Raw genomic sequence first — 56370 nt, forward strand, 5'->3', positions numbered from 1 at the left:
CGAGCGGCCGGGCCAGGAAGGCGGCCTGCCACTCGGGCGTGCGAACCATCGCGCGGAACTTGAGGTACTCGGTGTCGTCCAGGCAGAGGATGTCGCCGTGGCTCAGCAGCCACCGCTGGCCGTGCAGCACCAGCACCGTGGGGTCGTCCAGCAGCGTGAAGCCGCATTGCGCCGCGAGCGCGGGGCCGACCAGGAAGTCGCGGTTGCCGTGCATGAAGAACACCGGCAGGCGCTCGGCGGTGCGGCGCAGCAACTCGGCGCATTGCGCCTCGAAGCCGGGCTCACCCGCGACATCGTCGCCCACCCACACCTCGAACAGGTCGCCGAGGATCACCAGCGCATCGGCCGGCGTGGTCTGCAAATAGCCCTGCCAGGCCTCGAAGGTGGCGGGCTCGCCGGCCTCGAGGTGCAGGTCGGAGATCAGATCGACGGTGCGCCACGCGGGCGGCGCCACCAGCTCGCAGAAAGCCGGGTTCGCCACGTTGGTCATCCCGCGCCGTGCCTGATGGGGATCATTCAGCGATGACGACGGCCTTCTCGATCACCACGTCGTCGAGCGGCACGTCGTCGTGGAAGCCCTTGCGGCCCGTCTTCACGGCCTTGATCTTGTCGACCACGTCGGTGCCGTTGATGACCTTGCCGAACACCGCATAGCCCCAGCCTTGTGCCGAGGGTGCCGTGTGGTTCAGGAAGCCGTTGTCGGACACGTTGATGAAGAACTGCGCGGTGGCCGAGTGCGGCGCGCTGGTGCGGGCCATGGCGACGGTGTAGTTGGCGTTCTTCAGGCCGTTGTTGGCTTCGTTCTCGATCTCGGCGCCGGTGGGCTTTTGCTTCATGCCGGGCTCGAAACCGCCGCCTTGCACCATGAAGCCGGGGATCACGCGGTGGAACACGGTGTTGTCGTAGTGGCCCTTCTTCACGTAGGCGATGAAGTTCTCGGCCGACTTGGGCGCCTTCTCGGCGTCCAGTTCGAGCGTGATCACGCCGTAGTTCTTGATGTGCAGTTCGACTTGGGGGTTGCTCATGAGGGGCTCCTTCGGAAGTTCGGAATGGGTGAATTACTTCGCCAGCGTGGCGGACTTGATGGTGATGGTCTCCAGGGGCACGTTCTGCATGCCGCCCTTGTTGCCGGTCTGCACGGCGCGGATCTTGTCGACCACGTCGGTGCCGGCCACGACCTTGCCGAACACCGTGTAGCCGTAGCCATCGGGGTTGGGCGCGTTGAGCGAGTCGTTGTTCTTCACGTTGATGAAGAACTGCGAGGTGGCCGAGTTCGGGTTGCCGGTGCGGGCCATGGCGATGGTGTACTTATCGTTCTTCAGGCCGTTGCCCGCTTCGAGCGGAATCGGCGGGCGCGTGGGCTTTTGCTGCATGTCGGCGGTGAAGCCGCCGCCCTGGATCATGAAGCCGTCGATCACGCGGTGGAACACCGTGCCGTCGTAGTGCTTGTCCTTGACGTACTGCAGGAAGTTGTCGACCGACTTGGGCGCCTTGGCCGCATCGAGCTCGACCACGATGTCGCCGGCCGAGGTGGCCAGCTTGACGCGCGGTGCGGCTTGCTGTGCGTAGCCGGTGGCGGCGAAGCCGAGGGCCGCGGCCAGGATGAAGGCGTTGCGGCGGCTGAATCTTCTGAATGTGGAAGGGGCGTGGATCGTCAAGTGATGCTCCGTTTGCGAAAGGGGGGGAGGGCGCGGGCTGCGCGACGAATGCGTCGGCCGCGCCCGTGCCGGCAGCGGCTTACTTGCTGGAACGGCCGACGGGCTTGCGAATGACCACGGGCGCCGCCGGCAGTGCTGCGGCTTCGGCCTCGGTCTTCGAGGAGAAGATCTGGCGGATCAGCACGAGCTTGGGCGCGACGCTGGCGTTGGTGCTGGCGAACTGCTGGGCGCGCACGTACTCCTGGGCCGCGAGGCGCGCGTAGACGTCGCCGAGGTTCTCGTGCGCGGTCGCGTAGTTCGGGTTGAGCTTGAGCGCGGTTTCGAGCGCGGCGCGGGCCTGGTCGAATTTGCTCTGCGACGCATACAGTGCCGCGAGGTTGTTGTAGGGCTCGGGCAGCTCGGGGAAGTCTTGCGTGAGCTGGGTGAAGGCGATGATGGCCTCGGCCTGCTTGTTCTGCTCGGTGAGGATCACGCCGCGCAGGAACCGCATCTGCGGATCGCGCGGCTTGCCGGCGATGTAGGTGTCGGCCTTGGCGAGCGCTTCGGTGGCCTTGCCCTGGCGCAGCAGGAGGTTCACGTCGTCGTAGTCGTTGGCATGCGCGGCGGTGCCCCACAGGCTGAACAGGAGTGCGAAGGCGAAGGAGAGTTTGGAGAACACGGGGTGCTTCATGAAGCCTCGGCAGGATTGGGGGATGCGGGCCTGGACGGGCCTGAAGGGGCCTGGAAAGCACCCGGGAGGTCCGCGGCAGCAGGCTGCGGCGGCCGTTTATACTGCGTTGCATTGTAGCCGAGGGGCCATGTCCAACCCCTCGTCGCCACTGTCCCCGTCACCCCTGAAATACACCGTCGTTCGCCCGTGCCGCACGTGCGCGAAGCGACGCTTTCCGAGTCTCATGAGTCTGCGCATCTACAACACGCTGTCGCGTGAATTGGAGGAATTCTCCCCATTGCAACCTGGCAAGGTGCGCATGTACGTTTGCGGCATGACGGTCTATGACTTCTGCCACATCGGCCATGCCCGCATGATGATGGCCTTCGATGTGGTGCAGCGCTGGCTGCGTGCCAGCGGCTACGGCGTGACCTACGTGCGCAACATCACGGACATCGACGACAAGATCATCGTGCGCGCCGTTCAGCGCGGCATCACCATCCGCGCGCTGACCGACGAAGTCATCGCGGCCATGCATGAAGACATCGGCGCGCTCGGCATCGAGCCGCCCACCGTCGAGCCGCGTGCCACCGAGTACGTGCCGCAGATGCTCGGCATCATCGAGACGCTGGAGCGCAAGGGACTGGCCTATCGCTCGCCCGATGGCGACGTGAACTATGCGGTGCGCAAGTTCCCGGGCTACGGCAAGCTGTCGGGCAAGTCGCTGGACGAACTGCATGCCGGTGAACGCGTCGCAGTGATCGAGGGCAAGCAGGACCCGCTCGACTTCGTGCTCTGGAAGGCGGCCAAGCCCGCCGAGCCGGACGATGCCAAGTGGGAGAGCCCCTTCGGCACCGGCCGTCCGGGCTGGCACATCGAGTGCTCCGCAATGAGCTGCGCCACCCTTGGCGAGACCTTCGACATTCACGGTGGCGGCGCGGACCTTCAATTCCCGCACCACGAGAATGAAATTGCGCAAAGCGAAGGCGCCCATGGCAAGCCGCTCGCGCGTTTCTGGGTGCACAACGGCTTCGTTCGCGTGGACAACGAAAAGATGTCCAAGAGCCTGGGCAACTTCTTCACCATCCGCGAGGTGCTGCAGAAGTACGACGCCGAGAGCCTGCGCTTTTTCCTCGTGCGCACCCACTATCGCAGCGCGCTGAACTACAGCGATGCACACCTGACCGACGCCCGCAACTCGCTCAAGCGCCTGTACACGGCACTCGACCTGGTAACGCCCGCACCGGTCACGCTGGACTGGACGAATCCGCACGCAGCGGCCTTCAAGGCTGCGATGGACGAAGACTTCGGCACGCCCGGCGCCATCGCGATCCTGTTCGAGCTGGCCACCGGCGTTCACCGCACGCAGTCCGCGGAAACCGCCGGGCTGCTCAAGGTGCTCGGCGGCACGCTGGGCCTGCTCCAGGGCGACCCGAAGGCGTTCCTGCAAGCAGGCACGGGCAGCACGCTCGACGAGGCCGCAATCCAGGTGCTGATCGCCCAGCGCGCAGCGGCCAAGGCTGCGAAGAATTTCGCCGAGGCCGATCGCATCCGCCAGGAACTGTTGGAGCAGGGCATCGTGCTCAAGGATTCGCCCACAGGCACGAGCTGGGCCGCCGCGCAGTGAACGGAACCACCAACCCCATGCCCGCTTCCAAAAACCCGACCGTTCAGATCTACACGCCGGACTATTGGGAAGAGGCCTGCAAGCACCTGGCCAAGAAAGACCGCGTGATGAAGCGGTTGATCCCGAAGTTCGGCGAGGCCTGTCTCGAATCGCGCGGCGATGCGTTCACCACGCTGGCACGCAGCGTCGTGGGCCAGCAGATCTCGGTGAAGGCGGCGCAAACCGTCTGGGACAAGTTCGCCTTGCTGCCGCGCAAGCTGACGCCGGCCAACGTGCTCAAGCTCAAGGTCGACGACATGCGCGCGGCGGGCCTGTCGGCGCGCAAGATCGAATACCTGGTCGACCTGGCCCTTCACTTCGACTCGGGCGTGGTGCACGTCGATTCGTGGAAGGACATGGCCGACGAGCTCATCATCGAGGAACTCGTGGCCATCCGCGGCATCGGCCGCTGGACGGCCGAGATGTTCCTCATCTTCCACCTCATGCGCCCGAACGTGCTGCCCGTGGACGACGTGGGGCTGCTCAACGGCATCAGCGTCAACTACTTTTCGGGCGACCCGGTCAGCCGCAGCGATGCCCGCGATGTCGCCGTGGCCTGGGCGCCGTATTGCAGCGTGGCGACTTGGTATATTTGGCGATCGCTGGACCCCGTGCCGGTCGCGTATTGAAATAAAACAGGAGAAGACGTTGGCGAAACGAACCTTCCTCGATTTCGAGCAGCCCATTGCGGAACTCGAAACAAAGATTGAAGAACTGCGCTATGTACAGACCGAATCGGCGGTCGACATTTCGGAAGAAATCGATCAGCTCGGCAAGAAAAGCCAGCAGCTCACCAAGGACATCTACAGCGACCTGACGCCCTGGCAGATCACCAAGATCGCGCGGCATCCCGAGCGCCCCTACACGCTGGACTACGTCAACGAAATCTTCACCGACTTCGTCGAACTGCACGGCGACCGGCATTTCTCGGACGACCTGTCGATCGTGGGCGGCCTCGCGCGCTTCAACGGCGTGCCCTGCATGGTGCTGGGCCACCAGAAGGGCCGCGACACGAAGGAGCGCACCGCGCGCAACTTCGGCATGAGCAAGCCCGAGGGCTACCGCAAGGCCCTGCGCCTCATGAAGACGGCCGAGAAATTCAAGCTGCCCGTGTTCACCTTCGTGGACACGCCCGGCGCGTACCCCGGCATCGATGCCGAGGAACGCGGCCAGTCCGAAGCCATCGGCCGCAACATCTTCGAGATGGCGCAGCTGGAGGTGCCGATCATCGTCACGATCATCGGCGAGGGCGGCTCCGGCGGCGCGCTGGCCATCTCGGTCGGCGACCAGCTCGTGATTCTGCAGTACTCGATCTATTCGGTGATCAGCCCCGAAGGCTGCGCCTCGATTCTCTGGAAGACCAGCGACAAGGCGCAGGAAGCGGCCGATGCGCTGGGCATCACGGCGCATCGCCTGAAGGCGCTGGGCCTGGTCGACAAGATCGTGAACGAGCCGGTCGGTGGCGCACACCGCGACCATCGGCAGATGGCCGCGTTCTTGAAGCGCGCGCTCAACGACGCATTCCGCCAGGTCAGCGACCTGAAGCCCAAGGAACTGCTGGACCGCCGCTACGAGCGCCTGCAGAGCTACGGCCGTTTCAACGACACCAAGGCCGACACCGGCAGATAAGCCCCTTAGATAAGCCCCTTATGAGCGAAGCCTTCGAACGCGCCATGGCCGCGTTCGAGCCGGCGCAATGGCCGCTGGCGGTGGGCTTCAGTGGGGGTGCGGACTCCACCGCCTTGCTGGCCGCCTGCGCATCGCGCTGGCCGGGGCAGGTCGTCGCTTTCCATGTGCATCACGGGCTGCAGGCGGCGGCCGACGATTTCGAGCGGCATTGCGGCGAGGTGTGCGAGCGGCTCGGCGTGCCGCTCGTCGTGCATCGGGTCGATGCGCGGCATGCGCCAGGTGACAGTCCCGAAGACACGGCGCGGCGTGCTCGCTACGAAGCGTTCGCCGTCATGGCGCGCGCGGATGCGATCCAGTCCATCGCGCTCGGGCATCACGCCGACGACCAGGTCGAAACGCTCCTGCTGGCACTGTCGCGCGGCGCCGGTCTTCCGGGGTTGGCGGCCATGCCCGCGTATGCCGAGCGCCATGGCTTGAACATCCATCGGCCTCTGCTTGCGGTGCCCGCGGCCGACATCCGTGCCTGGCTCGCGACGCGAGACCTGACGTGGATCGAAGACCCGAGCAATGGCGACGCCCGCTACACCCGCAACCGGATTCGCGCGGTGCTGCTGCCCGCTTTGGAACAGGCTTTTCCGCAGTTCCGCGCCACGTTCGCGCGCAGCATCGGCCATGCGGCGCAGGGGCAGCAACTGCTGCTCGAACTTGCCGCGCAAGACCTTGAAACCGTGGGCGATCCGCCCGTCATCAAGGCGCTGCAGGCGCTCTCGAGGGCCCGCCAGGCCAATGTGCTGCGCCATTGGCTGATGCGGTCGCATAGCTGCGCGCCCAGCGCCGCGCAGCTCGACCAGCTGCTCGACCAGGTCCGCGCCTGCACCACGCGCGGCCACCGCATCCATCTCAAAGTGGCCGGCGGTTTTGCCGAGCGAAGGGGCGACCGGCTGCATTGGTACAATGCCCCGCCCTCGCCGAAGACTTAGCTCGGACAGCTTGCAGGGCGCCGCCTAGACAGCGGCCCTTTTCTTTTCTCTGATTTCACCCATGGCATTGATCGTTCACAAATACGGCGGTACGTCGATGGGCTCGACCGAGCGCATCCGAAACGTCGCCAAGCGCGTCGCCAAGTGGGCGCGCGCCGGCCACCAGATGATCGTGGTTCCGAGTGCCATGAGCGGCGAGACCAATCGCCTGCTGGGCTTGGCCAAAGAACTGGCACCGAGCAAACCGGGCGACGCCCACAACCGCGAACTCGACATGCTGGCATCGACCGGCGAGCAGGCGTCGTCGGCCCTCCTGGCCATCGCGCTGCAGGCCGAGGGCATGGAGTCGGTGAGCTATGCGGGCTGGCAGGTGTCGGTGCGCACCGACAACTCGTACACCAAGGCGCGCATCGAGAGCATCGACGACACGCGCGTCATGGCCGACCTGAACGCGGGCAAGGTGGTGGTCATCACCGGCTTCCAGGGCGTGGACGACGCGGGCAACATCACCACGCTGGGCCGCGGCGGCAGCGACACCTCGGCCGTAGCCATTGCGGCTGCCATGAGGGCGCACGAGTGCCTGATCTACACCGACGTGGACGGCGTCTACACGACCGACCCGCGCGTGGAGCCCGATGCGCGGCGCCTGACCACCGTGAGCTTCGAGGAAATGCTCGAGATGGCCAGCCTCGGCTCCAAGGTGCTGCAGATCCGCTCGGTGGAATTCGCCGGCAAGTACAAGGTGCCGCTGCGTGTGCTCTCGAGCTTCACCGCATGGGACATCGACATCAATGAAGAGGCCAAGTCCGGCACGCTGATCACTTTCGAGGAAGACGAAAACATGGAACAAGCCGTCGTATCCGGCATCGCATTCAACCGCGACGAAGCCAAGATCTCGGTGCTGGGCGTGCCCGACAAGCCAGGCATCGCGTACCACATCCTGGGCGCCGTGGCGGACGCCAACATCGAGGTGGACGTGATCATCCAGAACCTGAGCAAGGACGGCAAGACCGACTTCAGCTTCACGGTGCACCGCAACGAATACGCCAAGACCATCGACCTGCTGCAGTCGAAGGTCATGCCCTCGCTGGGCGCGACCGAGATCGTGGGCGACACCAAGATCTGCAAGGTCAGCATCGTGGGCATCGGCATGCGCAGCCACGTGGGCGTGGCGAGCAAGATGTTCCGCGTGCTGAGCGAAGAGGGCATCAACATCCAGATGATTTCGACCAGCGAGATCAAGACGTCGGTGGTGATCGACGAAAAATATATGGAATTGGCCGTTCGGGCGCTGCATAAAGCCTTCGATCTGGACCAACCGGCCTCCTGACGGTGGCATAATCTCGGCTGCTTTCAGGAACTGTGACCGAGTGGCCGAAGGTGCTCCCCTGCTAAGGGAGTATGGGGTGTAGAGCCTCATCGAGGGTTCGAATCCCTCCGGTTCCGCCAAGATCAAAACCCCTGCAATCGCAAGATTGCAGGGGTTTTTCTTTGCTGGCTTCCGTTGGGGCTCGGCAACTCACTGCGCCAGCGCAGCCCCTTCCCCCAGATAGCTGCGCAGCCCCGCCAGATCGAGCACTTCCACGCCCCCGTGCTCCACCCGCAGCAGCCCCGCGCGCTCGAGTTCGTGCAGCGCCCGGTTGGCGCGCTGGCGCGAGACGGCGGACAAAAGGCCGATCTCGTCCTGGCTCAGCCGCACGAAGCTGCTCGTCTTCGGATAGAGGAGGGGATCGAACAGGCTCGCCAGGCAACGCGCCACGCGCGCATCGGGCCCGAGCAGCCGATCGAATTCCATGAGCCCGATGAACAGGCTCAGCCGCGCGTTGATGTGCAGCAGAAGAAAGCGGTTGAAGTCCAGGTTCGTGGACACCAGGCGCTCGAAGGTGTGGCGCGGCACGCAGGCCATGCGCGTGGGCCGCATGGCCACGCCGTCGTAGCGCCACGGGCCGGGCTTGAGCAGCGAGCCTTCGCCGGCCCAGCCGCCGGTGGTCACGCCGGTGAAGGTGGAGATGCGGCCATCGGCCAGCGACACCGACATCTTCACCAGACCTTCGATCACACCGAGCCACAGGTCGGCCGATTCGCCGCGGCGCAGCACGAACCCGCCGGCCGGCACCTCGCGCTCGTGCGACTCGCGCACCACGCGGTCGAGCTCCTCGGGCGAAAGGGTCTGTGCCCACAGGCTCTCGCGGAGCATGGTTTCCATGGCGTTCGACGACATACGTGCTTCCCTCGCTCGCTTGCTTTTCAGCTGGCTGGCTTGCTCACTCCTCCATCTCCGCGGGCCTGCATGGAAAGGCCTGCGGAGCCGCGTAAGGAATGTCTTTGAAACGACATCTTCGGCGAAACGATCATGACATATTGACTCCTGTTCGCCACAACCAGAAGACAGGAGACAAAGGATGGAACATCCCGAATCCGGCACGGTCCCCACGCATGTGCCGCGCCAAGACGAACCACCCGGCATGCGCCGGCGCGACCTCCTGGGATACGCGGCGTCCGCGCCGTTGGTTTCAGCCGCCGCCGTCGGACTTGGCGGGCTGGCCGCCCCCTCGTCGGCCGAGGCCGCGATCCTGCCGATGACGCCCCCCGACACGACCGACCTGATCGACATCGGCGATGCGGTGACGCTCACCGCGTTGCCGACGATGCCGCTGGTCAAGGTGACCAACGTGGCCAACGGCCGCGTGCGGCTGGAGCTCCCGCGCCTGGAGTCGGGCCAGGGCATCGCCACGGCCGCCGCGATGATGCTGGCCGACAAGCTGCGCCTGCCGCTGAGCGCGATCGAGGTGGGCTCGGCCGACGCCAGCCCGGAACTCGTCTTCAACCAGCTCACCGGCGGCTCGTCGAGCGTGCGGTCGCTGCATGCCGGCATGCCGCTGCTGGGCGGCCTGGGCGGACTGCTTTCGGGCAGCGCCAACGCGGTGGTCGGCCAGCGCACCACGCGCCTGGACGCGCTGGACATCGTGACCGGCCGCAAGAAGTTCTCGATGGACCAGGCCGTGCCCGAGGCGAAGCCGACCATGGTGTGCCGCCCGCCGACCATCAACGGCAAGTTCGTGCGCATCAACAACCTGAACACGGTGACGGCGATGCCGGGCGTGCTGGGCATCGCGCCGATTCCCGCGACCAACGGCATCGTGCCCACGCCGCCCGGCGTGGCGGTGATGGCCGAGACCTTCGGGCAGGCCTGGGCCGCGGTGAATGCGCTGGACGTCACCTGGACCGCAGGGCCCGTCGCGGGCGAGTCCAACGCCAGCATCCAGCAGAAGCTCAAGAGCGCGCTGCTGCCGTTCCTGCTGCCGCCGCTGGGGGCGCTCACGGTCGAGGGTGAATTCGAATTCGCGGCCGTCTCGCACTGCCCGATGGAAACCGAATGCGCGATTGCCGACGTGCGCGCCGACCGGGCCGAGATCTGGTCCGGCCTGCAGAGCCCGATCGTCACGCAGCAGGCCATCGCCATCGAGCTGGGCCTGCCGCTGGACAAGGTGAAGGTGCACGCGGTGCCCTCGGGCGGCTCCTTCGGGCGGCGGCTCTTCTGGGACGCGACGCTGCAGGCGGTGCAGGCCTCCAAGGCGCTGGGCCGGCCCTGCCGGCTGATGTACCACCGCACCGACGACATGCGCCACGGCCGCGTGCGCCCGCCCATGTTCCACCGCGCGCGCGCCACCATGCTGCTGGGCCAGGTCATCGCGTTCGAGCAGCGGATTGCCGGCGTGCGGCTGGACACGCGGCACGGCTTCGGCGAGATGCTGGGTGCCGCGGCCATCGCGCTGCCCAACGGCTTTCCGCAGACGGTGGGCAACTTCGCGATCGAGCAGGTCATGTTCAAGACCATGGTCACCTCGCCCTACAACTTCGGCGTGACCACCAAGCTGCTGACGCCGGTGGCGATGGACATGAACACCTGTTCGTACCGCTCGGTGCACATCCAGCCTTCGCGCCTGGTGGAGGAAATTTTGGTCGACGACATGGCGCGGGCGCTGCGCAAGGACCCGATCGCGTTCCGCCTCGAATACCTGCGCCTGCCTCGCGCGCGCAAGGTGCTGCAGGCGGCCGCTGCCGCGGCGCAGTGGGGCAAGGCCATGCCGGCAGGCTTCGCGCAGGGCGTGGGGGTGCACCAGGAGTCCAAGTCGTTCACGGCCTGCATCGTCGAGATCGATGCGCGGGTGCCGACCGACGTCAAGGTCATCCGCGCGACCATCGCCATCGACGTGGGCACGCCGATCAACCCCTCGGGCATCGAGGCGCAGATGCAGGGCGGCCTGTGCGAATCGATCTCCATCGTGCTCACGGCGGGGCTGCACATCCAGAACGGCCTGCCGCTGGAGGGCAGCTATTCGCAGTACCACTTCGCGCGCATGAAGAACTACCCGAAGGACGTGAAGGTCATCATCATGCCGGCCAGCACCGGCGAGGCGATCGGCGGGCTGGGCGAGGTGGGCCTGTCGGCCAACTCGGGCGCCATCGCCAACGCCTACGCGCGCGCCACCGGGCGAAAGCCACGCAGTTTTCCGCTGAATTTCCCGGTCGATTTCACCCCCATCCCCCCGGGCAAGCTGCCCACGCCGGTCGTCGTGCCGGTCCCCGCCTGAGGAGCCCGCCATGCCCGTGCAATCTTTCAAGGTGAACGGCAGCAATGTCGATGTCGAGGCGCCCGACGACATGGCGCTGCTCTGGGTGCTGCGCGACAAGCTCGGCATCACCGGCCCGAAGTACGGCTGCGGCATCAACGTGTGCAAGGCCTGCACCTGCCATGTGGACGGCAAGGCGGTCACCACCTGCTCCACGCGGGTGGCCGACGTGCGCGGCCGGCAGGTGACGACCATCGAGGGGCTGGCCAACGGCAACGTGCTGCATCCGGTGCAGCAGGCCTGGATGAACCTGGACGTGCCGCAGTGCGGCTTCTGCCAGCCGGGGCAGATCATGGCGGCGGTCGACCTGCTGCGGCGCACCCGCAATCCGACCGATGCCGACATCGATGCCATCGAGAACGTGTGCCGGTGCGGCACCTACGGACGCATCCGCGAAGCCATCAAGGCGGCGGCCGCGATGATGGGGTAGCGGGCGTTGGGCGCCGGCTCACTGCCGGTGCGATACACGTTGAGGCGGTGCGGAGACATAATTGTTAACTAATGCACACGTCTCCCGTTGCCCTTGGCCGCCGAACCGTCAGCCAGGGCTGGCGGCGGATGGGCCGATGGATTGCGAACCTGTGCCTCGTGCTGCCGCTGGTCGCCTCGCCTTGGGCGCACGCCATCGAACCGCCGACGGCAGGCGAGGCGCCACAGTCCGATAGCGCCGTCCACATCACCCGCGCCGAGCTGCTCACCGTTCCCGGCACCGGCTATACCGCGCCGCCGCGGCGCATCGAGGACGCCAGCCTGCCCGACGACGGATGGCAGGAGATCAGCCTCCCGCACACGGCCGGGCGCGAACTGGTCCCCACGCCGGAGGGCGGCGTGCGGACCCTCACCGACTGGTACCGCATCGACCTGACCGGGCTCGCGCCCTCGGCGCAGCAGCGCCTGCTCTATCTCCCGCGCTGGAAGACCCTGGGCCACATCGCGGTGTACGGCGACGGGGTGCTGCTCTATCAATCGCACGGCAGCCCCATTCACAACGGCTACAACCATCCGCTGCTGCTGTCGTTGAACGCGGCGGCCGGCACGCCGTCCCCTGTCACGGTGCTAATCCGCGTCGATCGCCTGCGCAGCAGCGGCAGCGGTTTCTCGACCGTGTGGGTGGGCGACCAAGCATCGCTGATCTGGCGCTACCAGGCGCGCCAACTGCTGCAGGTGCAGCTGCCGTTCATGGGCAGCGCGGCGTTCCTGGCGGTGGGTGCCTTCGCCTTCGCGGTGTGGCTGGGCAAGCGACGCGAACCGCTCTACCTGCTGTTCTTCGCGATCTCGGCGCTCGCGTTCCTGCGAACGGTGCATTACTACGCGGGCGGCAGCTACCTCCCGATTTCGGACGAGCTGTTCGAATGGATGACCGTGGCCTCGCTGATCTGGCTGATCGTCGCCATCCACCTGTTCCTGGAGCGCCTGCACCAGCAGCCCTCGCCGTGGCTGACGCGCTCGTCGGTGGCGCTGGCCACGGGCTGCAGCATCGCCACGCTGCCGCACCTGTCGCCCTCGATCGCGAGCCTCTACCTGATCACGCCGCTGCTCAACCTGGCGGTGCTGCCCGTCGCGGTGCTGATCTTCGCGGTGAACCTGCGCAAGGCATTGCGCGCGAAGTTGCCCGAGGGGCGGCTGGTAGCAGGATGGACGGTCTTTGCCGTCACGTTCACCTCCTACGACGGGCTGCTGCAGAACAACCTGGTGAGCCCGGAGAGCGTCTACACCTCGCCCTACGCGATCATCAGCCTGTTCTTCGTCTTCTCGTACATCATGTTCGAGCGCTACACCGGCGCGTTCGCCGAGGTGGCGCGGTTGAACAAGGGGCTGGCGCAGCGCCTGCAGGCGCGCGAAGAAGAGCTCGAGCAAAGTTACCAGCGGCTGCGCGTGATCGAGAACCAGCAGATGCTCAATGCCGAGCGCCGCCGCCTGATGCAGGACATGCACGACGGCCTGGGCTCCTCGCTCATCAGCGCCATCCGCTCGGTGGAGCGGGGCGCCATGAGCGACGCCGAAATCTCCGACGTGCTCAAGGGCTGCATGGACGACCTGAAGCTGGCGATCGACTCCATGGAAAGCGTGGACGCCGACCTGCTGCTGCTGCTCGCGACCCTGCGCTTTCGCCTGGCGCCGCGCATCGAGAGCGCCGGCGTCGCGCTGCGCTGGGAAGTGCAGCCCGTGCCCGAGCTGCCCTGGCTGGATGCGGGCAGCGCGCTGCACATCCTGCGGATCATGCAGGAGTGCATCGCCAACGTGCTGCGCCACACGCGGGCCACCACCATCTCCTTCAGCACCGCGACGGTGGGCGAGGGCGTCAGCGTGGTGATCGAGGACAACGGCGCGGGCTTCGACGTGGAAAAGGCCCTGCAGCGAAGCGGCCGGGGGCTCCGCAACCAGCAGCAGCGTGCCATGGCGATCGGCGGCACCGCGAGCTGGGAGTCCGGCAGCGGCGGAACGCGCTTCACGCTCTGGCTGCCGCTCCAGCGCAAGGCCGATACCGAGAGGGCTGCGCGGGCGTCCTGAGCCTTACTTCGTGGCCGGCGACGGCTGGGACAGCACCCAAATCGCCAGCACGCGCGCGTCGGCCTCCGTGACCAGGCTCTGCCGCGGCATGATGACGCGCCCCCACGTACCGACGCTGCCGTTGCGGATCTTCTCGGCCAGGCGCGGCGGCGCTTCCGGATCGGTGCGATAGCGGTCCGCGATCTGCGCGAAACCCGGGCCGACCTGCTTGTGGACGAGGCCGTGGCAGGCGATGCAGCCGTTTTTCCGCAACAGGTCCATCACGGGCGCGGGCGGTGCGGGTGGTGCGGTCTGGGCGAGGGATGTCGACGCGCCGCAACAGATCGACAGGAGCGCGCACACGGCAGGAGTCGAAAACTTCACGGGGACTTTGGTTTGCAGCCCGGAAAGGGCGGAGAAACGCATGGTCGCATGCCCTTGCGTGGGGCGTAGTGCATTCGCGACAAGTCGATTCAAGAGTAACTATATGTATGGTTAAATCCGCGGACTATCGCGAAAGAGGACGAGGGAATCCCATGAAGCTGTTGCTGAGCATTGCGTTCGCCGCTGTCGCCCTGATGGGCTGTACCGCCAGGGCGCCGCTGGTGCCGACCGAACCCGGCACGGGCTCCGGACTCACCTACGTGCCGCTGGTCGCCATGGAAGGCGTGGACAAGGTGCGCTACGACAGCGACGTGCAGGCCTGCCGCACGGCAGCCACGCGCATCACGGCGCGCAGCGAAACCGGTGACGCCATGTGGCTGGCGCTCGGCCTCGGATTGATCACGGTGCACGGCCAGGGCATCGTGGCCGCCGCTTCGTACACTGGCATCAGCGCAGCAGTCATCGACTGGAACGGTCGCCCCACCTCGGAACTCATGGCCGAGCACCAGGAGATCGCCATCGTCCACTGCATGGCCAAGCGCGGCTATCGCAACCTGGATCCGGACGTGCGCGACACCTTCTACGGCCACACCTTCGATCCGGTCGTCGCCGCCAAGCCGCGCCGCACGGGCATCGATACCTACAACGTCGAATCGCTGGCCAAGGCCGGTCGTTGCAACGTGCAGCCGCGCGCCGAACTCACGGCCAAGGGCCCGGGCTTCGAGTCGTACAACGTGCCTTGCGAAAACGGCGGCACCTGGGCGGTGCGCTGCGAATTCGGCAAGTGCCGCGTGCTGGCGCAGGCGCCGGTGCGCCGCTCCTGAGTCTTTTCAACCCAGCTAACGGCCGGCGTCATGCCGGCCTTTCTCTTTCTGGCTCAGCGCCAGACGTAGTGCCCCGGCACCCGGCGGCCATGCTCACGGTGCGCCGGCACCCACACCTTGTGCTTGCGGTGATGCGGCGCCGCGTGCGGCCGGTCATAGCCGGGTCCATGACGCATGGGCTGGGCCATGGCTGCACTCGAGAGCACGCAGGCGGCGAGAACGAAGAGTATCTTTTTCATGTTGGAGTCCTTCGGGTTGATGAATGCACCTCAAGCAGGTACGGCATGAACCTTAGTTTGCGGCGGTGCACGGCTTCGTAGGCCTCCGGACACTTTACAAACAGGACGTTGCAGTGGCACGACGCCGCTGCAACCAACGGCATCGTCCTACTTGACGATCATTCCCTTGAGCGCCGGGTCCGGCGGCGGGACCTTGAACTTCATCTGCCGCAGCGTCTTCATCAGGAGCTGCGCAATCATCAGGTTGCGGTGCCGCTTGCTGTTGGCCGGTATCACGTACCAGGGCGCATGCTCGGTCGAGGTGGCCGCCAGGGCGTTCTCGTAGGCGCGCTGGTAGGCGCTCCACTTGGTGCGCACTTCCAGGTCGCCCATGCTGAACTTCCATTGCTTGCCGGGCGTGTCGATGCGCGCCTGCAGGCGCTCGCGCTGCTCGTCCTTGTCGATGTGCAGCATGCACTTGACGACGACCGTGCCGGTCTCCACCAGCAGCCGCTCGAAGTCGTTGATCTGCGCGTAACGGCGCCTGGTCTCGGCCTTGTCGATCCAGCCTTCGACCACCGGCACCAGCACGTCTTCGTAGTGGCTGCGGTTCCACACCGCGATCTCGCCGGTGCGCGGCACGACGGCGTGACAGCGCCAGAGATAGTCGCGCGCCCGTTCCTCTTCGGTCGGCGCCTTGAAGGCCGCCACGCGCACGCCCAGCGGGGAGGTGCGCGAGAACACCCAGCGCACCGTGCCGTCCTTGCCGCTGGTGTCCATGCCCTGCAGCACCAGCAGCACCTTGCGGCGGCCTTCGGCGTGCAGCAGGTTCTGCAGCTCGTCGAGCTCGCCGGCCATCGCGTCGACCTCTTCGCGCTGCGCCGCTTCATCGCCCTCGCAGAAGGCGGTGTCGCCGGGGTCGATGTGCGAGAGCTTGAATTTGCTGCCGACGCGGTATTTCTTGAAGCTGGCCATGAACCGGAACTCCGTGAAGAAGGAAAGCCGACAGCCTAAGCGATCAGAGATCAGCGCTCGGTATCTTCCGGATCGATCGAGGCGCTCCAGCGGTTGTCCCATTCGGCGTGGCGGACCGCGCCGTCGAGATCGCGCCGGTCGCGCTTGGTCGGGCGCCCTTGCTCGATGGCCAGGGCCGGCTCGCTGCCCATGCGGCGCTGCTCCCGCAAGGCGGCCTGCGCGGCGATGCTCTCGGCCGTTTCTTCGTAGAGCAATTGCGCCACCGGCGCCGGCCCGCGCTGGCCGCTGATGCCGCGCACCGTCACGGTCCGCGTCTGCACGCCCAGACGCATCGTCACCGTGTCGCCGACCTTCACTTCGCGCGAGGCCTTGGCGACGTCGCCGTTCACCTGCACCCGGTTCTTGCCGATTTCCTCCGCGGCCAGCGAGCGCGTCTTGAAGAAGCGTGCGGCCCAGAGCCATTTGTCGATGCGCAGACGTTCCAGAGAGGATTCCATAGATCAGGAATTGTGCCGCCACAGCGGCAGATGCACGACGGCGTCCAGCCCGATGACCCTGGCGGTGTTGTCCTGCGCAGTGCTCTGCATGGTGCCCTGCGCGCTGCCCTGCGCGGTGCGGTTCTCCAGGTCGATGCGCCCGTCCAGCGCCAGCACGATCTCGCGGCAGATCGCCAGCCCCAGCCCCGAGCCGCTCGAGGTGCTGCCCGCGGAGAAGGGTGCAAAGAGGCGCTGCCGCAGCTCGGGCGAAATGCCGGGCCCTTCGTCGCGCACCGTGAGCACCGCCTGGCCCTCGGCGGCCCGCACGCTCACCGACAACGCCGCACCCTGCGGGCTCTGCTTGATCGCGTTGTGCAGCAGGTTGCGCGTGAGCTCCTGCAGCATCCACTGGTGCGCGCGCACGGCCACCGGTTCGTCGATGGCCAGTTCGAAATCCAGCGCCTTGTCGGCCACCAGCGGCGACAGGTCCAGCACGATGTTGCGCACCACGTCGCCCAGATCCAGCGTCACCGACTCGGGCTGCTGGCGCAGTTGCTCCACCTTGGCGAGCGAGAGCATCTGGTTGGCCAGCATCGTCGCGCGCTCGACCGTCTGGCTGATTTCGCCGAAGGCCTGCTCGGGCGCCACGTCGCCGCGGCGCGCCGACTGCACCTGCGCCTTGAGCACCGCGAGCGGCGTGCGCAGCTGGTGGGCGCTGTCGCGCACGAAGCGCTTCTGGTGATCGAGCAGCCGCTGCAGCCGGCCCATCACCTCGGTGGTGGCGTCGATCAGCGGCAGCAGCTCGCGGGGCGCATCGGGCGCGTCGATCGGCGAGAGGTCGTCCGCCGGCCGCTTCCCGATGGCTTCGCCCAGCTCGCGCACCGGGCGCGTCGCGCGGTGCACCACGAACACCGTGACGCCCGCGATCACGCCCATCAGCAAGAGCTGGCGCCAGAGCGTATCGAGCAGCAGCTTGCGCACCAGCGTCTCGCGCAGCTCGAGCGTCTCGGCCACCTGCACCACCGCCATGCCGCGGCCGCGGGCGCTCGCCACCGGCTGCAGCAGCACCGCGACGCGAACGGGTTGCTCGCGGAATTGCGCATCGTAGAAATCGACCAGCGCCGCGTAGGCGCTGCGGTCCGGAATGCGGCCGCGCCAGAACGGCAGTTCGGCAAAGCCCGAGATCAGGTCGCCGTTGAGCGCGGAGACCCGATAGAAGAGCCGGCTGCGGTTGTCGGCCTCGAAGGCCTCCAGCGCGGAGTAGGGCACGATCGCGCGCAGCTGCGCCTTCTCGTCGTAGCCCTCCACGTCGAGCTGTTCGCCGATGGTCTTGGCCGAGGCGAGCAGCGTGCGGTCGTAGGCCGTGGTGGCGGCCGCGAGGCTCTGGCGGTACAGGCTCACGCTGTTGATCACGATGAACACCGCCACCGGCGCGAGGATGCCCAGCAGCAGCCGCGCGCGCAGGGAGGAGACATGCCTCATACGGCCTTCATGTCTCGGGCCGCAGCAGATAGCCCAGGCCCCGCATCGTCATCAGCACGGCGCCCGTGCCTGCGAGCTTCTTGCGAAGGCGATACACCACCACCTCGATGGCCTCGTACTGCACGTCGGTCTCGCCCGGGAACACCAGCTCGAAGAGGCGCTCCTTGGTCACCGCATGGCCCGGCTTCATCATCAGCGCCTTCATGAGCGCGAGTTCGCGCGGCGTGAGCTCCAGCAGGTCGGCGCGGTTGTAGATGGCGCCGTTGTCGGGCTCGAAGCGCAGGCCGCCGATCTCCTGCGGGTTCAGGCCGTTGTCGGGGCCCACGCTCTGGCTGCGCCGGCGCAGCGCGCGGATGCGGGCCTCCAACTCGTCCAGGTCGAAAGGCTTGGGCAGGTAGTCGTCGGCGCCTGCGTTCAGGCCCACGATGCGGTCGCCCACCGTGCCGCGGGCCGTGAGCAGCAGCACCGGGGTGCGCAGCCCTCCGGCGCGGGCCTGCGCAAGCACCTGCAGGCCGTCCAGGTTGGGCAGGCTCAGGTCCAGCGCCACCACGTCGGGCTCGATGGCGCGCCACTGCGCCACCGCCTCGGCGCCGTCGCCGCACACGCGCACGTCGATGCGGCGGCGGGCGAGGGCGCGCTGCAGCGTGACCTGCATCGAGGGATCGTCTTCGACCAGCAGCAGCTTCATACGAGGGTCATGCGGGAAATGGGGGGACAGCGCAATGGATACTTTGGTGTTTTCCCCAGTCTGGCGGACAGCCAACTGACAGCGGGGCGGCGCATGATAGCGGCTCAGGCCTGAGTCAGGTTCTTTCAGGCTCCAGCAACTTCCTTTCAGCCCCTCCGGAGACAACCACAATGCGTCGCGATACCTTTTTGAAGTCCCTGGCCGCTTTGGCCGCTGCCGGCGCGCTGCCGCTCTCGGCGCGTGCAGCAGCCAACGTCAAGATGATGATCCCCGCCAACCCGGGCGGTGGCTGGGACACCACCGGCCGCGCATTGGGCAAGGCGCTGAGCGACGCCAAGGTGGCCGACACCGTCACCTACGACAACAAGGGCGGCGCCGCCGGCGCGCTGGGCCTGGCCCAGTTCGTGAACGGCTCCAAGGGCGATGCCAACGCGCTGATGGTCATGGGCTCGGTCATGCTGGGCGGCATCATCACCGGCAAGCCGCCGGTCAAGCTGGAGCAGGCCACGCCCATCGCGCGCCTGACCACCGAATACAACGTGTTCGTGCTGCCCGCCAATTCGCCCCTGAAGACCATGAAGGACGTGGTCGACCAGCTCAAGAAAGACCCAGGCAGCGTCAAGTGGGGCGGCGGTTCGCGCGGCTCCACCGAGCACATCGCCGCGGCCATGATCGCGCAGAAGGTCGGCGCCGATCCTTCCAAGATCAACTACGTGGCCTTCCGCGGAGGCGGCGAGGCCACCGCCGCCATCCTGGGCGGCAACGTCACGGTCGGCGGCAGCGGCTACAGCGAATTCGCCGAGTACATCGCCGCCGGCAAGATGAAGGCCATTGCCGTCACCTCCGCGCAGCGCCTGCCGGGCATCAACGTGCCCACGCTCAAGGAGCAGGGCATCGACGTGGAGATCGGCAACTGGCGCGGCGTGTACGGCGCCCCCGGCATCTCGGCCGAGCAGCGCAAGGCGCTGACCGACATGGTGCTGGCCGCCATGAAGAGTTCGTCGTGGGCCGAGTCGCTCAAGAAGAACGACTGGACGCCGGCCGTGCTGTCGGGCGACGCGTTCGCCAAGTTCGTGGACGACGACTTCGCCAGCCTGCGCGCCATCATGACGAAATCCGGCATGGTCTGACGCGCACCCTGCGCACCTTGCATGCCGAATGGCACGCTGTCCTCGCAAGAGACGACAGCGTGCCGTTTTCAAATCCAGCACCACATTCCGGGAGCAAAAAATGACAACTCCAGATTCCTCGGTCTCGCCGCCTGATGCGGCGGCGCAAGCGGCCGCGGTATGGCCGCAAACCCTCGTCGGCGCGGGCGTGCTCGTCACCGGCCTGGCGCTCGCCTTCGGTGCCATCGGCATCTCGTCCGAAGCCGGCTACGGCGGCGTCGGCCCCAACTTCCTGCCCTGGATGGTGTCCGTGGTGCTCGTGCTCTGCGGCGGCTGGATTCTCTGGGAAGCGCGCACCGGCGGCTTTCGCGAGCTCGATGCGCCCACGGGCGCCGACCGCGCCTACTGGCCCGGCTTCATCTGGGTCTCGGCGGGCCTCCTGCTCAACGCGGCGCTCATCACGACCCTGGGCTTCATCTTGAGTTGCACGCTGTGCTACGTGCTGGCCGTGCAGGGCCTGCGCCGCGCGAGCGGACAGGCCGGCGTGAATTCGCCGCGCACCTTCGCCATCGACTTCGTCACCGGCGTGCTCATCGCCGCCCCGGTGTTCTGGATGTTCACGCAGTTCCTGGCCATCAACCTGCCCGGCCTCACAACGACGGGGTGGCTCTGACATGGAAATCTTCAACGCACTCATGGCGGGTTTCGCCACCGCGATCACCCCCATCAATCTTCTCTGGTGCCTGGTCGGCTGCGCGCTGGGCACGGCCGTGGGCGTGCTGCCCGGCATCGGCCCGGCCGTGGCGGTGGCCATGCTGCTGCCGATCACCGGCAAGGTCGACATCACGGCCTCGATGATCTTCTTCTCGGGCATCTACTACGGCGCCATGTACGGCGGCTCGACCACCTCGATCCTGCTGAACACGCCCGGCGAAACCGCCAGCATGGTGACCGCGATGGAGGGCAACAAGATGGCCAAGAGCGGCCGGGCGGGCGCCGCGCTCGCCACCGCGGCCATCGGCTCCTTCGTGGCCGGCACCATCGCCACCGTCATCGTCACGCTGTTCGCGCCGTTCGTGGCCGAGTTCGCGGTCAAGCTCGGGCCGCCCGAATATTTCCTCTTGATGCTGCTGGCCTTCACCACGGTGAGCGCGGTGCTGGGCAAGAGCACGCTGCGCGGCATGACGGCGCTGTTCGTGGGTCTCGCGGCCGGCTGCGTGGGGCTGGACCAGATCTCCGGCCAGGGCCGCTACACCGGCGGCGTGCCCGAGCTGCTCGACGGCATCGAGATCGTGCTGGTCGCGGTCGGCCTGTTCGCGGTGGCCGAGGTGCTCTATGCGGTGCTCTACGAAGGCAAGGTCACCGAAGGCCAGAACAAGCTGAGCCGCGTGCACATGACCAAGCGCGACTGGAAGCGCTCGATCCCCGCGTGGCTGCGCGGCACCGCCATCGGCACGCCGTTCGGCTGCATCCCGGCCGGCGGCACGGAGATCCCGACCTTCCTGAGCTATGCGATGGAAAAGAAGCTCGCCAAGGACAAGGACGCCAAGGCCGAGTTCGGCACCACCGGCGCCATCGAAGGCGTGGCCGGCCCCGAGGCCGCCAACAACGCCACGGTGACGGCCGCGCTGATCCCGCTGCTCACGCTGGGCATTCCGACCTCCAACACCACCGCCATCCTGCTGGGCGCGTTCCAGAACTACGGCATCCAGCCGGGTCCGCAACTCTTCACCACCTCGGCCGCGCTGGTGTGGGCGCTGATCGCCTCGCTCTACATCGGCAACGTGATGCTGCTGGTGCTGAACCTGCCGATGGTGGGCCTGTGGGTCAAGCTGCTGAAGATTCCGAAGCCCCAGCTCTATGCCGGCATCCTGATCTTCGCGACGGTGGGGGCCTACGGCATGCGCCAGAGCGCGTTCGACCTGTTCCTGCTCTACGCCATCGGCCTGCTGGGCGTGGTGATGCGGCGCTTCGATTTTCCGACCGCGCCCGTGGTGGTCGGCATGATCCTCGGGCCGCTGGCCGAAGCGCAGCTGCGCAACGCCATGTCGATCGGCGAGGGCAGCGCGGTGGTGTTCTTCCAGCGTCCGATGTCGATCGTGCTGGTGATCATCGTGGTGGCCGTGCTGGTGCTGCCGCGCCTGGCCAAGCGCATGAGCGAACGCAAGTTGAAGCGCCTGGCGCAGCTGGACGCCTGACCCTCTTTCGTTTCTGTCTCTCCAGGAATGCCGCGGTGCTTTTGCCCCGCGGCATTTTTGTTTGGCATGCCCGGGTCCGCCCCAGCGGGCAACCGCTGGCGCACCGTGGCGGCTGTCCGCCCCTTGCCTGATGCATTTCGTCGCAAGGCGGATGCGCCGCGCGGCGTGCGTTCCTAGAGTCCCGCACCAGAAGACGCCGCCCGTCTTCCCCGGATGGAACCCAACGAAAGGAACTCACCATGGAACGCCGTCATTTCGCCCGCTCGATCCTCGCCGCCGCCGGTGCCATCGCACTGGGCGCAAAAGCGCAGGAGGCAAGCCCGGTCGCTGCCGCATCGCCCGCACCGGCAGCCCCCGGCCTGAAGCCTTTCCTCTTCGAGAAGGACGAGACGTTCTGGTACGAGACGCTGCGCTCCTTCGGCCACATCGCCTATGGCGGCGCGGATTTCGGCGAGGTGGTGGTCACCGCCCAGCGCATCCTCGGCGGCGACTACGACAGCTGGCACGACGAATGGCGCCTCACCGCCGACCGGGTGGCCGCCGAGGCCGAGAAGAGCCTTGCGGCGGGCCACGCGGTGAGCGCGCGCGATGCGTTCTTTCGCGCTGCCAACTACTACCGCAGCGCGGAGTTCTTCCTGCACGGCAATCAGGCCGATCCGCGCATCAACGCGGCGTATGAGCGCAGCGTCGGGTGCTTCCGCGCAGCCGTGCGGCTCACCGGCGGCGCGATCGCGCCAGTGCGCATCCGCTACGAGAACACGACGCTGCCGGGCTACTTCTATCGCGCTGCGGGAAACGGTGGCAAGGGCAACAAGCGCCGGCCGACGGTGGTCATGCACAACGGCTTCGATGGTTCGGTCGAAGAGATGCACTACGTCGCCGCGGCTGCGCTGGCCGAGCGTGGCTACAACGTGCTGAGCTTCGATGGCCCCGGCCAGCCCGGGCCGATGCACAGCGAAGGCCTCGTGCTGCGGCCCGACTGGGAGCATGTGGTCGGCCCGGTGCTCGACCATGTGCTGGCGCGGCCCGACGTCGATGCCAGGCGCGTCGCGCTGCTGGGCAACAGCCTGGGCGGCGTGCTGGCGCCGCGCGCGGCGGCGTTCGAGCCGCGCATCCGCGCACTGATCGCGCTGGACGGCATCTACGACATGAGCGAGAAGACGCTGCCGATGTTCGGCGGCCAGCGCGAAGTGGCGCGCCGCGTGCTCACCGCGCCCTCGGCGCCCGACATCGACAAGGCACTCGCGCAGGTCGCCGCGCACGATGCGCAGGCGCGCTGGGCCTTCGGCCACGGCGCCTGGGTCACCGGCAAGGGCACGGCGCGCGGCTATCTCTCGACGCTGCTGGACTACAACGTGGCCGACGGCGTGGCCGAGCGCATCCAGTGCCCGACGCTGGTGTGTGCGGCCGCCAACGACATGTTCTTCAAGGGCCAGCCCGAGGCGCTGTATGCGCACCTCACATGCGCGAAGACTTTTCTCGCGCTCGACGACACGCTGGGTGCCGGCGCGCATTGCCATGCGGGGGCGCAGCGCCTGGCGATGGCGCGCATCGGCGATTGGCTCGATGCGACGTTCGCGGCTTGAGGCTGGGCTCCCTCTCCCGCGAGCGGGAGAGGGGACAAGACCGCGTCAGCCCGCAGGCCGCGGCGTCTCGACCAGGTCGTCGTCGATGTGCGGATCGGCCGGCTGCCCGCGCAGCTTGCGCACGGTGCGCTTGATCCAGTGCTCGATGTCGTCGATGTAGGTGAACACCGCCGGCACCACCAAAAGGCTCAGCACCGTCGAGGTGATCAGCCCGCCGATCACCGCCATCGCCATCGGCGAGCGGAAGCTCGAATCGGCGGCGCCGAAGCCCACGGCGATCGGCAGCATGCCGGCGCCCATGGCGAGCGTGGTCATGATGATGGGCCGTGCGCGCTTGTGGCAGGCGTCGCGCAGCGCGTCCCAGCGGCTCATGCCGTGGTCGCGGCGCGCCACGATGGCGTACTCCACCAGCAGGATCGAGTTCTTCGTCGCGATGCCCATCAGCATGATGAGCCCGATCAGCGAGGGCATCGAGAGCGCCTTCTGCCCGATCAGGAGGCCCACGAAGGCGCCGCCCAGCGCGAGCGGCAGCGCGCACAGGATGGTCACCGGGTGCAGGAAGTCCTTGAACAGCAGCACCAGCACGATGTAGATGCACAGCACGCCCGTGAGCATCGCGAGGCCGAAGCTCGCGAAGAGCTCGGTCATCACCTCGGCGTCGCCCACCTCGGTCACCCGCACGCCGGGCGGCAGCTTCTGGATCGAGGGGAGCGCCATCACCGCGGTCTTCGCATCGCCCAGGCCCACGCTGGAGAGTTCGATCTCGAAGTTGACGTTGCGCGAGCGGTCGTAGCGGTCGATCACGGCCGGCCCGCCCTCCATGGTGAGCGAGGCCACCTGGTTGAGCATGACCGGGCCGCGCGCGCCGGGCACCGAGAGGCGCCCGAGCAGGTCGAGGTCCTTGCGCGCCGAGTCTTCCAGCTTCACCACGATCGGCACCTGCCGCTGCGCGAGGTTGAGCTTGGCGAGCGACTGGTCGTAGTCGCCCAGCGTGGCCACGCGCAGCGTCTCGGCGATGGCCGCGCTGGTCACGCCCAGGTCGGCGGCGCGCGCGAAGTCGGGGCGCACGGCGATCTCGGGGCGGATCAGGCTCGCGGTGGAGGTGATATTGCCCAGGCCCGCGATGGTGCGCAGGTCCTTCTCGACCGCGCTGGCCGCGGCGGCCAGCGCGACCGGGTCTTCGCCCGTGAGCGCCAGGATGTACTTCTCGCCCGAGCCGCCCAGGCCCACCGTGCTGCGCACGCCGGGCAGGGTTTCCAGGGCGGTGCGGATCTGGTTCTCGATCACCTGCTTTCTCGGCCGGTCGCCGCGCTCGTCCAGCTTGATGGTGAGCGTGGCCTTGCGCGTCTCGGGCGTGCCGAAGCTGGCGAACGGGTCGCCGCCCGCGCTGCCGCCGGCCACCGTGGTGTAGACGCTCTTCACGTGCGCGATCTTCATCACGCGGTTGCGCGTTTCCTCGGCGGCCGCGGTGGTCTGCGCGAGCGTGGAGCCCGGCGCGAGCGACAGGTACACCTGCGTCTGCGAGTTGTCGTCCGGCGGAATGAAGCCGGTCTTGAGCAGCGGAATCATCGCCAGCGATCCGAAGAAGAAGAGGGTGGCCATCACCATCGTCTTGAAGCGGTTGTGCGTGCTCCATTCCACGGCGCGCATGTACCAGCGCAGCCAGCCGGGCTCCTTCTCCGCGCCGACGATGGGTTTGAGGATGTACGCCGCCATCATCGGCGTGAGCACCCGCGCGACCACCAGCGAGGCGAAGACCGCGAGCGATGCCGTCCAGCCGAACTGCTTGAAGAACTTGCCGGCCACGCCGCTCATGAAGGCCGTCGGCAGGAACACCGCGATCAGCGTGAAGGTGGTGGCGATCACCGCCAGGCCGATTTCGTCGGCCGCCTCCATCGCGGCCTGGTAGGGCGTCTTGCCCATGCGCAGGTGCCGCACGATGTTCTCGACCTCCACGATCGCATCGTCCACCAATATCCCGACCACCAGCGAGAGCGCGAGCAGCGAGATCACGTTGACCGAGAAGCCCAGCAGGTACATGCCGATGAAGGCTGGAATCACCGACATCGGCAGCGCCACCGCCGAGACGAAAGTCGCGCGCCAGTCGCGCAGGAAGAGCCACACCACGATCACCGCCAGGATGGCGCCTTCGTACAAGAGGTGCAGCGAGCCGTTGTATTCCTCTTCCACCGGATCGACGAAGTTGAAGGCCTCGGTCAGCTCGATGTCGGGGCGCTGCGCGCGCATGTCGCCCAGCGCCTTCTGCACCGCGCGGCCCACTTCCACTTCGCTGGCGCCGCGGCTGCGGGCCACTTCGAAGCCCACCACCGGCTTGCCGTTGAGCAGGGCCCCCGAGCGCGGCTCGGCGATGGTGTCGCTGATGCGCGCCACCTGATCGAGCCGCACGCGGCGGCCGTCGGACAGCACGATCTGGATGTCGTTCAACTGGTCGGCCGACTGCACGGTGGCGAGCGTGCGCACCGGCTGCTCGCTGCCGCCCAGGTCGAAGCGTCCGCCCGCGCTTTCCACCTGCACCTGGCGCAGCTGGCGCGAGATGTCGCCGGCCGAGGCGCCCAGCGCCTGCAGCTTGGCCGGGTCCAGGTCGATGTGCACCTGGCGCGTGACGCCGCCCACGCGGTTCACCGCGCCCACGCCGGGCAGCGCGAGCAGCTTCTTGGTGATGTCGTTGTCCACGTACCAGCTGAGCGCCTCGGCGTCCATTTGCGAGGAGGAGATGGTGAAGGCCAGCACCGGCTGGCCCGCCAGGTCGAGCTTGGTGACCACCGGGTCGCGCACGTCCGCCGGCAGGTCGGCGCGCACGCGCTGCACCGCCGAGCGCACGTCGTCCACGGCTTCCTGCACGGGTTTCTCGAGGCGGAACTCCACGATCAGCGTGGCGGCGCCGTCCTGCACCTTGGTGGTGATGTGCTTCAGGCCCTGCACGGTGGCGATGGAGTTCTCGAGCTTGCGCGCGACGTCGGTCTCCAACTGCGAAGGCGCGGCACCGGGCAGCAACGCCGAAACCGTGACGGTCGGCAGGTCGATGTCCGGAAAGTTCTGCACCTTCATCGCGTTGAACGACAGCAGCCCACCGAAGGTGAGCAGCACGAACAGCATCACCGCCGGAATCGGGTTGCGTATGGACCAGGCGGAAACGTTCATGGCGTGTCCTTTGTGTCTTACTTGGCACCCGCGGCGGATGCCGCGGATTTGGCCGGCTGGGCCGCTGCCGCCGATGCGGCCGGCGGCGTTGCCGCCACCACGCGCACCAGGTCGCCGTCGTTCAGGAAGCCCGCGCCCTGCACGACGACCTGCGCGCCCTCGGGCAGCGCGCTGGTGACCTCGATGCGGTCGTTCAGCCGGCGGCCGACCTGCACCTTCAGCTGCTGCACGCGGTTGTCCGGCTGCAGCACGAACACGTTGTTGAAGCCGTCGCGCGGAACGATGGAGGCTTGCGGCACGGTGGGCGCAGAGGTGCGGCCCAGCTCGAAGTCGCCGCGCGCGAACATGCCGGCCTTGACGCCCGTGTTCTGCAACACCGTGGGCAGGTCGACGTAGACCAGCGCCGCGCGCGTCTGCGGATCGACCGTCGGCGCGATGCTGCGCACCTTGCCGCGCACCTGCGCGCCGCTGGCGCTGACCACGAAGGCGGGCGTGCCGACCGCGATGCGCGCGAGCTCGGCCGAGGTGACTTCGGCGCGCCATTCGAGGCGGCCCTGGCGGATCAGGCGAAAGAGCTCGGTGCCCGCCGACACCACGCTGCCCACCGTGGCGGTGCGCGCCGAAATCACACCGTCGTCCGGCGCCAGCACCTGCGTGTTGCGCCCGCGCACCTGCTGCGCGGCCAGCACCGCTTCGGCCGCCTCGACGCGCGCCTTGGCGGTCTGCTCGGTGGTCTGGTACTGGTTGATCTGCTGCTGGCTCAATGCGCCGGTGGCCTGCAGCGAGCGGGCGCGCGCGGCGTTGCCGGCGGCGTCGGCGGCCGTGGCGCGGGCCTCGGCCAGCGAGGCGCGCGACTGCGCGATGTCGGCCTGCACCGTCTCGGGCGAGAACACGGCGAGCACCTGGCCCTTCTTGACCACGTCGCCCACGTTCACCCGCACCTCGGCGAGCTTCAGGCCGTTGGACTCGGAGCCGATCACCGCCTCCTGCCAGGCGGCCACGTTGCCGTTGGCTGCGAGCGTGACGGTCAGCTCGGTGGCTTCGGGCTTGGCGACGGTGACGGTGAGCGCCGGCTTGGGCGCAGGCGCGCCGTCCTTGGCTTTGCCTGCCGCGGCCTGCTCGGCGGGCGTGCCCGAGGGCTTGCGCACGAGCCACACGGCCGCAACGACGACGATGACGAGCGCCAGCAGCGCGATGACGAGGGTGGAACGCTTCATTGTTTTCATGGTGACGTCGCAACCGTAGAGGTCGAGGAAGAGGTCATGGACGAGGACGCTGACGCTGACGCTGAAGACTCGGGCCGGTTCCAGCCACCGCCCATCGAGCGGTACAGCGAAACCCAGGCTTCGGCGCGTTCGCGCTGCAGCGTGACGCGCGCGGTCTGCGCGGTGAAGAGCGTGCGGCGCGAGTCTTCCAGCTCGAACAGGCTCGCGAGGCCGCTGCTGTAACGCGCCTGCGTGGCGTCGAAGGAGGCCTGGTAGTTCTTCACCGCGCTGTCGGCGTCGGTGGTGCGGGCTTCGGTGGCGTCGAGGTTCACGAGCGCTTCTTCCACCTCGCGCACCGCCTGCCGCACGTTCGCGCGGTAGAGCGACACGGCCTCGGTGTAGCGCGCCTTGGCCGCATCGGTGTTGGCCTTGCGGGCGCCGCCATCGAGCAGCGGCACGGTGAGCGACACCGGCCCGACCGTCCAGGTGTCCAGCGACTCGCGAAAACCGCTGGTGCGGATCTGCATGCGGCCGATGGAGCCCGAGATGCTGAGCTTGGGATAGCGCTCGGCCTCGGCCGAGCCCACGTCGGCGCTGGCCGAAGCCACGGCGAGTTCGGCGGCGTACACGTCGGGCCGTTGCGACAGCGCCTGGGCCGGCACGCTCTCGATGCCGCCCATCACCACCAGCGCGCGCTGCGTGTGCGAGACGGCGAGCTTCTGCGCGAGCGTGGGTTCGTCGATGCCGCTGAGCGCCACCAGCGCCTTGCGCTGTATCGCGCACTGGGCGCGCTGTTGCGTGAGGCGCCCCGAGGCATCGGAGGCGCTGGCGCGGGCGAGCGCCGCATCGGCCGGCGCGGTGAAGCCGGCGCGCGCCGACAGGTCGGTGAGCCGCGCGGTCTCGCTGCGCGATTTGGCGTCGGACTCGGACACGCGCAACTGCTGACGGCAGGCGCGCTCGGCGAAATAGGCGTTGGCGGTTTCGGCCGCGACGGCCACGCGCGCGTCGTGCCATTTGGCGGTGGCGCTATCGAGCTTTTGCTGGGCTGAATCGCGGTCGGCGCGCAGGCGCCCGAAGAGATCGATCTCCCACTTGGATTGCAGGCCGGCCTGCAGCGTGGTGAGCGGCGCGGTGGCTGCCGCCGCGGCGCTGCTGCTGCTCGAGGAGGACGAGCCGGTGCCGCCGCCGCTGAAGGACGAGCCCGAGACACCGCGGCTCGCCGTGCCCGTGCCGTCCAGGCTGGGCAGCAGCGCCGCGCCAGCCTGCACGCGCGTGGAGCGCGCCTCGGCCACGCGCGCCGCGGCGCTCGCGAGGTTGGGGCTGGCGGTTTCGGCCGCGGCGATCAGCTCGACCAGGAGCGGATCGTCCAGCTGGCGCCACCAGTCGGCCAGCGATGCGAGCGAGCCGCCGTGGGGCAGGGGTGCATTCCATTGCGCGGGGAACGGCGCCTGGACGCTGGCCGGCGGGCGCATCAGGCCGCAGCCCGCGAGGCCCACGCTCAGTGGGATGCAAAGGGAGGCAATCAGTCGCAGTTGTCTCATGGCTTCTTTCTCGCGGCGCGTGCGGCGGAGGGCGCAGGCGCGGTTGCGGCTTTCTCGTCGGCGGCCGCGGCCTGCCGGCGCGTGGCTTCGGCCTGCACCAGCGCCAGCGCGTAGACGGTGAGGCGGTCGGCCCAGGTGTCGATGCTGCGCGGCGTGCGCAGGAGCGACGGGCGCACGGCCTCGATGAAATCCTGGTTCACGTAGAGCTGCATCGACAGCCCCGTGATCGCGAAGGTCAGGCGGTGGATGTCGTCGTCGGCGCGCTCGAGCTTCAGGTGCCGGCACAGCAGCTCGGCGATGGCGCGGTGCGGGCCCTTGATGTCGCGTTCGATTTCCTTGGCCCACTGGCTGGTCGGCTCCAGCATCTCGCGCATGTGCAGCTGGATGCATTGCCGCACGATCTCGCCCTGTTTCAGCGGCTCGATCACCGAGGTGAAGCAGATGCGCAGCGCCGCTTCGAGCGTGAGGCCGGGCGTGCTGAAGATCGCCACCAGGTCGTCGGAGTCGCCGCCCATCGGCTCGGTGAAGCAGGCGCCGTACAGGCCGTTCTTGTCGCTGAAGTAGTAGCTGATGGCCGAGATGTTGACCCCGGCCTCGCGCGCGATTTCGCGCGTGGAGGTCTTGGCGAAGCCCTTCTGCGCGAAGAGGCGCAGCGCCGTGTGCAGGAGGCGGTGGCGCGCCTCGGCGCCGTCCGCGCGAGGTGCGCGGGGAGCGCGCGGCGGCGGCGTGGTCGTGATGGGGTCCCTCGCGTTCATGCCCGGCATTAAACCACGGTCGAAATCAAACGATTGATTTACTTAAGGGATGCTGAAGGTCTTTGTTTCCGACTTTGTTCTGGGCATTTCCGGTGTCACATCCATGCCGGATTTGCCGGGGCCGATCACAGTACGATCCGCGCATGCCTGCTGCCCCAGCCGCTCCCCCCGCCTTGCCCCTCGATGCCGAGGGCATCCTCGCGCTCGCCGCGCGCTCGATGTTTCATTTGTTCTCCAGCATCAGCCAGGGCATGTTCCTGGTGGACAGCAGCGGACGCATCGTGTGGGTGAACGAAGGCTACCGGCGCTTCCTGCCGGCGCTGGGTTTCTCGTCCATCGACCAGTTCCAGGGCCACATGGTCGAGGACGTGATCCCCAACACGCAGATGCGCCGCGTGCTCGAGACCGGCGAGCCGATCCTGGTGGACCTGCTCACGAACAAGGCGGGCACCTTCGTGGTCAGCCGCATTCCGCTGCGCGCGGAGAGCGATGGGCGCGATGGCCGTGAGGGCGGTGCGGGCGATGTGATCGGCGCCATCGGCATCGTGCTGTTCGACCAACCCGAGACCACGCTGCAACCGCTCATCAGCAAGTTCGCGCTGCTGCAGCGCGACCTGGACGACGCGCGGCGCGAGCTCGCGAGCCAGCGCAACAACCCGCTGTACCAGCACGCGCCCGATGGGCAGCGGCGCTCCAAATACACCTTCGCGAGCTTCATCGGCAGCAGCCCCGCAGCGGTGGAGGTCAAGCGCCATGCGCGCCGCGCGGCGCAATCCACCAGCCCGGTGCTGCTGCTGGGCGAGACGGGCACCGGCAAGGAGCTGCTCGCGCACGCCATTCACGCATCCTCGGCGCGCGCCAAGGGCCTGTTCGTCAGCGTCAACATCGCGGCCGTGCCCGACACGCTGCTCGAAGCCGAGTTCTTCGGCTTTGCACCCGGTGCCTTCACCGGCGCCGACAGGCGAGGGCGCGAAGGCAAGTTCAAGCTGGCCGATGGCGGCAGCCTCTTCCTCGACGAGATCGGCGACATGCCGCTCGGCCTGCAGGCCAAGCTGCTGCGCGCGCTGCAAGAGGGCGAGATCGAGCCGCTCGGCTCCAACAAGCTCGTGCCCTTCGATGCGCGCGTGATCGCCGCGACCTCGCGCGACCTGCCCGAGCTGGTGCGGCGCGGCCTGTTCCGGGAAGACCTTTACTACCGCCTCAACGTGCTGCCATTGCGCGTGCCGCCGCTGCGCGAACGGCGCAGCGACATCCCCGCGCTGGTCGAGGCGCTCGGCGAAGACATGGCGCTGCGCAGCGGCGAAGCGCCGCCCGAGCTCACCCCCGATGCACTCGCACTGCTCGCGGGCCAGCACTGGCGCGGCAACATCCGCGAACTGCGCAACGTGCTGGAGCAGGTGACCATGCGCAGCGATTCGCAGCGCATCGATGCCGTGCAACTCGAGCGCATCCTGCGCGAAGCGGGGCTCGAGCAGATCGAGCTGCCCGACCTGTCGCATGCGGGCGGCGATGAAGAAGCCGCGCTGCTGCGGCCGCTCGCGCAGCAGGTCGCAGAGCTGGAGCGCAAGGCCATCGCAGCGGCCATGGCCAGCACGGGCGGCAACAAGCTCGCGACCTCGCGGCTGCTCGGCATTTCGCGCGCGACTCTGTACGAGCGCATGACGAACCAGGAGCGGTGAGCTCCGATCGGCAACCACCATGAGGAAGAGGATTCGATGAAGGGTCTGTTCGCGAAGTTGAAAGATGCGCTGGTGAAGCCCGCGGCGCCGGTAGAGCAACCAGATGCAAACCCGCAGGAGGGGATGCTGGTCAACGCCTATTGCACCTGCGCCGAGGTTCCGGAACTTCAATTCGCGCACACGATGGTGGCGCGCCGCGATCTCTCCGATCCCGAGCTCGCCACGCACCTCGAAGGCTTCGTCGGCTACGTGCTGAGCCGGGGCAACGGCGAGATGACGCGCAACCGCTATCACGTGATGCGCCACATCCAGCGGGTGCAGCAGCACCTGAGCCTCGTCGTCGAGGACGCGCAGCTCGATGCGTTCGCCGACTGGGCCGTGCAGGCCAACGCGATCCTGTTCATGCGCGATGGCGGCATCCGCGATCCCCACGGCGTGGTCTTGCTGTCCGCGGGCGGCGAGGAGGGCGATGGACGCGCTGCGATTCCCTATCCACCGCAGGCATGGGAGAGAAAGGCGCGCACGGAAGCGCTTCTCTCGGACAAGCAGATGCCGCCGCCCCAGCATCTGCCGCCGCTCATCTCGGAGCCCGAGCTGCGATTGCGCACGACGCAGGAGATCGCGGGCAGGGCCTTCGCGCTGCTGGCCATGGCAGTCCGGGCCGAGTCGGTGGCCGCCAAGGATCCGCTCTCCGCCGAATCCCTGTTCGAAAGCCTGCCGTCCGCGCGGGCCCATCTGACGCCGAAGGAGCAGGCCTTTCTGCTGCAAGAGGCGCCATCGGAATCGGAGGTCGCGCAGTTCGCCTGGCGCTATGAATGCGTGTTCCTCCTGGAATGGGCCATGGGCCTGGTGGACGAACTGCCGTTTCCCTCGGCCATCTGCGACGTGCCGTTGACGACCCGCCTCCTGCTGGACGCGCACGACGAGCAAGGCCTGATGCGCGCGATGCGCATGCGGACGGACAGCGAGATCCTCGACGCGCTCGACCTGCACTACCGGCTCCACTGGCTCACGCGCCAGGCCGAGCTCAAGGAACAGGCCGTGCCGGCGGGGCTCGATGCCGGCGTGATCCTGGAGCGCCACCGGGTGCTGAACTGGCTGGTCCGCTTCGAGAACAAGGAATGGGATGAAGTCGATACGCCGACCTGACTGCGCCATGAGGGCCGCACCATGAGCGTCCGAGCCCTGCGTTCCACCTTCGGCCCCAACTGCCACTGGTGCGGCCTTCCCATGGACTTCGACGAGCCGCACGGCCGGCCCGAGTCCGCGACCATCGAGCACCTCGTCGACTCGACGCTGGGCGGCGTGCGCAACCAGAAGCACCGGCGCCTCGCCCACGCCATCTGCAACCACACGCGCAACGAATTCCGCATGCAGGCCGAACGCGAATTCCAGCGCTGGATCGCGGTGCGCCAGGCTTCTGGGAAACCCTGACTGATAAAAAGACAGTTGCCTGAAATTCAGACGCGACAAGTGTTCTGAAATCAGGCGCCAAGGGCTTCTTCCCAATGAAGAAACCTTTGTTATCAACGACTTGGTCGTGTGGCACGAACTGTGCAATATTCAGTCACCACTTTCAGGAGACATAACGATGATCCGTCGCCACCTCGTCGCGCTGGCCGCGCTTTCCGCCTGCGCCGCCGCCGCGCCCGCCTGGGCCCAGTCCAACGAAATCCGCATCGCCCACATCTACAGCAAGACCGGCGCGCTGGAGGCCTACGGCAAGCAGACGCAGACCGGCTTCATGATGGGCCTGGATTACGCCACCGGCGGCACGATGGCCATCAACGGCAAGAAGCTCGTGGTCATCGAGAAGGACGACCAAGGCAAGCCCGACCTGGGCAAATCGCTGCTGGCCGCCGCGTACTCCGACGACAAGGCCGCGCTGGCCGTCGGCCCGACCGCTTCGGGCGTCGCGCTCGCGATGCTGCCGGTGGCCGAGGAGTACAAGAAGATCCTGCTGGTCGAGCCCGCCGTGGCCGACTCGATCACCGGCGACAAGTGGAACAAGTACATCTTCCGCACCGGCCGCAATTCGAGCCAGGACGCGATCTCCAACGCGGTCGCGGTCGACAAGGCCGGCGTCACCGTCGCCACGCTCGCGCAGGACAACGCCTTCGGCCGCGACGGCGTGAAGGCCTTCGGCGCCGCGCTCAAGAAGGCCAAGCTGGTGCACGAGGAGTACCTGCCGCCCGCGACCACCGACTTCACCGCCGGCGCGCAGCGCCTGATCGACAAGCTCAAAGACCAGCCGGGCCGCAAGATCATCTGGATCGTCTGGGCCGGCGCGGGCAATCCGTTCAAGATCGTCGACCTGGACCTCAAGCGCTACAACATCGAGATCGCCACCGGCGGCAACATCCTGCCGGCCATGGCCGCGTACAAGGCGCTGCCGGGCATGGAGGGCGCGGCGTACTACTACTTCGGCATCCCGAAGAACCCGGTGAACGAGGCGATGGTCTCGGCGCACTACAAGCAGTTCAAGACGCCGCCGGACTTCTTCACGGCCGGCGGCTTCTCGGCCGCGATGGCGGTGGTGACGGCGCTGAAGAAGACGGGCGGCGACACCAACACCAACAAGCTCATCAGCACCATGGAAGGCATGAGCTTCGACACGCCCAAGGGCAAGATGACCTTCCGCAAGGAAGACCACCAGGCGATGCAGTCGATGTACCACTTCAAGATCAAGGTCGACCCGGCGTTCGCCTGGGGCGTGCCCGAGCTCGTGCACGAGATCAAGCCCGAAGAGATGGACATCCCGATCAAGAACAAGCGCTGATCGACACGGCGCCGATCGCCCCCTGACCGCGCGGCGCGCAAGAAGCGCCGCTCCCATTTCGCCCCGGATGGCCGCCGGGCGAAGCGCCAGCCTGCGTGCGCGCAAGCCGGTGCGTTTCCACGGCCGATTCGTCAGTCTGCAAGCAAGCGTTCGATACCCACAACACAAGGAGACAGCGATGCAAGCGATGAGAAGGAACTGGAAGGGACTGGCCGCGGCAGCGGCAATGACGGTGGCGGCGCATGCCGCGGTGGCGGCGGTGCCGCTGCCTGCGCTCAAAGCCAATCCGGCGGAGGTGAGCGTCTCGGGCCTGTCGGCCGGCGGCTTCATGGCGGTGCAACTGCACGTGGCCTATTCGGCCACCTTCAAGCGCGGCGCCGGCATCGTGGCCGGCGGTCCGTACTACTGCGCCGAAGGCTCGGTGCTCAACGCCACGGGGCGCTGCATGACGCACAGCACCGCCATCCCGGTGTCCACGCTCGTGAGCACCACCAACAGCTGGGCCGCGAGCGGCGCGATCGATGCGGTCTCCAACATGACGGGCTCCAGGGTCTACATGTTCTCCGGCACCTCGGACAACACCGTCAAGCAGGCGGTGATGAACGACCTGAAGACCTACTACCAGAGCTTCGTGCCGGCCGCCAACACGGTCTACAAGAACAACCTGGGCGCGGGCCACGCGATGGTCACCGACGACTACGGCGCGGCCTGCAGCACCACCGCCACGCCCTACATCAACAACTGCGGCTTCGACCTCGCGGGCGAGATCCTCACGCACCTGTACGGCCCGCTGAATGCGCGCAACAACGGCACGCTGGGCGGCACCTTCACCGAGTTCAACCAGGGCGAATTCGCCGGCGGCTCGGGCATGGCCGCCACCGGCTGGCTCTACACGCCCGCGGCTTGCGCGGCCGGCAGCGGCAACAGCTGCCGCGTGCACCTGGTGCTGCACGGCTGCAAGCAGAACTACACGGACGTCGGCGACCAGTACGTGAAGAAGACCGGCTACAACCGTTGGGCCGACACCAACAACATCATCCTTCTCTACCCGCAGACCAGCACCGCCGCGACCAACAGCTGCTGGGACTGGTGGGGCTACGGCAGCGTCAACTACGCCAAGAAGTCCGGCCCGCAAATGGCGGCGCTAAAGGCCATGATCGACCGCGTCAGCGGCTCGGGCGGCGGCTCGTCGCTGCCGGCACCGACCGGCGTGGGCACCTCGGGCGCGACCAGCAGCAGCATGGTGATCGGCTGGGCGGGCGTCACTGGTGCGAGCGGCTACAACGTGTACCGCGGCGGCAGCAAGGTCAACGCCGCGCCGGTCGCCGGCACCAACTACACCGACACGGGCCTGGCCGCATCCACCACCTACAGCTGGACCGTCGCGGCGCTGGACGCGAGCAGCGCGGAGGGCGCGATGTCGACGGCTGCCACCGGCACCACCACCTCGGGCGGCACCGGCGGCACCTGCTACACCGCGAGCAACTATGCGCACACGATGGCCGGTCGCGCCTATGCGTTGTGGGGTCTGACGTATGCCTACGGCTCGGCGCAGGCCATGGGCTTGTGGAACATCTACGTCACCACCACGCTGAAGCAGACCGGCCCGAACTACTACGTGATCGGCACCTGTTGAGGCCGATCGAGATCGACACTCTTTTCTTTTCGCAATGACCAACGATGCTTGAGACCCGAGACCTGACCATCCGCTTCGGGGGACACGTGGCCGTCAACAGCGTGAGCTGCGCTTTTGCGCCGGGCACGCTGACGGCCATCGTCGGCCCCAACGGGGCGGGCAAGACCACCTACTTCAACCTGATCTCGGGGCAGCTCAAGGCGAGCGCCGGCACGGTGTCGCTCGACGGGCAATCGCTCTCGGGCCTCGCGCCGTCCGCGCGCACGCACGCGGGGCTGGGGCGGGCCTTCCAGCTCACCAACCTCTTTCCCAACCTCACGGTGCTGGAGAACGTGCGCCTGGCGGTGCAGGCCACGCGCGAGGGGGCGCATCGGCGGGGCCTGAACCTCTGGAGCATCTGGAGCGACCACAAGGCGCTGACCGAACGCGCGGACCAGATCCTCGCGGACGTGGCGCTGAAATCGCGCGAGCACGCGACGGTCGCGAGCCTGCCGCACGGCGACCAGCGCAAGCTCGAGGTGGCGCTGCTCATGGCGCTGGAGCCCAAGGTCTTCATGTTCGACGAACCCACGGCCGGCATGAACGCGGCCGAGGCGCCGGTCATCCTCGATCTGATCCGCAAGTTGAAGCAGGACAAGACCAAGACCATCCTGCTGGTCGAGCACAAGATGGACGTGGTGCGCGAGCTCGCGGACCGCATCATCGTGCTGCACAACGGCACGCTGGTGGCCGATGGCGAACCGGCCGAGGTGATCGCCTCGCCGGTGGTGCAGGAGGCCTACCTGGGCATCGCAAAGGAGGCTGCATGAGCTCGAATCTCTTGACGCTCGAAGGCGTTCAGACGCACATCGGGGCGTACCACATCCTGCACGGCGTGGACCTCGCCGTGCCCCGCGGCCAGCTCACCATGCTGCTGGGCCGCAACGGCGCGGGCAAGACGACCACGCTGCGAACCATCATGGGCCTGTGGCACGCCTCCGAGGGCCGGGTGCGTTTCGCCGACAAGGACATCACAGCGCTGCAGACGCCCCAGATCGCGGGCCTGGGCATCGCCTACGTGCCCGAGAACATGGGCATCTTCTCCGACCTCACCGTGAAGGAGAACATGTTGCTCGCGGCACGCGGCGCCAAGAACGCTGCGCAGATCGACGACACGCGTCTGAAGTGGATCTTCAAGCTCTTCCCCGCAGTGGAGAAGTTCTGGAACCATCCGGCCGGCAAGCTCTCGGGCGGGCAGAAGCAGATGCTGGCCGTCTCGCGCGCCATCGTGGAGCCGCGCGAGCTGCTCCTGATCGACGAGCCGAGCAAGGGCCTCGCGCCCGTGATGATCAACAACATGATCGACGCGTTCGCCGAGCTCAAGCGAAGCGGCGTGACGATCCTGCTGGTGGAGCAGAACATCAACTTCGCCCAGCGCCTGGGCGACAACGTCGCGGTGATGGACAACGGCCGCGTGGTGCACAGCGGCTCGATGGCGGCGTTCTCCGCCGATGCGCAACTGCAGCAATCGCTGCTCGGACTGGCTCTATGAAACTCGACTTCGACTGGAAGCCGCTGCTTCTGGCCCCCATCCTCGCGCTCGTCGCGCTGCCGCTCACGGGCTCCTTCTCGACCTGGCTCACGCTCACGGTCGCGGGCCTGGCGATGGGCATGATCATCTTCATCATCGCCTCGGGCCTCACGCTGGTGTTCGGCCTCATGGACGTGCTGAACTTCGGCCACGGCGTGTTCATCGCGCTGGGCGCCTTCGTGGCGAGCAGCGTGCTGGGCCTCATGGGCGACTGGACCGGCTCGCAGGAACTGTGGCGCAACCTGGTTGCGGTATTCCCCGCGATGCTGGTCGCGATGGCCGTCGCGGGCGCGGTCGGCTTTGCGTTCGAGCGCTTCATCGTGCGGCCCGTCTACGGCCAGCATCTGAAGCAGATCCTCATCACGATGGGCGGCATGATCATCGGCGAGGAGCTCATCAAGGTGATCTGGGGCCCGGCGCAGGTGCCGCTGCCCTTGCCCGAGGCACTGCGCGGATCGCTGCTGGTCGGTGATGCGGCGATCAGCAAGTACCGGCTGCTCGCGGTGGCCGTGGGCATCGTGGTGTTCGGCGTTCTCGCATGGACGCTCGGCCGCACGAAGATCGGCCTCCTGATCCGCGCCGGCGTGCAGGACCGCGAGATGGTCGAGTCGCTCGGCTACCGCATCGGCCGGCTCTTCGTCGGCGTGTTCGTGGTGGGCAGCGCGCTCGCGGGGCTGGGCGGCGTGATGTGGGGGCTCTTCCAGCAGAACCTCGTGCCGCAGATGGGCGCGCAGGTCAACGTGCTGATCTTCATCGTCATCATCATCGGCGGGCTCGGCTCGACGGGCGGGGCGCTCATCGGCGCGCTGCTCGTGGGGCTCATGACCAACTACATCGGCTTCCTGCTGCCCACGGTCACGCAGTTCGCGAGCATCTTCCTGATGGTGGCGGTGCTGCTGTGGCGGCCGCAGGGCGTGTACCCCGTGGCGAACCGTTGAGGAAGAAGACACCATGTTCCTCCAACGACTTCTCTCCAACGACATGCCGCGCAGCCGCCTGCTGGCGCTGCTGCTGGTGGCGCTGTTCATCGCGCTGGCGTTCGCGCCGTTCATCTTCCCGGGCGTGAAGGCGCTCAGCGTCGCGGCCAAGATCCTGGTGTTCGTGGTGCTGGTCGCGAGCTTCGATCTGCTGCTGGGCTACACGGGCATCGTGAGCTTCGCGCACACGATGTTCTTCGGCATCGGTGCGTATGGCATCGCCATCTCGGCCTCGCGGCTCGGGCCCAACTGGGGCGCGGTGCTCGTGGGGCTGGGCGCATCGCTCGCGATCTCGCTGGTGCTCTCGTTCGCCATCGGGCTGTTTTCGCTGCGGGTGCGCGCGATCTTCTTCGCGATGATCACGCTGGCCGTGGCCTCGGCGTTCCAGACGCTGGCCTCGCAGCTGTCGGACTTCACCGGCGGCGAGGACGGCCTCACGTTCAAGCTGCCCGAGCTGATCTCGCCGAGCTTCGAGTTTGCCGAGGAGCCGTTCCTCGGCGTCTCGCTCGACGGCCGGCTGCTCTGCTACTACCTCTTGTTCGTCGCGGCGGTGGTGCTGGTGCTCGCGCTGCTGCGCATCGTGAATTCGCCCTTCGGCCGCGTGCTGCAGGCGATCCGCGAGAACGAGTTCCGTGCCGAGGCCATCGGCTACCGCGTGGTGGTGTACCGCACGACGGCTGCGGTGCTGTCGGCGCTGTTCGCCACGCTGGCCGGCGCGATGCTCGCGATCTGGCTGCGCTACAACGGACCGGACACCTCGCTGAGCTTCGAGATCATGATCGACGTGCTGCTGATCGTGGTGATCGGCGGCATGGGCACCATCTACGGCGCGGCCATCGGCGCGGTGCTGTTCGTGGTGGCGCAGAGCTATCTGCAGGACCTGCTTCGACTGGGCAGCGAAGCCGCGAGCGGCCTGCCGTGGCTCGCGGCGCTGCTGTCGCCCGACCGCTGGCTGCTGTGGCTCGGTGTGCTGTTCGTGCTGTCGGTGTATTACTTCCCGACCGGCATCGTCGGCAAGCTGCGGGCGAGGGCGGCACGATGAGCGCGCCCCTCATTCCCACATCGCATTACGCGGAACTTGTCGGCCGCGAGATCCACTGGCTCGAATGGGGCGCACCCGATGCGCCGGTGGTCATCGCCTGGCACGGGCTCGCGCGCACCGGCCGCGACATGGACGAGCTCGCGCAGCACTTCGCCTCGCGCGGTTTTCGCGTGATCTGCCCCGACACCATCGGCCGGGGCCTCAGCCAATGGAGCCCGCTGCCCGACGAGGAGTACCAGCTCTCTTTCTACGCGCGGCTGGCCAACGCGCTGTGCGACGAACTGCGCCTGGGCCGCGTGCACTGGGTGGGCACCTCGATGGGCGGCGCAATCGGCATGGTCTGCGCCTCGGGCCTGTTCGAGCCGCGCATGAAGGCGCGCATCGCGAGCCTCACGCTCAACGACAACGCACCGCAACTCGCGCAGGCGGCCATCGATCGCATCCGCGCCTATGCGGGGCAGCCGCCTTCGTTCGACACGGTGGCGGAGCTCGAAGCTTTTTTCCGCACCGTCTACAAGCCCTACGGGTGGCTGAGCGACGCGCAGTGGCGGCGCCTGACCGAAAGCTCGACCCGCCGCCTGCCCGACGGCCGCGTGACGCCGCACTACGACCCGGCCATGGTCCAGCAGTTCAGCGCGCACGACAACGATTACCTCATCTGGCCGCACTACGACGCGATCGAGGTGCCGGTGCTGTGCCTGCGCGGCGCCGAGTCGGACCTGGTGCTGCCCGAGGTGGTCCAGGAGATGCGGCATCGCGGACCGGGCGCCCACGGGCGGCTGCAGGTCATCGAAATCCAGGGGTGCGGCCACGCGCCCGCGCTCAACGTGCCCGAACAACTGGCGCCCATCGAGGGGTTTATCCGCGCCGCCGGTCGCTGAACGCGCGGCGGCATCACAATCGCCGCGGCTTCAACCACTACAAGGCTCACCTCACCATGGCGCTCTCGATGTACGACATTTCGGTCCCGGTCTTCACCCGCGGACTCGGCCAGCTCATCCACCTGTTCGACAAGAGCCTGGCGCACGCCAAGGCCAATGGCATCGACACCGCGACGCTGGTCGATGCGCGCCTCGCGCCCGACATGCTCACGCTGGCCGGCCAGGTGCAGCGCGCGAGCGATGCTTGCAAGCTCGGCGCGGCGCGCATCGCGGGCATCACGGCGCCCAGCTTCCCCGACGAGGAAAAGACCTGGGACGACCTCGTGGCCCGCATCCACAAGACGCAGGACTTTCTCGCGACCGTGGACCGCGCGCTCATCGACGGCCAGGAAGAGCGCCCCGTGACCATCAAGACCCGCGAGGGCGAGGCGACCTTCACCGCGCAGCGCTACCTGCTGCAGTTCGCGCTGCCCAACTTCTTCTTCCACGTGACCACCGCCTACGACGTGCTGCGCCACAGCGGCATGCCGATCGGCAAGCTCGATTACCTCGGCAAGTTCTGAACGCCGTTCGTCACGGCTTCGCGACAAACTTCAAATTGCCGTGACACATGCGCGCCGGCCCGGCGCGCGCCCAACAATCGCGCCAGACCGCTGTCGGTCTGACACGAACGGGGTTGCGATCATGGGCAAATTGCTGTCGAGAAGGGCGTTTTCAGGACTCGGTGCGGGCGTGGCCGCGGCCGCCTGCTGGCCGATGCAGGGTGCGCTCGCCGCATCGCCGGGCCTCAAGGACTACGGCCGCGCGCCCGAGTTCGGGGGCATCGAGAAGTGGCTCAACTCGGGGCCGCTCACGATGCAGGGTCTCGCGGGCAAGGTGGTGCTGGTCGACTTCTGGACCTACACCTGCATCAACTGCATCCGCACCTTGCCGCACGTGGTGCGCTGGTACGAGACCTACAAGGACCAGGGCTTCGTCGTCGTGGGCGTGCACTCGCCGGAGTTCGCCTACGAGCGGTCGACGCGCAACGTGCAGGACGCGATCGAGCGCTTCAACATCCGCTACCCGGTGGCGCAGGACAACGGCTTCACCACCTGGAAGGCCTACAACAACCAGTACTGGCCGGCGTTCTACCTGGTCGATGCCAAGGGGCAGGTGATGCGCCAGCACTTCGGCGAGGGCGAGTACGCCGAGATGGAGGCGGCGATCCAGGCGCTGTTGGCCCGCAAGGCCGCGGGCTGAACTACCTGGTCGGCCAGCCAGCGAGGTTGCGCTCGGCGATGCCTGCGAGCGCGGTGATCCACGCGGGGCTGTCGTTCAGGCACGGGATGTAGTTGAACGCCTGGCCGCCCGCATGCAGGAAGGCCTCGCGGCCTTCCATGGCGATCTCTTCGAGCGTCTCCAGGCAGTCGGCCGGGAAGCCCGGGCACACCACATCGACGCGCTTGACGCCCTTTGCGCCGAGTTCGCGCAGCGTCGGTTCGGTGTAGGGCTCGAGCCACTTGGCGCGGCCGAAGCGCGACTGGAAGGTGACGCGGTACTGCGCATCGGAAAGGCCGAGCCGCGCCACGAGCAGGCGGGCGGTTTCGAGGCACTGCGCCTGGTACGGATCGCCGAGCGCGATGTTGCGCGCGGGGATGCCATGGAAGCTCATCAGCAGCAGCTCGCCGCGGCCCTCGCTCTTCCAGTGGCGCTCGATGCCCTGCGCGAGCGCGTCGATGTAGGCGGGGTCGTCGTGGTACTGGTTGACGAAGCGGAACTCGGGAATGCGGCGTTGCCTGCGGCTCCAGTCGTTCACCGCATCGATCACGCTCGCGGTGGTGGTGGCCGAGTACTGCGGATAGGCCTGCAGCACCAGCACGCGCGTGGCGCCTTCGGCCTGCAGCGCATCCAGGCGCGAGGCGATCGACGGGTTGGCGTAGCGCATCGCGTCGCGCACCGTCACGCGGTGGCCGCGTTCGCCGAGCCAGCCGGCCAGGAGCTTCGCCTGCTTCTCGGTCCACACCTTCAGCGGCGAGCCTTCGGGCATCCAGATGCTCGCGTATTTGGCGGCCGACTTGGCCGGCCGGGTGCGCAGGATGATGCCGTGCAGGATCAGTGCCCAGAGCACCTTTGGAATCTCGACCACGCGCGGGTCGCCCAGGAAGTCGGCGAGGTAGGGGCGGACGGCGGCGGCGGTGGGGGCGTCGGGGGAGCCGAGGTTGCACCAGAGCACGGCGGTGCGGTCATTGGCGGAACTGGTGTTCGTGGCCGCGTTGGTCGAGGCATTCGTCGGGGCAATCGTCGGGGCTTGAGGCATGCGATATTCTCAGGCATGACCTCCGCTCCCCCAGCGCCCGCGAGCGCCGCGCCGCTCGACGTCCAGCGCATCGCCGCGATCTCGCTCGACCTCGACGACACCCTCTGGCCCATCTGGCCCACCATCGAACGCGCGGAAGCCGTGCTGCAGGAATGGCTCCTGCGCGAGGCACCCAAGACCGCCTCGCTGCTGCTCACGCCCGGCATCCTGCGCGAACTGCGCGAGGCCACCGCCAAGGAGCGCTCGGACCTCGCGCACGACCTGAGCGCGCTGCGCCGCGAATCGATTCGCACCGCACTGAAGCGCGCCGGCGAAGACCCGGCGCTGGCCGATCCGGCCTTCGATGCCTTCTTCGCAGAGCGCCAGCGCGTGACGCTTTACGACGACGCGCTGCCCGCGCTCAAGTGGCTCAGCGAACGTTACCCATTGGTCGCCGTGTCGAACGGCAATGCCGACATCCACCAGACCGGCGTGGGCCGTTGGTTTCGCACCGCGTTCAATGCGCGCGCCTTCGGCAGCGGCAAGCCGCATGCGCCGATCTTCCGCGCCGCCGCGGCCTCGGTTGGCCTCTTGCCCAAGGACGTGCTGCACGTGGGCGACGACGCCGAGCTCGACGTGGTCGGCGCGCTCAACGCCGGCATGCAGGCCGCATGGCTGGTGCGCGACGAGCGCCCCTGGGTGCACGGCGCGCGGCCGCAGCTGATCGTGCCGAACCTGCACGCGCTGTGCGTGGCGCTCGGCGCCTGAGCCCTATTCGAAGACAGGCCTGAAGAAGCTGCGTTCGTAGCTGAGGAAGCAGCGCGTGTCCTGCGCGTACTTGAACGCGGCCTGGCAATCGGGGTCCTGCATCGAATCGGCGCGGTACTTCTCGTAGGCCGCGAGGCTCGGGAAGCTGAACATGGCCAGCGCCACGTCGTTGGCGCCTTCCGAGGGCAGGAAGTAGCCGTGGTGTTTGCCGCCGAACTTCTCGACCAGCGGGATCCAGAGCTTGCCGTAGTGCTCGAATTCCTTGAGCTTGTAGGCGTCGACGATGTAGCGCAGGTAGCAGGTGACCATGTTCTTTGTCCAGAGGTGAGGGGCAATTGGCGCGGCCCGGGCGGGCGGCGGGCTGTCGGACTATAGTTTCCCGCTCCCCCGTCTCCGCATCCCCGATCACCTTTCGCGCAGGAACTCCGAAAGTGCACCTCTCCAACTGGCTCATCTTCTGCGGCGTGACGCTGCTCGTCGCCTTCACCCCCGGTCCGGCCGTGCTGCTCGCAGTGTCGAACTCGATCGCCGTGGGCCCGCGACGCGCGATGATCAGTTCGCTCGGCAATGCGGTGGGCCTGTTCATGGTGTCGGCCGCCGCGATGGCGGGGCTGGGCGTGGTGCTGACGACCTCGGCCTCCGCGTTCATGGTGCTGAAGGTGGCGGGTGCGGCGTACCTTGTCTACCTCGGTATCAAGCAGTGGCGCAACCGGGCCAGCGTGTTTTCCGACCTCGCCGCAACCGGCGCGCCCGCCGCGCCGCGCGCCGCATGGCGCCTGTTCGGCAACGGCGTGACCGTGGCGCTCACCAATCCCAAGGGCATCCTGTTCTTCTCGGCGCTGTTCCCGCAGTTCCTCATGCACGACGCGCCGATCCTCGGGCAGTTCGCGGTGCTCACGGCCACCTTCGCCGCGGGCTCGGTGCTCTCGCATGCGTTCTATGTGCTGCTCGCGCGGATGCTGAAGAAGCAACTGTCCGATCCGCGCCGCTCGAAGCTCTTCAATCGCGTGTCCGGCGGGGCCTTCGTGCTGCTGGGCCTGAGCCTGCTGCGGCTGCCGAACAAGGCGGCCTGACCGGTCAGTCGAGCGCGAATTTCTCGCGCAGCGCATCGCAGAAGTCCGCGGTGCCGCCGAGCGAGAAGGTGAGGGTGGTGAAGCGCGTGTCCTCGCGCATTTCCTGCAGGTCATAGTCCCAGGTCGCGCCTTCGTCCAGCGCGCCGCGCGCGTTCGGAAACGTGGCTTCCGCCCAGGCGATCACCTGTTCGATCTCGGCATGCACCTCGGGCACTTTCTCTGGCGAAGTCGAGGCCATGGCATCGAAGGTGCCGTGGCCTTCGGTGTCTTCGCTGTAATCGAAGTCGAGGTAGCGCAGTTCGGTCATGGGGTGGTCGAGGCCTTGGCGGCGGCCAGTCCGCTGAGTACGGCGCCTTCGAGCGTCGCGGGGTAGGGGCCTTCGGTGTAGTCGCCGCAAGCCAGCAGGCCGGGCGCGATGCGCATCGGTGGTCGTGCGAGCGCGGGCGTGCAGGCGAAGGTGGCGCGCTTTTCGACGACGGTCTGAATGATCTCCAGCGAGGTCTGGCCCAACTGCGTTGCAGCTTGCGCGATCACTTGCTGTTCGAGTACTTCGCGCGATGCTTCGTTGGCGCTGATGACCAGTGCGAGCACGCCGTCCGGGCCGCCGAGCTGGGTACGGTCGAACACGAACTGTGCGGGCGCCGTGGCCGGATCGCTGCGCAGTGCCAGCATCGGCTCCGCCAGCTTCGAGGCGCCGCGCACATAGACCGTGGCGATGGCTTCGAAGCGCAATGCCTCGGTGGTCTCGCACCAGCGGTCGGCCGGCAGGCCCGATGCACGAACGAGCCGCGCGGCATCCCAGGGGGCGCAGGCCAGGATGACCTGATCGAAGGCTTCGCCATCGACGCGCCACTCGCCGGCCTCAGGGGCGATGGCCCGCACGCGCGTTCCGATGCGCAGCGCCGCGCCGTGCTTGGTGAGCCACGCGAGCGCTGCATCCGGGAGAAGCGCGCCGAGGTCCGCACGCGGCAGCAACAGGTCCGCGCCGCCGCTGCCGCTGAAGAGCGCGTCGCGCAGCACGCGCAGGAACACCTCGCCGCTCGACTGGGCGACCGGCGTGTTGAGCGCCGAGACGCACAGCGGCTCGATCAGCTCCTGCATCACGCGCGGCGAAAGGCCGGCGCACAGGTCGGCGACCGTGGTGGTGCTGGCGCAGCGGAACCCCGAGAGCCGCCAGCCGATGGCGGTGCGCAGCAACGAAGACTTGTCCTGCCACGTCCAGCCGCGCGCCGTGAAGATGCCCACGAGCAGGTCGAGCGGCGCCGGCAGCCGCGGCAGCTTGAGCCCACCGCCATCGGCGAAGCGCAGCGAGAGCGGCAGGCGATGCAGCGCCTTCTCGACATCGACGCCGACTTCGCGCATCAGCTTCAGCGTGGCCGTGTAGGCGCCGATCAGGATGTGCTGCCCGTTGTCCAGCGCCAGCCCGTGCATGTGGTCGACGCGCCGCGCGCGCCCGCCCGGCATGTGCGCCGCCTCGAACAGGGTGACCGCATGACCGAGCCGCATGGCCTCGACCGCACAGGCGAGGCCGGCCCAGCCGGCGCCGATGACGGCTGTCTTCAAATCCGCCCCAGCGCCTGGACTTTCCATGCGAGCCAGAACTTGCGCACCGGCGTCAGGCTCACCCGCTGGTTCAACACCTGGAAGTCGTCGCGTTCGATCTCGCGCAGCAGCGTGCGGTAGATGCTGGCCATCATCAAGCCCGGCTTCTGCGTGCGGCGGTCGGCCACGGGCAGGAGGGCGAGCGCCTCGTCGTACGCGGCATGCGCGCGCTGCGCCTGGAACTTCATGAGCGCCACGAAGCGGTCCGAATGCACGCGGTTGAGGATCTCGTGCGCCTTCACGTCGAACTGCTGCAGCTCGTTGACGGGCAGGTAGATGCGGCCGCGCAGGGCGTCTTCGCCCACGTCGCGCAGGATGTTGGTGAACTGCAGCGCGAGGCCCAGCTTGTGGGCGTAGGCGGTGGTCTGCGGATCGGTCTGGCCGAAGATGCGCGCGGCGACCTCGCCGACCACGCCGGCCACCAGGTGGCAGTAGCGCGCAAGGCCTGGGAAGTCGAGGTAGCGGGTCTGGTCCAGGTCCATCTGGCAGCCATCGATCACCTCGAGCAACTGGCGCGCCTCGATGCCGTAGGCCGCGGCGTGCGGCATCAGCGCCAGCATGACTGGATGGCGCGGCGTGCCCGCGAAGGCCTGGGCCACTTCGGTGCGCCACCAGGCGAGCTTGGTGGCGGCCACGCCGGGGTCGCTGACCTCGTCGACCACGTCGTCGACCTCGCGGCAGAAGGCATAGAAGGCCGTGATCGCGGCGCGGCGCGGCTTGGGCAGGAACAGGAAGGCGTAATAGAAACTGCTGCCCGAGGCGGCCGCCTTGTCTTGCACGTATTGCTCGGGATTCATCGGGGAGGCGCTGCTTTCATGGGGCGCCATTGTCTCCGCATCCGCAGCGTCTTCCAGAGCAGCACAGGCGCATCGGCTTTGCCGATGGTGGGGCGCTCCGAGAAGGTGTCGAAGCCCAGGTCGGTGATCTTGTCCAGGATGCGAAGGCCCCCCTGCACGACCAGGCGCAGTTCCCAGCCCGCGCGGCCCGGTAGGCGATGCACCAGCGGCGCGCCTTCGTCCATGAGCTCGCGGGCCCAGAAGGACACGATCGACACCAGGTTGATGGCCTCCTGCGGCGGCGGCGCGGCCGAGAGTGGTTCGAACACCTTGAAGTGCTCGCGCGTGAGCCCGCGCCGGGCGCAATCGGTCAGCGGGAAGTAGAAGCGCCCGCGCGGCAGGTCCACGCTCGGGTCCTGCCAGAAGTTGATGAGCTGCAACGCGCTGCAGATGGCGTCGCTCTGCGCGAGCGCCTGTGCATCGTGCACGCCGTAGAGGTGCAGCAGCAGCCGCCCGATGGGGTTGGCCGAGCGGCGGCAGTAGTCGAGCAGCTCGGCGCGGTCGGCGTAGGTGCCGTGGTCGCGGGTCTTCTCGATGTCCTGCATGAAGGCGCTCAGCAGGTCGGCAAGCAGGTTCTCGGGCAGGCCGTGTTGCGCGATGCTGTGGGCGAGCGGCCCGAACACCTGAGGCCAGCGCGATGCGGCGAGCGCCTGGCCCTGCGCGGCGGCGGCGAGTTCTTCGCGGTAGGCGCGCAATTCGGCCAGGCGCTCGCCGGGGGAGGCGTCGCCTTCGTCGGCGATGTCGTCGGCGGTGCGCGCGAAGTGGTAGATCGCGGCAATCGGCGGGCGCAGGTGCGGCGGGCAGAGCCACGAGGCGACCGGGAAGTTTTCGTAGTGCGTCGGCGGGACGGCTTGGTGGGGAGTGGCGGACACGCCACGATTGTCCGCGACACGATGCCCCCGGCACTATGCTCGGTGCGTTGCCACTTCGAACAGCTCGCCCATGAACGCACCGGCCCCGGCCTCCAAGGCCCCGATTCCAGCGCAAGGCGCGGCAGGGCATCCGGCGGGGCCGGGATTGATGATCGCGGCGCTGGGCGTCGTGTTCGGCGACATCGGCACCTCGCCGCTGTACGCCTTCAAGGAAACGATGAACCCCGAGCACGGCGTGCCGTTCTCGCCCGATTCGGTGCTGGGGCTGCTGTCGCTGATCTTCTGGGGCCTGATGTTCGTGGTGACGCTGAAGTACGTGGTGTTCGTGCTGCGCGCCGACCACGACGGCGAGGGCGGCATCCTGGCGCTGCAGGCGCTCGCGCGCAGCGCGGTCGCGGGGCCCAAGACCCGGCCCTGGGTGTGGAACGCGATCGGTGTGCTCGGTTTGGTGGGCGCGGCCATGTTCTATGGGGACAGCCTGATCACGCCGGCGATCTCGGTGCTCTCGGCCGTCGAGGGGCTGGAGGTGCAGGCGCCTGTGCTGCAGCGCGCGGTGATCCCGATCACGGTCGTCATCCTGATCGCGCTCTTCATGGTGCAGAAGAAGGGCACGGGCGTGGTCGGCAAGATCTTCGGGCCGGTGATGCTGCTGTGGTTCATCGTGCTGGCCGCGGCGGGCCTGTGGCAGGTGCTGCAGCAGCCGCAGGTGCTGGCGGCGCTCGATCCGCGGCGTGCCTTCGGCTTCTTGATCGAGCACCGGGCGCAGTCGCTCGCGGTGCTGGGCGCGGTGTTCCTGGCGTTCACCGGCGGCGAGGCGCTCTATGCGGACATGGGGCACTTCGGCGCGAAGCCGATTCGCCTGGCATGGCTCTTCATCGCGCTGCCGGGGCTGGTGCTCAATTACTTCGGGCAGGGCGCGCTGGTGCTGGCGAACCCGGCGGCCATCGACAACCCGTTCTTCCGCCTCTTTCCCTCGTGGGGCGTGCTGCCGATGGTGGTACTGGCCGCGATGGCCACGGTGATCGCCTCGCAGGCGGTGATCTCGGGCGCCTTCTCGCTCACCGCGCACGCGATGCGCATGGGCTACCTGCCGCGCATGCGGGTGGTGCAGACCTCCGGCTCGGCGATCGGGCAGATCTACGTGCCCGCCGTGAACTGGCTGCTGATGGTGGGGGTGCTGCTGCTGGTGCTGGGCTTTCGCAGCTCGGGCGCGCTGTCGGCGGCGTACGGCATCGCGGTGTCGATCACGATGGTGACGACCACGCTGCTCGCCGGCATCGTCGCCTGGGGCCTCTGGCGCTGGAACAAGGTGGCGGTGGTGGTGGGCGTGGTGTGCTTCGCGGTGGTTGACCTGACCTTCGTGGTGGCCAACAGCCTGAAGGTGGCCGAGGGCGGCTGGCTCACGCTGGCGGTGGCCGCGGTGGTGATGGTGCTCTTCACCACCTGGGCCAAGGGCCGGCGGCTGGGGCTGGAGGCGGCGGCCGCCGAGAGCCTGCCGCTGCGCCCCTTCATCGAATCGCTCGCGCAGCACATGCCGCACCGGGTGAGCGGCACGGCGGTGTTCCTGAACCCCGACGCCACGGCGGTGCCGCATGCGCTGCTGCACAACCTGAAGCACAACCAGGTGCTGCACGACCAGGTGATCGTGCTGCGCGTGCTGGCCTGCGACACGCCGCGCGTGGACGCGCGCATCCGCATCGAGGCCGAGCAGCTGATGGAGGGCATCTGGGTGGTCACCGCGCGCCACGGCTTCATGGAACGGCCCGACGTGCCCGAGTTCATCCGCATCCTGGCCTACCAGAAGACGCTGGCGATCGATTCGATGAAGACCTCGTATTTCGTCTCCCGCGCCTCGGTGGGCGAGGAGAACCTGCCGGGCCTGAACCCGGTGCGGCGCGTGCTGTTCGGCTGGCTGCAGCGCAATGCGGGACGGGCGTCGGACTACTTCGAGCTGCCCGACAACCGCCTGGTGGAGATGGGCCAGCGGACCTGAAAACATCTGTCAACTGACCCGCGGGTCATTGACAGTGTTTAACGTTTACCCTAGATTACTAACCAGTGGGTCATTAAAGGCCCGGGTTTGTCCTTTCTTGGGTGTCTCATGACCGCCTCCACCGCTTTTCCCACTTTTCCTCCTCTGGTGCGCAGCGCCTTGTGGCTGCTGATTCCGTCCCTGTTCCTGGCCGGCTGTTCGCCCAAGCCGGCCGCCGAGGAGCCAGTGCGAGCGGTGAAGCTGGTGACCGTCGGCACCAGCGACTTCGACGCCCAGCCCGAGTTCTCGGCCGAGGTCCGGGCCCGCGTCGAATCGCGGCTCGGGTTCCGCGTGGCGGGCAAGATCACCAGGCGCCAGGCGGATCTCGGCCAGCATGTGCAGGCCGGCCAGGTGCTGGCCCAGCTCGATCCGCAGGACTACAAGCTGGCCGCCGACGCCGCCCGGGCCCAGCAGGCCGCCGCGCTCACCAACCGCGACCTGGCCGCCGCCGACCTCAAGCGCTACCGCGAACTGCGCGAGCAGAATTTCATCAGCGGCGCCGAGCTCGAGCGCCGCGAGACCACCTGGAAGGCCGCGCAGGCGCAGCTCGAACAGGCGCAGGCCCAGCTTTCCTCGCAGGGCAACCAGGCGAACTACACGACGCTCGTCGCCGACGTGGCCGGCGTCATCACCGCGATCGAGGCGGAGCCGGGTCAGGTGGTGCAGGCCGGCACGCCGGTCGTTCGCATCGCGCAGGACGGCGCGCGCGACGTGGTGTTCGCGGTGCCCGAAGACCGCGCGCAGGCGATCAAGCCCGGCTCGCCGGTCACGGTGCGCGGCTGGTCCGGCGGCAATGAATTGCAGGGCGAGGTGCGCGAAGTGGCGGCCAGCGCCGACGCGGTCACACGCACCTATTCGGTCAAGGTCGCCATCGACGCGGCCACCTCGCCGCCGCTGGGCGCCACCGTCTACGCACGTCCGCAGGCCCTGGCCCACGCCAGCACCGCCGTGATGAAGCTGCCGACCAGCGCCCTGCGCCAGGAAGGCAAGGGCACGGCGGTCTGGGTGCTCGACAAATCGACGATGACGGTGCGCTCGCAAGCCGTGCAGGTGGCCACCGCCGACGGCAACGAAGCCGTGATCGGCGGCGGGCTCGCGCCCGGAATGATGGTCGTGGCCGCGGGCGTGCACGTGCTCTCGCCGGGCCAGAAGGTCACCATCTACCAGTCCAAGGAGGCGGCCGCGGCCGCCGCCAACGCGAAGGACGTCGTGCAGGCCGTCGAGCCCGTCGCCGCAACCAAGAAGGAGATCGCTGCAGGTGCCGCCAAATGACGGAAGGCGCAGCGAACCCCACCGACAAGCCCCTCGACAAGCCCGCCGCCAAGTCCGCCGGCTTCAACCTTTCCAAATGGGCGCTGGACCACGCGCCGCTCACCCGCTACCTGATGGTGGTGCTGATGGTGCTGGGCGCCTTCGCGTACTTCCAGCTGGGGCAGGACGAAGACCCGCCGTTCACCTTCCGCGCGATGGTCGTTCGCACCTACTGGCCCGGCGCCACCGCGCAGCAGGTGGCCGAGCAGGTCACCGACAAGCTCGAGCGCACGCTGCAGGAGGCGCCCTATGCCGACAAGATCCGCAGCTATTCGAAGCCGGGCGAGTCGCAGATCATTTTCCAGATCAAGGACTCGTCCAAGGCCGCGGAGGTGGCCAACGTCTGGTACACGGTGCGCAAGAAGATCGGCGACATGCGCAACACGCTGCCCCCCGGCGTGCAGGGGCCGTTCTTCAATGACGATTTCGGCGATGTCTATGGCGTGATCTACGCACTGGAGAGCGAAGGCTTCAGCTACGCCGAGCTCAAGACGCTGGCCGACGAAACCCGCCAGCAATTGCTGCGCGTGAAGGACGTGGCCAAGGTCGACCAGTTCGGCGTGCAGGACGAGAAGGTCTACGTCGAGATCTCGCAGAAGCGCCTGGCGCAGCTGGGGCTCGACTTCAACGCGGTGCTAGCGCAGCTCGGCTCGCAGAACGCGGTGGAGAGCGCCGGCACGATCCAGTCGCCGCTCGATGTGGTGCAGGTGCGCGTGGCGGGCCAGTTCACCAGCGTCGACCAGCTGCGCGAGATGCCGATCCGCGGCACCTCGGGCAACCAACTCAAGCTGGGCGACATCGCCGAGATTCGCCGCGGCTACATCGATCCGCCGGCCGTCAAGGTGCACCACCAGGGCAAGGAAGTGATCGCGCTGGGCGTCTCCATGGCCAAGGGCGGCGACATCATCGCGCTGGGCAAGGCGCTGAAGGTGGCGACCGCGCAGATCGACCAGCGCCTGCCCATCGGCGTGAAGCTCGCGCAGGTGCAGGACCAGCCGGTGTCGGTGGCCAACTCTGTGAACGAATTCGTCGGCGTGCTGATCGAGGCGGTGGCCATCGTGCTGGCCGTGAGCATCATCGCGCTCGGCCTGCACAAGGGCGGGCGCTTCGGCTGGTACATCGACGTGCGCCCGGGGCTGGTGGTGGCGATCACCATTCCGCTGGTGCTGGCGGTGACGTTCCTGGCGATGAACTACTTCGGCATCGGGCTGCACAAGATATCGCTGGGGTCGCTGATCATCGCGCTGGGCCTCCTGGTGGACGACGCGATCATCGCGGTCGAGATGATGGTGCGAAAGATGGAGGAGGGCTACGACAAGGTGCGCGCCGCCACCTTCGCCTACGACGTGACGGCCAAGCCGATGCTTACGGGCACGCTCATCACTGCGGCGGGCTTTTTGCCGATCGGCATCGCCAAGTCGGTGACGGGCGAGTACACCTTCGCGATCTTCGCGGTGACGGTGATCGCGCTGGTGCTGTCGTGGATCGTCTCGGTGTACTTCGTGCCGTACCTGGGCACGCTGCTGCTCAAGGTGAAGCCGCACGACCCCGACGCGCCGCCGCACGAGCTCTTCGACACCCCGTTCTACAACGGCTTTCGCCATGCGGTGAACTGGTGCGTGCAGCACCGGTGGCTCACCATCGGCGCGACCGTGCTGGTGTTCGCGCTGGGCATCTTCGGCATGGGCAAGGTGCAGCAGCAGTTCTTCCCCGATTCGAGCCGGCCCGAGATCATGGTGGACATCTGGTTCCCCGAAGGCACCTCGTTCGCGGCCAACGAAGAGGTGGCCCGGCGCGTCGAGCAGCGCGTGATGAAGGAAGAGGGCGTCAAGACCGTGAGCACCTGGGTCGGCTCGGGCGTGCCGCGCTTCTACCTGCCGCTGGACCAGGTGTTCCCGCAGACCAACGTGTCGCAGCTCATCGTGCTCGCCAAGGACCTGAAAGTGCGCGAGCGCCTGCGCCTGCGCTTGCCCGCGCTGCTGGCCGAGGAATTCCCCGAGGTGCGCGGCCGCGTCAAGCTGCTGCCCAACGGGCCGCCGGTGCCGTACCCGGTGCAGTTCCGCGTGATCGGCACCGAGCCCGCGCAGCTGCGCGCGCACGCCGACGAGGTGAAGGCGGTGCTGCGCGAGAACGCCAACATGCGCGGCGTGAACGACAACTGGAACGAGTCGGTGAAGGTGATCCGCCTGGAGATCGACCAGGCCAAGGCACGCGCGCTCGGCGTGACCAGCCAGGCCATCGCGCAGGCTTCGCGCACGATGTTCAGCGGCACCACCGTGGGCCAGTACCGCGAGAACGACCTGCTGATCGACATCGTGCTGCGCCAGTCGCCCGATGAGCGCGAAGCCATCTCGGACATCGCCAACGCCTACATCCCGACGACCTCGGGCCGCTCGATCCCGCTCACGCAGATCGCCCGGCCGGTGTTCACCTGGGAGCCCGGCGTGATGTGGCGCGAGAACCGCGACTACGCGATCACCGTGCAGGGCGACGTGGTCGAGGGCCTGCAGGGCGCGACCGTGACCGAGCAACTGCTGCCCAAACTGCGCCAGCTCGAAGCCGGCTGGCTTGCGGCGGGGCAGGGCGCCTACCGCATCGAGGTGGCGGGCGCGGTCGAGGAAAGCAGCAAGGGCTCGGCCTCCATCGTGGCGGGCGTGCCGATCATGCTGTTCCTGGTGTTCACGCTGCTGATGCTGCAACTGCACAGCTTCAGCCGCTCGCTGCTGGTGTTCATCACCGGGCCGATGGGCATTGCCGGCGTCGCCGGCGCGCTGCTGGTGCTGGACCGGCCGTTCGGCTTCGTGGCGCTCCTGGGCGTGATCGCGCTCATGGGCATGATCCAGCGCAACGCGGTGATCCTGATCGACCAGATCGAGAGCGATCGCGCCGCGGGCGTGCCGGCGTGGGACGCGATCGTCGAGTCGGCCGTGCGGCGCCTGCGCCCCATCGTGCTGACGGCGGCGGCTGCGGTGCTGGCGATGATTCCGCTCTCGCGCAGCGTGTTCTGGGGGCCGATGGCCGTGGCCATCATGGGCGGGCTGATCGTGGCGACGGTGCTCACGCTGCTGGCGCTGCCGGCGATGTACGCCGCGGCATTCCGGGTCAAGCGGGAGCCGGCCGAGCCGGGGTCGCCGAAGGCACCGGAAGCGGCCCTCATTCATGCTTAAAATCGAAAGCTGACCGATTTCAAGCGGATGGTCTTCGGCACGAGGGATTCCCGAGGTGCCAAGAGGCCGTCCGCTTTTGCATTCACCTGAAAGATTTGGCATCGCGCGGGTGGCGAAATTGGTAGACGCACCAGGTTTAGGTCCTGACGTTCGCAAGAACGTGCCGGTTCGAGTCCGGCCCCGCGCACCAGCCTCTGCTACGTAGACGTTCTATCGAGCAGCGAAAAGCCCCCGTTCCACAAGGACGGGGGCTTTTTTGTTTTCACCAGTCGCTGCTGCTGGAACTGCTGTCGCTGCTGCTGCTATCGCTGCTACTGCTATCGCTGCTACTGCTGTCGCTGCTACTGCTGTCGCTGCTCCCACCGCTATCGCTGCTGCTGCTGCTGCTGCTCGAGTCATCCCACGAGCTCGTGTCCTTGATGCCGAAATCGTTGTCCACGAAGCTGCGGTCGGGCCGGCGCTCGGGCTCGGAGTCCGAGTCCGATATCGAATCCGATGAAGGCCACAGGCTGCTGCCGATGTGCGCGTTGTTGCTGCGGCTGTTGTTGAAGATGTTCACCGTGCTGCCTGCGCGCGGCTCTCGCCGACCGTTCATGGCCTCGCGCAGCACTTCGCCCACGATCACCGCGCCGACGCCGGCCACGGCGCCGGCGGCCAGCGCACCGCCGATGTTCGAGCCGTGGCTGGGCGGAGGCGACGGCGGGAATTCGCGGTCGCCATAGCCCATCGATGAGTCGCTCGTGGGCCGCGAGAACCGCGGCGCTTCTGCGACGGCGCCTGGCACCGGGAAGGTGACTGCACGCGAACGCCGCTGGAAGAACACGTAGGCGACGACGATCAGCGCCACGATGCCGATCGGGCCCCACGGGATCGAGCCGGTGGGCGGAAAGGAGTCCTTGACCACGGGAGCCGGCGCTGCGACCGGGCTCGGCGCGGGCAGCGGTTCGGGGGGCGCGATCTCCGCCGGCTTCTCCAGCTTGCGCTCGAGCTTGGTGACCGATTCGGCCTTCGCGAACTTGAGGCCCGGCGACAGTTCCTTGGCCCGGGCCAGCGCGTCTATCGCGTCATCGAGTTCGTCCTGCATCGCGAGCAACTGCGCGTGGACGAAATGGGCTTTCGCGCTCTCGGGATGGCTCTTCAGCACCTTGGCGATCATCGCGTTCGCGGCGTCCATGCGGCCCTTGTCCGCCGCGTCGTAGATCTGCTGGATGGTCGGCTCCTTCGCCTGCGCGCCGGTCTTGGCCAGCGTCGGCGAGGGCATCGCAAACGCGAGGGCGGCAAGTGCGAAGGTGAGGGCGGCGAAGAGGCGCTGGAGCATGGAGATCCCTTGGGGCAGTGGCGAATCGCCCGCCACTGTAAAGGGGAATGCGGCGGGCGATTTCGGCACGCATCGCGCAATCTCCGCGCACGGCCTTGCGGCCGGTCCGAAGCGGGTGTTCCAGCCGATTAGAATCGCGGGTTGCCCAGTTTTGCGAGCTGCACGCGTGTGCCGCCGCATAAATCCCGCTAGCGCGTGTAAGTCCTTGATCTGTATTGATAAAAAGATGCAGGCCCCGCG

The 56370-nt window shown here is 67.7% G+C and carries 52 protein-coding genes and 2 tRNA genes (1 of these 54 only partly in view); 32 read left to right on the forward strand and 22 right to left on the reverse strand.

Going from position 1 to position 56370, the window contains the following annotated elements; translation table 11 throughout:
* The 4 genes from JC881_RS19870 to JC881_RS19885 all read right to left on the reverse strand — a co-directional run.
* Positions 1-490, reverse strand: partial view of a UDP-2,3-diacylglucosamine diphosphatase gene (locus tag JC881_RS19870; RefSeq protein WP_198787428.1) — the 5' portion only. Its footprint begins 287 nt before the window's first position; only the first 490 of its 777 coding nucleotides appear in the window; the start codon lies at positions 488-490; its stop codon lies off the left edge, out of view.
* A 22-nt stretch (positions 491-512) separates the two neighbouring features.
* On the reverse strand, positions 513-1025 hold the full coding sequence (locus tag JC881_RS19875; RefSeq protein WP_198787429.1) for a peptidylprolyl isomerase: 513 nt from the start codon (positions 1023-1025) through the stop codon (positions 513-515).
* Between the two features lie 33 nt (positions 1026-1058).
* Complete coding sequence (locus tag JC881_RS19880) at positions 1059-1658, reverse strand: peptidylprolyl isomerase (RefSeq protein ID WP_198787430.1); 600 nt, start codon at positions 1656-1658, stop codon at positions 1059-1061.
* Positions 1659-1737: 79 nt separating this feature from the next.
* Positions 1738-2328, reverse strand: a complete 591-nt coding sequence (locus JC881_RS19885) for a tetratricopeptide repeat protein (protein WP_198787431.1) — start codon at positions 2326-2328, stop codon at positions 1738-1740.
* Positions 2329-2551: 223 nt separating this feature from the next.
* Between JC881_RS19885 and cysS the strand changes: the two genes are divergently transcribed.
* From cysS to JC881_RS19915, 6 genes are all read left to right on the forward strand, one after another.
* Positions 2552-3934, forward strand: a complete 1383-nt coding sequence (gene cysS / locus JC881_RS19890; protein ID WP_198787432.1) for a cysteine--tRNA ligase — start codon at positions 2552-2554, stop codon at positions 3932-3934.
* A gap of 17 nt (positions 3935-3951) precedes the next feature.
* Entirely contained in the window at positions 3952-4602 is a 651-nt protein-coding gene (locus JC881_RS19895) for a DNA-3-methyladenine glycosylase family protein (protein WP_198787433.1), read from the forward strand.
* Positions 4603-4621: 19 nt separating this feature from the next.
* Positions 4622-5602: an acetyl-CoA carboxylase carboxyltransferase subunit alpha gene (locus tag JC881_RS19900; protein ID WP_198787434.1), complete on the forward strand. Its 981-nt coding sequence runs from the start codon at positions 4622-4624 to the stop codon at positions 5600-5602.
* Positions 5603-5622: 20 nt separating this feature from the next.
* The gene (gene tilS, locus JC881_RS19905; protein WP_198787435.1) at positions 5623-6582 is read left to right on the forward strand and encodes a tRNA lysidine(34) synthetase TilS; all 960 of its coding nucleotides are present in this window, start codon (positions 5623-5625) and stop codon (positions 6580-6582) included.
* Positions 6583-6643: 61 nt separating this feature from the next.
* The gene (locus JC881_RS19910; protein ID WP_198787436.1) at positions 6644-7912 is read left to right on the forward strand and encodes an aspartate kinase; all 1269 of its coding nucleotides are present in this window, start codon (positions 6644-6646) and stop codon (positions 7910-7912) included.
* Positions 7913-7938: 26 nt separating this feature from the next.
* Positions 7939-8031 (forward strand) — tRNA-Ser (locus JC881_RS19915).
* 70 nt (positions 8032-8101) lie between these two features.
* On the opposite strand, the gene JC881_RS19920 is transcribed toward JC881_RS19915, so the two are convergent.
* The gene (locus tag JC881_RS19920; protein WP_198787437.1) at positions 8102-8803 is read right to left on the reverse strand and encodes a Crp/Fnr family transcriptional regulator; all 702 of its coding nucleotides are present in this window, start codon (positions 8801-8803) and stop codon (positions 8102-8104) included.
* A gap of 181 nt (positions 8804-8984) precedes the next feature.
* Here JC881_RS19920 and JC881_RS19925 point away from each other — a divergent pair, with 181 nt between their 5' ends.
* From JC881_RS19925 to JC881_RS19935, 3 genes are all read left to right on the forward strand, one after another.
* Positions 8985-11177, forward strand: a complete 2193-nt coding sequence (locus JC881_RS19925) for a xanthine dehydrogenase family protein molybdopterin-binding subunit (protein ID WP_198787438.1) — start codon at positions 8985-8987, stop codon at positions 11175-11177.
* 10 nt (positions 11178-11187) lie between these two features.
* Positions 11188-11646 (forward strand): (2Fe-2S)-binding protein, encoded by a 459-nt coding sequence (locus JC881_RS19930; protein WP_013541876.1) that lies wholly within the window; start codon positions 11188-11190, stop codon positions 11644-11646.
* 128 nt (positions 11647-11774) lie between these two features.
* Positions 11775-13727, forward strand: coding sequence for a sensor histidine kinase (locus JC881_RS19935; protein WP_233101917.1), 1953 nt, complete (start codon positions 11775-11777; stop codon positions 13725-13727).
* A gap of 3 nt (positions 13728-13730) precedes the next feature.
* Here JC881_RS19935 and JC881_RS19940 read toward each other — a convergent pair whose 3' ends face one another.
* On the reverse strand, positions 13731-14132 hold the full coding sequence (locus JC881_RS19940; protein WP_233101918.1) for a c-type cytochrome: 402 nt from the start codon (positions 14130-14132) through the stop codon (positions 13731-13733).
* Positions 14133-14242: 110 nt separating this feature from the next.
* On the opposite strand from JC881_RS19940, the gene JC881_RS19945 reads away from it, so the two are divergent.
* On the forward strand, positions 14243-14914 hold the full coding sequence (locus tag JC881_RS19945; protein WP_198787440.1) for a hypothetical protein: 672 nt from the start codon (positions 14243-14245) through the stop codon (positions 14912-14914).
* A 53-nt stretch (positions 14915-14967) separates the two neighbouring features.
* On the opposite strand, the gene JC881_RS19950 is transcribed toward JC881_RS19945, so the two are convergent.
* From JC881_RS19950 to JC881_RS19970, 5 genes are all read right to left on the reverse strand, one after another.
* A complete protein-coding gene (locus JC881_RS19950; protein ID WP_198787441.1) occupies positions 14968-15153 on the reverse strand; it encodes a hypothetical protein in 186 nt (61 codons plus the stop codon).
* A 147-nt stretch (positions 15154-15300) separates the two neighbouring features.
* The gene (locus tag JC881_RS19955) at positions 15301-16107 is read right to left on the reverse strand and encodes a PPK2 family polyphosphate kinase (protein ID WP_198787442.1); all 807 of its coding nucleotides are present in this window, start codon (positions 16105-16107) and stop codon (positions 15301-15303) included.
* Between the two features lie 50 nt (positions 16108-16157).
* The gene (locus JC881_RS19960) at positions 16158-16592 is read right to left on the reverse strand and encodes an RNA-binding S4 domain-containing protein (RefSeq protein ID WP_198787581.1); all 435 of its coding nucleotides are present in this window, start codon (positions 16590-16592) and stop codon (positions 16158-16160) included.
* Between the two features lie 15 nt (positions 16593-16607).
* Entirely contained in the window at positions 16608-18065 is a 1458-nt protein-coding gene (locus JC881_RS19965; protein WP_198787443.1) for a sensor histidine kinase, read from the reverse strand.
* 7 nt (positions 18066-18072) lie between these two features.
* Entirely contained in the window at positions 18073-18753 is a 681-nt protein-coding gene (locus JC881_RS19970) for a response regulator transcription factor (protein WP_198787444.1), read from the reverse strand.
* Between the two features lie 170 nt (positions 18754-18923).
* On the opposite strand from JC881_RS19970, the gene JC881_RS19975 reads away from it, so the two are divergent.
* From JC881_RS19975 to JC881_RS19990, 4 genes are all read left to right on the forward strand, one after another.
* On the forward strand, positions 18924-19883 hold the full coding sequence (locus JC881_RS19975; RefSeq protein ID WP_198787445.1) for a tripartite tricarboxylate transporter substrate binding protein: 960 nt from the start codon (positions 18924-18926) through the stop codon (positions 19881-19883).
* 100 nt (positions 19884-19983) lie between these two features.
* On the forward strand, positions 19984-20535 hold the full coding sequence (locus JC881_RS19980; protein ID WP_198787446.1) for a tripartite tricarboxylate transporter TctB family protein: 552 nt from the start codon (positions 19984-19986) through the stop codon (positions 20533-20535).
* Position 20536: 1 nt separating this feature from the next.
* Positions 20537-22060, forward strand: a complete 1524-nt coding sequence (locus tag JC881_RS19985; protein ID WP_198787447.1) for a tripartite tricarboxylate transporter permease — start codon at positions 20537-20539, stop codon at positions 22058-22060.
* 239 nt (positions 22061-22299) lie between these two features.
* Positions 22300-23646, forward strand: coding sequence for an alpha/beta hydrolase family protein (locus tag JC881_RS19990; protein WP_198787448.1), 1347 nt, complete (start codon positions 22300-22302; stop codon positions 23644-23646).
* A 45-nt stretch (positions 23647-23691) separates the two neighbouring features.
* On the opposite strand, the gene JC881_RS19995 is transcribed toward JC881_RS19990, so the two are convergent.
* From JC881_RS19995 to JC881_RS20010, 4 genes are read right to left on the reverse strand one after another with little or no spacing between them, the layout of a single operon-like run.
* Entirely contained in the window at positions 23692-26808 is a 3117-nt protein-coding gene (locus tag JC881_RS19995; RefSeq protein ID WP_198787449.1) for an efflux RND transporter permease subunit, read from the reverse strand.
* A 17-nt stretch (positions 26809-26825) separates the two neighbouring features.
* Positions 26826-28034, reverse strand: a complete 1209-nt coding sequence (locus JC881_RS20000) for an efflux RND transporter periplasmic adaptor subunit (protein ID WP_198787450.1) — start codon at positions 28032-28034, stop codon at positions 26826-26828.
* Positions 28031-29554 carry an efflux transporter outer membrane subunit gene (locus JC881_RS20005; protein ID WP_198787451.1) on the reverse strand — a complete coding sequence of 508 codons (1524 nt, stop codon included), beginning with the start codon at positions 29552-29554 and terminating at the stop codon, positions 28031-28033. The genes JC881_RS20000 and JC881_RS20005 overlap by 4 nt, the downstream gene beginning before the upstream one ends.
* Entirely contained in the window at positions 29551-30318 is a 768-nt protein-coding gene (locus JC881_RS20010) for a CerR family C-terminal domain-containing protein (protein ID WP_198787452.1), read from the reverse strand. The genes JC881_RS20005 and JC881_RS20010 overlap by 4 nt, the downstream gene beginning before the upstream one ends.
* Positions 30319-30452: 134 nt before the next feature.
* On the opposite strand from JC881_RS20010, the gene JC881_RS20015 reads away from it, so the two are divergent.
* From JC881_RS20015 to JC881_RS20070, 12 genes are all read left to right on the forward strand, one after another.
* Positions 30453-31988, forward strand: a complete 1536-nt coding sequence (locus tag JC881_RS20015) for a sigma-54 interaction domain-containing protein (protein WP_198787453.1) — start codon at positions 30453-30455, stop codon at positions 31986-31988.
* A gap of 36 nt (positions 31989-32024) precedes the next feature.
* Complete coding sequence (locus JC881_RS20020) at positions 32025-33137, forward strand: DUF4272 domain-containing protein (protein WP_198787454.1); 1113 nt, start codon at positions 32025-32027, stop codon at positions 33135-33137.
* Between the two features lie 21 nt (positions 33138-33158).
* Positions 33159-33422: a hypothetical protein gene (locus tag JC881_RS20025; protein WP_176657944.1), complete on the forward strand. Its 264-nt coding sequence runs from the start codon at positions 33159-33161 to the stop codon at positions 33420-33422.
* A 157-nt stretch (positions 33423-33579) separates the two neighbouring features.
* Complete coding sequence (locus tag JC881_RS20030; RefSeq protein ID WP_198787455.1) at positions 33580-34767, forward strand: substrate-binding domain-containing protein; 1188 nt, start codon at positions 33580-33582, stop codon at positions 34765-34767.
* Positions 34768-34945: 178 nt separating this feature from the next.
* Positions 34946-36403, forward strand: coding sequence for an extracellular catalytic domain type 2 short-chain-length polyhydroxyalkanoate depolymerase (locus JC881_RS20035; protein WP_198787456.1), 1458 nt, complete (start codon positions 34946-34948; stop codon positions 36401-36403).
* Between the two features lie 44 nt (positions 36404-36447).
* The gene (locus JC881_RS20040; RefSeq protein ID WP_198787457.1) at positions 36448-37212 is read left to right on the forward strand and encodes an ABC transporter ATP-binding protein; all 765 of its coding nucleotides are present in this window, start codon (positions 36448-36450) and stop codon (positions 37210-37212) included.
* Positions 37209-37934 carry an ABC transporter ATP-binding protein gene (locus JC881_RS20045; protein WP_198787458.1) on the forward strand — a complete coding sequence of 242 codons (726 nt, stop codon included), beginning with the start codon at positions 37209-37211 and terminating at the stop codon, positions 37932-37934. The genes JC881_RS20040 and JC881_RS20045 overlap by 4 nt, the downstream gene beginning before the upstream one ends.
* Positions 37931-38911 (forward strand): branched-chain amino acid ABC transporter permease, encoded by a 981-nt coding sequence (locus JC881_RS20050; protein ID WP_198787459.1) that lies wholly within the window; start codon positions 37931-37933, stop codon positions 38909-38911. Before JC881_RS20045 ends, JC881_RS20050 begins: the two co-directional genes overlap by 4 nt.
* A gap of 13 nt (positions 38912-38924) precedes the next feature.
* Positions 38925-39992 (forward strand): branched-chain amino acid ABC transporter permease, encoded by a 1068-nt coding sequence (locus tag JC881_RS20055; protein WP_198787460.1) that lies wholly within the window; start codon positions 38925-38927, stop codon positions 39990-39992.
* The gene (locus tag JC881_RS20060; RefSeq protein WP_198787461.1) at positions 39989-40873 is read left to right on the forward strand and encodes an alpha/beta fold hydrolase; all 885 of its coding nucleotides are present in this window, start codon (positions 39989-39991) and stop codon (positions 40871-40873) included. The genes JC881_RS20055 and JC881_RS20060 overlap by 4 nt, the downstream gene beginning before the upstream one ends.
* Positions 40874-40929: 56 nt before the next feature.
* Positions 40930-41436 (forward strand): DUF1993 domain-containing protein, encoded by a 507-nt coding sequence (locus JC881_RS20065; RefSeq protein ID WP_198787462.1) that lies wholly within the window; start codon positions 40930-40932, stop codon positions 41434-41436.
* A gap of 121 nt (positions 41437-41557) precedes the next feature.
* Positions 41558-42115, forward strand: a complete 558-nt coding sequence (locus JC881_RS20070) for a thioredoxin family protein (protein WP_198787463.1) — start codon at positions 41558-41560, stop codon at positions 42113-42115.
* Between the two features lies 1 nt (position 42116).
* On the opposite strand, the gene hemH is transcribed toward JC881_RS20070, so the two are convergent.
* A complete protein-coding gene (gene hemH, locus JC881_RS20075) occupies positions 42117-43172 on the reverse strand; it encodes a ferrochelatase (RefSeq protein WP_233101920.1) in 1056 nt (351 codons plus the stop codon).
* A gap of 15 nt (positions 43173-43187) precedes the next feature.
* On the opposite strand from hemH, the gene JC881_RS20080 reads away from it, so the two are divergent.
* The gene (locus JC881_RS20080) at positions 43188-43919 is read left to right on the forward strand and encodes an HAD family hydrolase (protein ID WP_198787464.1); all 732 of its coding nucleotides are present in this window, start codon (positions 43188-43190) and stop codon (positions 43917-43919) included.
* Between the two features lie 3 nt (positions 43920-43922).
* Here the strand turns inward: JC881_RS20080 and JC881_RS20085 are convergent, their stop codons facing one another.
* A complete protein-coding gene (locus tag JC881_RS20085) occupies positions 43923-44228 on the reverse strand; it encodes an NIPSNAP family protein (protein WP_198787465.1) in 306 nt (101 codons plus the stop codon).
* A 122-nt stretch (positions 44229-44350) separates the two neighbouring features.
* Here JC881_RS20085 and JC881_RS20090 point away from each other — a divergent pair, with 122 nt between their 5' ends.
* Positions 44351-44992: a LysE family translocator gene (locus tag JC881_RS20090; RefSeq protein WP_198787466.1), complete on the forward strand. Its 642-nt coding sequence runs from the start codon at positions 44351-44353 to the stop codon at positions 44990-44992.
* A gap of 4 nt (positions 44993-44996) precedes the next feature.
* Here the strand turns inward: JC881_RS20090 and JC881_RS20095 are convergent, their stop codons facing one another.
* From JC881_RS20095 to hpnC, 4 genes are read right to left on the reverse strand one after another with little or no spacing between them, the layout of a single operon-like run.
* Complete coding sequence (locus JC881_RS20095) at positions 44997-45299, reverse strand: hypothetical protein (RefSeq protein ID WP_198787467.1); 303 nt, start codon at positions 45297-45299, stop codon at positions 44997-44999.
* The gene (gene hpnE, locus JC881_RS20100) at positions 45296-46555 is read right to left on the reverse strand and encodes a hydroxysqualene dehydroxylase HpnE (RefSeq protein WP_233101921.1); all 1260 of its coding nucleotides are present in this window, start codon (positions 46553-46555) and stop codon (positions 45296-45298) included. The genes JC881_RS20095 and hpnE overlap by 4 nt, the downstream gene beginning before the upstream one ends.
* Complete coding sequence (gene hpnD, locus JC881_RS20105) at positions 46552-47391, reverse strand: presqualene diphosphate synthase HpnD (protein ID WP_198787469.1); 840 nt, start codon at positions 47389-47391, stop codon at positions 46552-46554. The genes hpnE and hpnD overlap by 4 nt, the downstream gene beginning before the upstream one ends.
* Entirely contained in the window at positions 47388-48302 is a 915-nt protein-coding gene (gene hpnC, locus JC881_RS20110; RefSeq protein WP_198787470.1) for a squalene synthase HpnC, read from the reverse strand. Before hpnC ends, hpnD begins: the two co-directional genes overlap by 4 nt.
* A 148-nt stretch (positions 48303-48450) precedes the next feature.
* Here hpnC and JC881_RS20115 point away from each other — a divergent pair, with 148 nt between their 5' ends.
* The 4 genes from JC881_RS20115 (at position 48451) to JC881_RS20130 (ending at position 55002) form a co-directional block, all read left to right on the forward strand.
* The gene (locus JC881_RS20115; protein ID WP_198787583.1) at positions 48451-50295 is read left to right on the forward strand and encodes a potassium transporter Kup; all 1845 of its coding nucleotides are present in this window, start codon (positions 48451-48453) and stop codon (positions 50293-50295) included.
* Positions 50296-50403: 108 nt separating this feature from the next.
* The gene (locus JC881_RS20120) at positions 50404-51606 is read left to right on the forward strand and encodes an efflux RND transporter periplasmic adaptor subunit (protein ID WP_198787471.1); all 1203 of its coding nucleotides are present in this window, start codon (positions 50404-50406) and stop codon (positions 51604-51606) included.
* Positions 51603-54812 carry an efflux RND transporter permease subunit gene (locus tag JC881_RS20125; protein WP_198787472.1) on the forward strand — a complete coding sequence of 1070 codons (3210 nt, stop codon included), beginning with the start codon at positions 51603-51605 and terminating at the stop codon, positions 54810-54812. The genes JC881_RS20120 and JC881_RS20125 overlap by 4 nt, the downstream gene beginning before the upstream one ends.
* A gap of 103 nt (positions 54813-54915) precedes the next feature.
* A tRNA-Leu gene (locus JC881_RS20130) sits at positions 54916-55002 on the forward strand.
* Positions 55003-55074: 72 nt separating this feature from the next.
* On the opposite strand, the gene JC881_RS20135 is transcribed toward JC881_RS20130, so the two are convergent.
* Complete coding sequence (locus JC881_RS20135) at positions 55075-56130, reverse strand: tetratricopeptide repeat protein (RefSeq protein WP_198787473.1); 1056 nt, start codon at positions 56128-56130, stop codon at positions 55075-55077.
* Positions 56131-56370 lie beyond the last annotated feature (240 nt).

Source organism: Variovorax sp. IB41 (genome assembly GCF_016405905.1).
Classification (GTDB): Bacteria; Pseudomonadota; Gammaproteobacteria; order Burkholderiales; family Burkholderiaceae_C; genus Variovorax.

Bases quoted from the DNA above. Each gene is read 5' to 3' on its own strand.
- JC881_RS19950 (WP_198787441.1), bottom strand. From the start codon at position 15,153: ATGAAAAAGATACTCTTCGTTCTCGCCGCCTGCGTGCTCTCGAGTGCA.
- JC881_RS20055 (WP_198787460.1), top strand. From the start codon at position 38,925: ATGTTCCTCCAACGACTTCTCTCCAACGACATGCCGCGCAGCCGCCTG.
- JC881_RS20035 (WP_198787456.1), top strand. From the start codon at position 34,946: ATGCAAGCGATGAGAAGGAACTGGAAGGGACTGGCCGCGGCAGCGGCA.
- JC881_RS19930 (WP_013541876.1), top strand. From the start codon at position 11,188: ATGCCCGTGCAATCTTTCAAGGTGAACGGCAGCAATGTCGATGTCGAG.
- JC881_RS20070 (WP_198787463.1), top strand. From the start codon at position 41,558: ATGGGCAAATTGCTGTCGAGAAGGGCGTTTTCAGGACTCGGTGCGGGC.
- JC881_RS19965 (WP_198787443.1), bottom strand. From the start codon at position 18,065: ATGAGGCATGTCTCCTCCCTGCGCGCGCGGCTGCTGCTGGGCATCCTC.
- JC881_RS19935 (WP_233101917.1), top strand. From the start codon at position 11,775: ATGGGCCGATGGATTGCGAACCTGTGCCTCGTGCTGCCGCTGGTCGCC.
- JC881_RS20125 (WP_198787472.1), top strand. From the start codon at position 51,603: ATGACGGAAGGCGCAGCGAACCCCACCGACAAGCCCCTCGACAAGCCC.
- JC881_RS19945 (WP_198787440.1), top strand. From the start codon at position 14,243: ATGAAGCTGTTGCTGAGCATTGCGTTCGCCGCTGTCGCCCTGATGGGC.
- JC881_RS19925 (WP_198787438.1), top strand. From the start codon at position 8,985: ATGGAACATCCCGAATCCGGCACGGTCCCCACGCATGTGCCGCGCCAA.
- JC881_RS19920 (WP_198787437.1), bottom strand. From the start codon at position 8,803: ATGTCGTCGAACGCCATGGAAACCATGCTCCGCGAGAGCCTGTGGGCA.
- JC881_RS19980 (WP_198787446.1), top strand. From the start codon at position 19,984: ATGACAACTCCAGATTCCTCGGTCTCGCCGCCTGATGCGGCGGCGCAA.
- JC881_RS19990 (WP_198787448.1), top strand. From the start codon at position 22,300: ATGGAACGCCGTCATTTCGCCCGCTCGATCCTCGCCGCCGCCGGTGCC.
- JC881_RS20050 (WP_198787459.1), top strand. From the start codon at position 37,931: ATGAAACTCGACTTCGACTGGAAGCCGCTGCTTCTGGCCCCCATCCTC.
- JC881_RS19895 (WP_198787433.1), top strand. From the start codon at position 3,952: ATGCCCGCTTCCAAAAACCCGACCGTTCAGATCTACACGCCGGACTAT.
- JC881_RS20015 (WP_198787453.1), top strand. From the start codon at position 30,453: ATGCCTGCTGCCCCAGCCGCTCCCCCCGCCTTGCCCCTCGATGCCGAG.
- JC881_RS19975 (WP_198787445.1), top strand. From the start codon at position 18,924: ATGCGTCGCGATACCTTTTTGAAGTCCCTGGCCGCTTTGGCCGCTGCC.
- JC881_RS19955 (WP_198787442.1), bottom strand. From the start codon at position 16,107: ATGGCCAGCTTCAAGAAATACCGCGTCGGCAGCAAATTCAAGCTCTCG.
- JC881_RS19885 (WP_198787431.1), bottom strand. From the start codon at position 2,328: ATGAAGCACCCCGTGTTCTCCAAACTCTCCTTCGCCTTCGCACTCCTG.
- JC881_RS20135 (WP_198787473.1), bottom strand. From the start codon at position 56,130: ATGCTCCAGCGCCTCTTCGCCGCCCTCACCTTCGCACTTGCCGCCCTC.
- JC881_RS20045 (WP_198787458.1), top strand. From the start codon at position 37,209: ATGAGCTCGAATCTCTTGACGCTCGAAGGCGTTCAGACGCACATCGGG.
- JC881_RS20040 (WP_198787457.1), top strand. From the start codon at position 36,448: ATGCTTGAGACCCGAGACCTGACCATCCGCTTCGGGGGACACGTGGCC.
- hemH (WP_233101920.1), bottom strand. From the start codon at position 43,172: ATGCCTCAAGCCCCGACGATTGCCCCGACGAATGCCTCGACCAACGCG.
- JC881_RS20065 (WP_198787462.1), top strand. From the start codon at position 40,930: ATGGCGCTCTCGATGTACGACATTTCGGTCCCGGTCTTCACCCGCGGA.
- JC881_RS20095 (WP_198787467.1), bottom strand. From the start codon at position 45,299: ATGACCGAACTGCGCTACCTCGACTTCGATTACAGCGAAGACACCGAA.
- JC881_RS20060 (WP_198787461.1), top strand. From the start codon at position 39,989: ATGAGCGCGCCCCTCATTCCCACATCGCATTACGCGGAACTTGTCGGC.
- JC881_RS20085 (WP_198787465.1), bottom strand. From the start codon at position 44,228: ATGGTCACCTGCTACCTGCGCTACATCGTCGACGCCTACAAGCTCAAG.
- JC881_RS20080 (WP_198787464.1), top strand. From the start codon at position 43,188: ATGACCTCCGCTCCCCCAGCGCCCGCGAGCGCCGCGCCGCTCGACGTC.
- JC881_RS20025 (WP_176657944.1), top strand. From the start codon at position 33,159: ATGAGCGTCCGAGCCCTGCGTTCCACCTTCGGCCCCAACTGCCACTGG.
- hpnD (WP_198787469.1), bottom strand. From the start codon at position 47,391: ATGAATCCCGAGCAATACGTGCAAGACAAGGCGGCCGCCTCGGGCAGC.
- JC881_RS19970 (WP_198787444.1), bottom strand. From the start codon at position 18,753: ATGAAGCTGCTGCTGGTCGAAGACGATCCCTCGATGCAGGTCACGCTG.
- JC881_RS20005 (WP_198787451.1), bottom strand. From the start codon at position 29,554: ATGAGACAACTGCGACTGATTGCCTCCCTTTGCATCCCACTGAGCGTG.
- JC881_RS20010 (WP_198787452.1), bottom strand. From the start codon at position 30,318: ATGCCGGGCATGAACGCGAGGGACCCCATCACGACCACGCCGCCGCCG.
- JC881_RS20030 (WP_198787455.1), top strand. From the start codon at position 33,580: ATGATCCGTCGCCACCTCGTCGCGCTGGCCGCGCTTTCCGCCTGCGCC.
- JC881_RS19910 (WP_198787436.1), top strand. From the start codon at position 6,644: ATGGCATTGATCGTTCACAAATACGGCGGTACGTCGATGGGCTCGACC.
- JC881_RS20120 (WP_198787471.1), top strand. From the start codon at position 50,404: ATGACCGCCTCCACCGCTTTTCCCACTTTTCCTCCTCTGGTGCGCAGC.
- JC881_RS19875 (WP_198787429.1), bottom strand. From the start codon at position 1,025: ATGAGCAACCCCCAAGTCGAACTGCACATCAAGAACTACGGCGTGATC.
- JC881_RS19940 (WP_233101918.1), bottom strand. From the start codon at position 14,132: ATGCGTTTCTCCGCCCTTTCCGGGCTGCAAACCAAAGTCCCCGTGAAG.
- JC881_RS20000 (WP_198787450.1), bottom strand. From the start codon at position 28,034: ATGAAAACAATGAAGCGTTCCACCCTCGTCATCGCGCTGCTGGCGCTC.
- tilS (WP_198787435.1), top strand. From the start codon at position 5,623: ATGAGCGAAGCCTTCGAACGCGCCATGGCCGCGTTCGAGCCGGCGCAA.
- JC881_RS19995 (WP_198787449.1), bottom strand. From the start codon at position 26,808: ATGAACGTTTCCGCCTGGTCCATACGCAACCCGATTCCGGCGGTGATG.
- cysS (WP_198787432.1), top strand. From the start codon at position 2,552: ATGAGTCTGCGCATCTACAACACGCTGTCGCGTGAATTGGAGGAATTC.
- JC881_RS20020 (WP_198787454.1), top strand. From the start codon at position 32,025: ATGAAGGGTCTGTTCGCGAAGTTGAAAGATGCGCTGGTGAAGCCCGCG.
- JC881_RS20115 (WP_198787583.1), top strand. From the start codon at position 48,451: ATGATCGCGGCGCTGGGCGTCGTGTTCGGCGACATCGGCACCTCGCCG.
- JC881_RS19985 (WP_198787447.1), top strand. From the start codon at position 20,537: ATGGAAATCTTCAACGCACTCATGGCGGGTTTCGCCACCGCGATCACC.